This window comes from Duganella margarita (assembly GCF_009857535.1).
Taxonomy (GTDB): Bacteria; Pseudomonadota; Gammaproteobacteria; order Burkholderiales; family Burkholderiaceae_D; genus Rugamonas; species Rugamonas margarita.
Genome location: NZ_WWCS01000022.1, coordinates 1 through 54,294, shown reverse-complemented (window position 1 = coordinate 54,294; position 54,294 = coordinate 1). Strand labels below are relative to the sequence as shown.

60 protein-coding genes (1 of these 60 only partly in view) are annotated in these 54,294 nt (G+C 63.0%); 25 read left to right on the top strand and 35 right to left on the bottom strand.

The features are described from left to right. A protein-coding gene (locus tag GTP55_RS24910; protein ID WP_161047491.1) for a glycosyl hydrolase crosses the window boundary here: on the top strand, positions 1-229 show its end. Its footprint begins 731 nt before the window's first position; 229 of the gene's 960 nt are visible here — the last part of the coding sequence; its start codon lies off the left edge, out of view; the stop codon is at positions 227-229. A 3-nt stretch (positions 230-232) separates the two neighbouring features. Here GTP55_RS24910 and GTP55_RS24905 read toward each other — a convergent pair whose 3' ends face one another. From GTP55_RS24905 to rpsP, 8 genes are all read right to left on the bottom strand, one after another. After that, positions 233-2,995, bottom strand: coding sequence for a M16 family metallopeptidase (locus GTP55_RS24905; RefSeq protein WP_161047490.1), 2,763 nt, complete (start codon positions 2,993-2,995; stop codon positions 233-235). 88 nt (positions 2,996-3,083) lie between these two features. Further along, positions 3,084-3,413 carry a DUF3579 domain-containing protein gene (locus GTP55_RS24900; protein WP_161047489.1) on the bottom strand — a complete coding sequence of 110 codons (330 nt, stop codon included), beginning with the start codon at positions 3,411-3,413 and terminating at the stop codon, positions 3,084-3,086. A gap of 164 nt (positions 3,414-3,577) precedes the next feature. Continuing rightward, complete coding sequence (locus tag GTP55_RS24895; protein ID WP_161047488.1) at positions 3,578-4,543, bottom strand: CobD/CbiB family protein; 966 nt, start codon at positions 4,541-4,543, stop codon at positions 3,578-3,580. A gap of 54 nt (positions 4,544-4,597) precedes the next feature. Next, positions 4,598-5,269, bottom strand: coding sequence for a CoA pyrophosphatase (locus GTP55_RS24890; protein ID WP_161047487.1), 672 nt, complete (start codon positions 5,267-5,269; stop codon positions 4,598-4,600). Between the two features lie 82 nt (positions 5,270-5,351). Further along, positions 5,352-5,735 carry a 50S ribosomal protein L19 gene (gene rplS, locus GTP55_RS24885; RefSeq protein WP_110846926.1) on the bottom strand — a complete coding sequence of 128 codons (384 nt, stop codon included), beginning with the start codon at positions 5,733-5,735 and terminating at the stop codon, positions 5,352-5,354. Between the two features lie 87 nt (positions 5,736-5,822). Continuing rightward, the gene (gene trmD, locus GTP55_RS24880) at positions 5,823-6,569 is read right to left on the bottom strand and encodes a tRNA (guanosine(37)-N1)-methyltransferase TrmD (protein WP_110846927.1); all 747 of its coding nucleotides are present in this window, start codon (positions 6,567-6,569) and stop codon (positions 5,823-5,825) included. Between the two features lie 29 nt (positions 6,570-6,598). Then, on the bottom strand, positions 6,599-7,162 hold the full coding sequence (gene rimM / locus GTP55_RS24875) for a ribosome maturation factor RimM (RefSeq protein ID WP_161047486.1): 564 nt from the start codon (positions 7,160-7,162) through the stop codon (positions 6,599-6,601). 18 nt (positions 7,163-7,180) lie between these two features. Then, positions 7,181-7,429: a 30S ribosomal protein S16 gene (rpsP, locus tag GTP55_RS24870; RefSeq protein ID WP_072787273.1), complete on the bottom strand. Its 249-nt coding sequence runs from the start codon at positions 7,427-7,429 to the stop codon at positions 7,181-7,183. 221 nt (positions 7,430-7,650) lie between these two features. On the opposite strand from rpsP, the gene GTP55_RS24865 reads away from it, so the two are divergent. Then, the gene (locus GTP55_RS24865) at positions 7,651-8,079 is read left to right on the top strand and encodes an NINE protein (protein ID WP_161047485.1); all 429 of its coding nucleotides are present in this window, start codon (positions 7,651-7,653) and stop codon (positions 8,077-8,079) included. Position 8,080: 1 nt separating this feature from the next. Here the strand turns inward: GTP55_RS24865 and GTP55_RS24860 are convergent, their stop codons facing one another. Further along, on the bottom strand, positions 8,081-8,302 hold the full coding sequence (locus tag GTP55_RS24860; RefSeq protein ID WP_161047484.1) for a type II toxin-antitoxin system HicB family antitoxin: 222 nt from the start codon (positions 8,300-8,302) through the stop codon (positions 8,081-8,083). Further along, positions 8,299-8,487 carry a type II toxin-antitoxin system HicA family toxin gene (locus GTP55_RS24855; RefSeq protein WP_161047483.1) on the bottom strand — a complete coding sequence of 63 codons (189 nt, stop codon included), beginning with the start codon at positions 8,485-8,487 and terminating at the stop codon, positions 8,299-8,301. Before GTP55_RS24855 ends, GTP55_RS24860 begins: the two co-directional genes overlap by 4 nt. Before the next feature lie 116 nt (positions 8,488-8,603). On the opposite strand from GTP55_RS24855, the gene panE reads away from it, so the two are divergent. Further along, complete coding sequence (gene panE, locus GTP55_RS24850) at positions 8,604-9,548, top strand: 2-dehydropantoate 2-reductase (protein ID WP_161047482.1); 945 nt, start codon at positions 8,604-8,606, stop codon at positions 9,546-9,548. Here the strand turns inward: panE and GTP55_RS24845 are convergent. Continuing rightward, positions 9,531-9,749, bottom strand: coding sequence for a hypothetical protein (locus GTP55_RS24845; RefSeq protein WP_161047481.1), 219 nt, complete (start codon positions 9,747-9,749; stop codon positions 9,531-9,533). The two genes, panE and GTP55_RS24845, sit on opposite strands and share 18 nt — an antisense overlap. 78 nt (positions 9,750-9,827) lie before the next feature. Between GTP55_RS24845 and GTP55_RS24840 the strand changes: the two genes are divergently transcribed. Beyond that, complete coding sequence (locus GTP55_RS24840; RefSeq protein ID WP_161047480.1) at positions 9,828-10,415, top strand: outer membrane lipoprotein; 588 nt, start codon at positions 9,828-9,830, stop codon at positions 10,413-10,415. Positions 10,416-10,500: 85 nt separating this feature from the next. On the opposite strand, the gene GTP55_RS24835 is transcribed toward GTP55_RS24840, so the two are convergent. The 8 genes from GTP55_RS24835 to ugpQ form a co-directional block, all read right to left on the bottom strand. After that, positions 10,501-12,291 (bottom strand): acyl-CoA dehydrogenase, encoded by a 1,791-nt coding sequence (locus GTP55_RS24835; RefSeq protein ID WP_161047479.1) that lies wholly within the window; start codon positions 12,289-12,291, stop codon positions 10,501-10,503. Between the two features lie 162 nt (positions 12,292-12,453). Then, a complete protein-coding gene (locus GTP55_RS24830) occupies positions 12,454-13,386 on the bottom strand; it encodes an electron transfer flavoprotein subunit alpha/FixB family protein (RefSeq protein WP_161047478.1) in 933 nt (310 codons plus the stop codon). Positions 13,387-13,398: 12 nt separating this feature from the next. Then, on the bottom strand, positions 13,399-14,148 hold the full coding sequence (locus GTP55_RS24825; protein WP_110846935.1) for an electron transfer flavoprotein subunit beta/FixA family protein: 750 nt from the start codon (positions 14,146-14,148) through the stop codon (positions 13,399-13,401). Positions 14,149-14,321: 173 nt separating this feature from the next. After that, positions 14,322-14,579 (bottom strand): sulfurtransferase TusA family protein, encoded by a 258-nt coding sequence (locus tag GTP55_RS24820; protein ID WP_110846936.1) that lies wholly within the window; start codon positions 14,577-14,579, stop codon positions 14,322-14,324. A 212-nt stretch (positions 14,580-14,791) separates the two neighbouring features. Then, on the bottom strand, positions 14,792-17,401 hold the full coding sequence (alaS, locus tag GTP55_RS24815) for an alanine--tRNA ligase (protein WP_161047477.1): 2,610 nt from the start codon (positions 17,399-17,401) through the stop codon (positions 14,792-14,794). A 71-nt stretch (positions 17,402-17,472) separates the two neighbouring features. Continuing rightward, positions 17,473-17,895 carry a hypothetical protein gene (locus GTP55_RS24810; protein WP_161047476.1) on the bottom strand — a complete coding sequence of 141 codons (423 nt, stop codon included), beginning with the start codon at positions 17,893-17,895 and terminating at the stop codon, positions 17,473-17,475. 81 nt (positions 17,896-17,976) lie between these two features. Continuing rightward, positions 17,977-18,609 (bottom strand): helix-turn-helix transcriptional regulator, encoded by a 633-nt coding sequence (locus GTP55_RS24805; RefSeq protein WP_161047475.1) that lies wholly within the window; start codon positions 18,607-18,609, stop codon positions 17,977-17,979. 99 nt (positions 18,610-18,708) lie between these two features. Next, positions 18,709-19,461 (bottom strand): glycerophosphodiester phosphodiesterase, encoded by a 753-nt coding sequence (ugpQ, locus tag GTP55_RS24800; RefSeq protein ID WP_161047474.1) that lies wholly within the window; start codon positions 19,459-19,461, stop codon positions 18,709-18,711. Between the two features lie 48 nt (positions 19,462-19,509). On the opposite strand from ugpQ, the gene GTP55_RS24795 reads away from it, so the two are divergent. Next, positions 19,510-20,214, top strand: coding sequence for a M48 family metalloprotease (locus tag GTP55_RS24795; protein WP_161047473.1), 705 nt, complete (start codon positions 19,510-19,512; stop codon positions 20,212-20,214). A 50-nt stretch (positions 20,215-20,264) separates the two neighbouring features. Further along, a complete protein-coding gene (locus GTP55_RS24790; protein WP_161047472.1) occupies positions 20,265-21,494 on the top strand; it encodes a CaiB/BaiF CoA transferase family protein in 1,230 nt (409 codons plus the stop codon). A gap of 117 nt (positions 21,495-21,611) precedes the next feature. Here GTP55_RS24790 and GTP55_RS24785 read toward each other — a convergent pair whose 3' ends face one another. After that, the gene (locus tag GTP55_RS24785; protein WP_161047471.1) at positions 21,612-21,941 is read right to left on the bottom strand and encodes a hypothetical protein; all 330 of its coding nucleotides are present in this window, start codon (positions 21,939-21,941) and stop codon (positions 21,612-21,614) included. Positions 21,942-22,149: 208 nt separating this feature from the next. Here GTP55_RS24785 and GTP55_RS24780 point away from each other — a divergent pair, with 208 nt between their 5' ends. Then, entirely contained in the window at positions 22,150-24,609 is a 2,460-nt protein-coding gene (locus GTP55_RS24780; RefSeq protein ID WP_161047470.1) for a sensor domain-containing protein, read from the top strand. Positions 24,610-24,619: 10 nt separating this feature from the next. On the opposite strand, the gene GTP55_RS24775 is transcribed toward GTP55_RS24780, so the two are convergent. The 3 genes from GTP55_RS24775 to GTP55_RS24765 all read right to left on the bottom strand — a co-directional run bounded on the left by GTP55_RS24775 (position 24,620) and on the right by GTP55_RS24765 (position 27,404). Then, a complete protein-coding gene (locus GTP55_RS24775; RefSeq protein WP_161047469.1) occupies positions 24,620-25,210 on the bottom strand; it encodes a YbhB/YbcL family Raf kinase inhibitor-like protein in 591 nt (196 codons plus the stop codon). 92 nt (positions 25,211-25,302) lie between these two features. After that, positions 25,303-26,190 carry a helix-turn-helix transcriptional regulator gene (locus tag GTP55_RS24770; RefSeq protein ID WP_161047468.1) on the bottom strand — a complete coding sequence of 296 codons (888 nt, stop codon included), beginning with the start codon at positions 26,188-26,190 and terminating at the stop codon, positions 25,303-25,305. Beyond that, positions 26,190-27,404 carry an MFS transporter gene (locus GTP55_RS24765; protein ID WP_161047467.1) on the bottom strand — a complete coding sequence of 405 codons (1,215 nt, stop codon included), beginning with the start codon at positions 27,402-27,404 and terminating at the stop codon, positions 26,190-26,192. Before GTP55_RS24765 ends, GTP55_RS24770 begins: the two co-directional genes overlap by 1 nt. Positions 27,405-27,498: 94 nt before the next feature. Here GTP55_RS24765 and GTP55_RS24760 point away from each other — a divergent pair, with 94 nt between their 5' ends. Beyond that, positions 27,499-28,413 (top strand): LysR substrate-binding domain-containing protein, encoded by a 915-nt coding sequence (locus GTP55_RS24760; protein WP_161047466.1) that lies wholly within the window; start codon positions 27,499-27,501, stop codon positions 28,411-28,413. Between the two features lie 45 nt (positions 28,414-28,458). Here GTP55_RS24760 and GTP55_RS24755 read toward each other — a convergent pair whose 3' ends face one another. From GTP55_RS24755 to GTP55_RS24740, 4 genes are read right to left on the bottom strand one after another with little or no spacing between them, the layout of a single operon-like run. Further along, positions 28,459-29,331, bottom strand: a complete 873-nt coding sequence (locus GTP55_RS24755; protein ID WP_161047465.1) for a hypothetical protein — start codon at positions 29,329-29,331, stop codon at positions 28,459-28,461. A 14-nt stretch (positions 29,332-29,345) separates the two neighbouring features. After that, positions 29,346-30,116 carry a hypothetical protein gene (locus GTP55_RS24750; protein ID WP_161047464.1) on the bottom strand — a complete coding sequence of 257 codons (771 nt, stop codon included), beginning with the start codon at positions 30,114-30,116 and terminating at the stop codon, positions 29,346-29,348. Positions 30,117-30,118: 2 nt separating this feature from the next. After that, positions 30,119-30,619: a hypothetical protein gene (locus GTP55_RS24745; protein ID WP_161047463.1), complete on the bottom strand. Its 501-nt coding sequence runs from the start codon at positions 30,617-30,619 to the stop codon at positions 30,119-30,121. A gap of 26 nt (positions 30,620-30,645) precedes the next feature. Continuing rightward, positions 30,646-30,939, bottom strand: coding sequence for a DnaJ domain-containing protein (locus GTP55_RS24740; RefSeq protein ID WP_161047462.1), 294 nt, complete (start codon positions 30,937-30,939; stop codon positions 30,646-30,648). Between the two features lie 134 nt (positions 30,940-31,073). Between GTP55_RS24740 and GTP55_RS24735 the strand changes: the two genes are divergently transcribed. The 4 genes from GTP55_RS24735 to GTP55_RS24720 all read left to right on the top strand — a co-directional run bounded on the left by GTP55_RS24735 (position 31,074) and on the right by GTP55_RS24720 (position 35,826). Then, entirely contained in the window at positions 31,074-32,840 is a 1,767-nt protein-coding gene (locus GTP55_RS24735; RefSeq protein ID WP_161047461.1) for a glutamine--tRNA ligase/YqeY domain fusion protein, read from the top strand. A gap of 139 nt (positions 32,841-32,979) precedes the next feature. Continuing rightward, positions 32,980-34,809, top strand: a complete 1,830-nt coding sequence (locus GTP55_RS24730; protein ID WP_161047460.1) for a CHASE domain-containing protein — start codon at positions 32,980-32,982, stop codon at positions 34,807-34,809. A 109-nt stretch (positions 34,810-34,918) separates the two neighbouring features. Next, positions 34,919-35,548 carry a glycine-rich domain-containing protein gene (locus GTP55_RS24725; RefSeq protein WP_229258156.1) on the top strand — a complete coding sequence of 210 codons (630 nt, stop codon included), beginning with the start codon at positions 34,919-34,921 and terminating at the stop codon, positions 35,546-35,548. A 71-nt stretch (positions 35,549-35,619) separates the two neighbouring features. Continuing rightward, a complete protein-coding gene (locus tag GTP55_RS24720) occupies positions 35,620-35,826 on the top strand; it encodes a hypothetical protein (RefSeq protein WP_161047459.1) in 207 nt (68 codons plus the stop codon). Positions 35,827-35,895: 69 nt separating this feature from the next. Here GTP55_RS24720 and GTP55_RS24715 read toward each other — a convergent pair whose 3' ends face one another. Continuing rightward, on the bottom strand, positions 35,896-36,135 hold the full coding sequence (locus tag GTP55_RS24715) for a hypothetical protein (RefSeq protein ID WP_092278423.1): 240 nt from the start codon (positions 36,133-36,135) through the stop codon (positions 35,896-35,898). 273 nt (positions 36,136-36,408) lie between these two features. Between GTP55_RS24715 and GTP55_RS24710 the strand changes: the two genes are divergently transcribed. Further along, entirely contained in the window at positions 36,409-36,777 is a 369-nt protein-coding gene (locus GTP55_RS24710) for a hypothetical protein (protein ID WP_161047458.1), read from the top strand. A 24-nt stretch (positions 36,778-36,801) separates the two neighbouring features. Here GTP55_RS24710 and GTP55_RS24705 read toward each other — a convergent pair whose 3' ends face one another. Continuing rightward, positions 36,802-37,677 carry an SDR family oxidoreductase gene (locus tag GTP55_RS24705; RefSeq protein ID WP_161047457.1) on the bottom strand — a complete coding sequence of 292 codons (876 nt, stop codon included), beginning with the start codon at positions 37,675-37,677 and terminating at the stop codon, positions 36,802-36,804. A 134-nt stretch (positions 37,678-37,811) separates the two neighbouring features. Here GTP55_RS24705 and GTP55_RS24700 point away from each other — a divergent pair, with 134 nt between their 5' ends. The 4 genes from GTP55_RS24700 to GTP55_RS24685 all read left to right on the top strand — a co-directional run bounded on the left by GTP55_RS24700 (position 37,812) and on the right by GTP55_RS24685 (position 41,275). Continuing rightward, positions 37,812-38,837: a CDP-6-deoxy-delta-3,4-glucoseen reductase gene (locus GTP55_RS24700; protein ID WP_161047456.1), complete on the top strand. Its 1,026-nt coding sequence runs from the start codon at positions 37,812-37,814 to the stop codon at positions 38,835-38,837. A gap of 65 nt (positions 38,838-38,902) precedes the next feature. Then, positions 38,903-40,141, top strand: a complete 1,239-nt coding sequence (locus GTP55_RS24695; protein WP_161047455.1) for an MFS transporter — start codon at positions 38,903-38,905, stop codon at positions 40,139-40,141. Beyond that, positions 40,138-40,803: a DUF1345 domain-containing protein gene (locus GTP55_RS24690; RefSeq protein ID WP_161047454.1), complete on the top strand. Its 666-nt coding sequence runs from the start codon at positions 40,138-40,140 to the stop codon at positions 40,801-40,803. The genes GTP55_RS24695 and GTP55_RS24690 overlap by 4 nt, the downstream gene beginning before the upstream one ends. 94 nt (positions 40,804-40,897) lie before the next feature. Then, on the top strand, positions 40,898-41,275 hold the full coding sequence (locus GTP55_RS24685) for an HPF/RaiA family ribosome-associated protein (protein ID WP_110846963.1): 378 nt from the start codon (positions 40,898-40,900) through the stop codon (positions 41,273-41,275). A 21-nt stretch (positions 41,276-41,296) separates the two neighbouring features. Here GTP55_RS24685 and GTP55_RS24680 read toward each other — a convergent pair whose 3' ends face one another. Beyond that, entirely contained in the window at positions 41,297-42,076 is a 780-nt protein-coding gene (locus tag GTP55_RS24680; protein ID WP_161047453.1) for a helical backbone metal receptor, read from the bottom strand. A gap of 107 nt (positions 42,077-42,183) precedes the next feature. On the opposite strand from GTP55_RS24680, the gene GTP55_RS24675 reads away from it, so the two are divergent. Beyond that, positions 42,184-43,152 carry a GGDEF domain-containing protein gene (locus GTP55_RS24675; protein ID WP_161047452.1) on the top strand — a complete coding sequence of 323 codons (969 nt, stop codon included), beginning with the start codon at positions 42,184-42,186 and terminating at the stop codon, positions 43,150-43,152. Between the two features lie 134 nt (positions 43,153-43,286). Here GTP55_RS24675 and GTP55_RS24670 read toward each other — a convergent pair whose 3' ends face one another. After that, on the bottom strand, positions 43,287-43,871 hold the full coding sequence (locus GTP55_RS24670; protein ID WP_229258155.1) for a DUF5610 domain-containing protein: 585 nt from the start codon (positions 43,869-43,871) through the stop codon (positions 43,287-43,289). A gap of 60 nt (positions 43,872-43,931) precedes the next feature. Between GTP55_RS24670 and sbcB the strand changes: the two genes are divergently transcribed. Together sbcB and GTP55_RS24660 are read left to right on the top strand one after the other, a co-directional pair. Then, positions 43,932-45,374 (top strand): exodeoxyribonuclease I, encoded by a 1,443-nt coding sequence (sbcB, locus tag GTP55_RS24665; protein WP_161047451.1) that lies wholly within the window; start codon positions 43,932-43,934, stop codon positions 45,372-45,374. 119 nt (positions 45,375-45,493) lie between these two features. After that, entirely contained in the window at positions 45,494-46,879 is a 1,386-nt protein-coding gene (locus tag GTP55_RS24660; RefSeq protein WP_161047450.1) for a serine hydrolase domain-containing protein, read from the top strand. Between the two features lie 9 nt (positions 46,880-46,888). Here the strand turns inward: GTP55_RS24660 and pyrF are convergent, their stop codons facing one another. After that, positions 46,889-47,710 (bottom strand): orotidine-5'-phosphate decarboxylase, encoded by an 822-nt coding sequence (gene pyrF / locus GTP55_RS24655; protein ID WP_161047449.1) that lies wholly within the window; start codon positions 47,708-47,710, stop codon positions 46,889-46,891. Between the two features lie 108 nt (positions 47,711-47,818). Between pyrF and GTP55_RS24650 the strand changes: the two genes are divergently transcribed. Together GTP55_RS24650 and GTP55_RS24645 are read left to right on the top strand one after the other, a co-directional pair. Further along, entirely contained in the window at positions 47,819-48,580 is a 762-nt protein-coding gene (locus GTP55_RS24650; protein ID WP_161047448.1) for an SDR family NAD(P)-dependent oxidoreductase, read from the top strand. Positions 48,581-48,882: 302 nt separating this feature from the next. After that, on the top strand, positions 48,883-49,275 hold the full coding sequence (locus GTP55_RS24645; protein ID WP_161047447.1) for a VanZ family protein: 393 nt from the start codon (positions 48,883-48,885) through the stop codon (positions 49,273-49,275). On the opposite strand, the gene GTP55_RS24640 is transcribed toward GTP55_RS24645, so the two are convergent. Then, complete coding sequence (locus GTP55_RS24640) at positions 49,229-49,444, bottom strand: hypothetical protein (RefSeq protein ID WP_161047446.1); 216 nt, start codon at positions 49,442-49,444, stop codon at positions 49,229-49,231. The genes GTP55_RS24645 and GTP55_RS24640 overlap by 47 nt on opposite strands. Positions 49,445-49,582: 138 nt before the next feature. On the opposite strand from GTP55_RS24640, the gene GTP55_RS24635 reads away from it, so the two are divergent. Continuing rightward, positions 49,583-50,005 carry a hypothetical protein gene (locus GTP55_RS24635; RefSeq protein ID WP_161047445.1) on the top strand — a complete coding sequence of 141 codons (423 nt, stop codon included), beginning with the start codon at positions 49,583-49,585 and terminating at the stop codon, positions 50,003-50,005. 6 nt (positions 50,006-50,011) lie between these two features. On the opposite strand, the gene GTP55_RS24630 is transcribed toward GTP55_RS24635, so the two are convergent. Together GTP55_RS24630 and GTP55_RS24625 are read right to left on the bottom strand one after the other, a co-directional pair. Further along, the gene (locus GTP55_RS24630) at positions 50,012-50,914 is read right to left on the bottom strand and encodes a TraB/GumN family protein (protein ID WP_161047444.1); all 903 of its coding nucleotides are present in this window, start codon (positions 50,912-50,914) and stop codon (positions 50,012-50,014) included. A 114-nt stretch (positions 50,915-51,028) separates the two neighbouring features. Beyond that, positions 51,029-51,796, bottom strand: coding sequence for a substrate-binding periplasmic protein (locus tag GTP55_RS24625; RefSeq protein WP_161047443.1), 768 nt, complete (start codon positions 51,794-51,796; stop codon positions 51,029-51,031). A 60-nt stretch (positions 51,797-51,856) separates the two neighbouring features. Between GTP55_RS24625 and GTP55_RS24620 the strand changes: the two genes are divergently transcribed. Together GTP55_RS24620 and GTP55_RS24615 are read left to right on the top strand one after the other, a co-directional pair. Continuing rightward, positions 51,857-52,864 carry an LLM class flavin-dependent oxidoreductase gene (locus tag GTP55_RS24620; protein ID WP_161047442.1) on the top strand — a complete coding sequence of 336 codons (1,008 nt, stop codon included), beginning with the start codon at positions 51,857-51,859 and terminating at the stop codon, positions 52,862-52,864. A gap of 111 nt (positions 52,865-52,975) precedes the next feature. Further along, positions 52,976-54,115: an MFS transporter gene (locus GTP55_RS24615; RefSeq protein ID WP_161047511.1), complete on the top strand. Its 1,140-nt coding sequence runs from the start codon at positions 52,976-52,978 to the stop codon at positions 54,113-54,115. Positions 54,116-54,294: the final 179 nt, after the last annotated feature.

The window sequence follows — 54,294 nt, the reverse complement described above, 5'->3', positions numbered from 1 at the left end:
CAAGCCGATTGCGCTCACCGAGACCGGATACATTCCCGATCCCGCGCAAAGCGCCGCCGCTGGCGAGTGGTGGTTATGGTTCATGGTGTGGAATGACGCCGCCGGCGCTGCAGGCGTCACCAGCCAGGATAACTTCTGGACTGGCGAGTACCACAACACCGGCGCGCACAAGCGCAAGGTCTACAACGATCCGCGCGTGATTACGCTGGACCGTCTGCCGAAGTTCTGACGCCTACTTCGCTGCGGCGGGTGCAGCTGCACCCGCCTTGGCCTCGTCGCCCGACATGGCGACCGACAGCTTGGCCGGGTCGACCGCCTTGCGGAAGGCCGCGTTGACCTGCGCCAGCGTGGCCGCATTCAGCCTGGCCTCAAACTCCTTGCTCCAGGCGAAGGTACGGCCCAGATAGAGGTTGCGCGCCCAACCGTTGGCCAGCGCCGTATCCTTGGCGCGGTTCTGCTGGCGCATTTGCAGCAGGCCGGATTTGGCGTTGACCAGCTCCGCCTCGGTGAAGCCATCCTTCAGCACCCGGTCCAGCTCTTCGCGGATCGCGGCTTCCAGTTTCTTCAGGTTCTGCGGCGCGGCGATGGCGGCGACGGAGAAGCTGCCGGCGCGGTCCAGCGAACCAGGACGCAGGTCGCTGCCGCCGCCATAGGACAGGCCGTCCTTCTGGCGAATGCGGTCCATCAGACGCGATTTCAGTCCGCCACCGCCGAACATGTAGTTCGCCAGTTCCAGCGCCGGATAATCCGCGTCGTTGGAGTTCAGGTCCACATTCAGGCGCGCGGTGTAGAAGCCGTTTTCCTTGTCCGGCGCATTCAGCATCACATGCAACGGAGCCTTGTCCACATTGGTGCTCAGCACCGGCGCATACGACGCCTTGCTGTTCCAGCCAGCGAAGTTGTCGGCGATGGTCTTGCTGACCGCAGCCTTGTCGAAATCGCCGACGATGGCCAGTTCGCCGTGGCTGGCGCCGTAGTAATTGCGGTGGAAGGCAATCACGTCTTCCAGCTTGAGCGCCTTCAGCGCGGCCAGCTGCTCATCAATGCTCATCGCGTTGCGCACGTCACCTTGCGGATAGTGGTTGAAATGCTGCTCGATGGCCTGACTGGCCAGCACCTGCGGTTCGCTGCGCGACGCTTCCAGGCCGACGATCCACTGCTGGCGCAACTGCTCGAATTCCGCCGGCGAAAAGCTTGGCTCCTTCAGCACATGCGCCGCCAGACGCAGGGCTTCGTCCAGGTTAGGACCAGTGGTCTCGAAGCGCTGCGGGCCGCCGGTGATCTTCAGCCTGGAGAATGCATCGGCCAGTTGTTCGCGGCTGTACTTGCTGGTGCCACGCATCAGCATCTCGCCGGTGAAGGCGGAAACCACCGAAGTGTTGACCAGGTTTTTCTCGTCGCCCCAGTTCAGCTGCAGGGTGACGGCCACCGTCTCGCCGCGGTTCTTCTTCGGCAGCAGCGCCACTTTCAGGCCGCCGATGGTTTTGATTTCGGTGCGGGCGTTGATGTTGTCGTTGGTCGGGTCGAACACTTCCGACGTCAGCACATTCTCCTTGGCCTTGAAGCCCTTCATCGCCTCTTCCACGCCCGGTGCGGCCGGGATCTCGGCGCGCTGCGGATTGTCTTCCGGGATGAACTCACCCACCACGCGGTTGTCGCGCTTCAGGTAACGGGCGGCGACATCGGCCACTTCCTTCGAGGTGATGCTCGGCAGCTTGTCGCGGCCCTGGAACAGCAGACGCCAGTCGCCCAGCGAAATCTCTTCCGACAGCGTCACGCCCACGCGCTGCGGATCGTTCAGCGACTTCTCGATGCTGTTGGCGAAGTTGCGGCGGGTGCGTTCCATTTCCTCTTCGGTTGGCGGCGTCTTGGCGAAGCTCTCTACCGCCTCGATCAGCGCATCGCGCACCGGTTCCAGCGGCTGGCCGGCCTTGACCACCGCGCCGATGATTTGCAGGCCAGGCGCATAGCCGGTCTCGCCGAAGCTGAACACCTGCGCCGCCTTGCCGCTTTCCACCAGCTGCTTGTGCAGGCGGCCGGTCGGCGTATCGCCGAGGATCTCGGACATGAAGCTCAGCGCATCGCTATCCTGCTGCAGCGCGCTCGGAATCTTGTAGCCCAGCGCGACGATCTGCACGTCGCCCTTGCGGCGCACGATGAAGCTGCGCTCACCATCCTGGGTCGGCTCGACGGTCCAGAAAGGCGGCAGCGCGCGTTTTGGTTTCGGGATGGCGCCGAACGATTTGGTAATCCATTGCAGCGTTTGCGCCGGATCGAATTTGCCCGCCACCAGCAGCACCGCGTTATCCGGCTGGTAATAGGTGTGATAGAAGCCTTGCAGGTTCTCGATCTTGACGTTCTCGATGTCGCTGCGGTTGCCGATGGTGGAGCGGCCGTAGCTATGCCAGTCGTAGGCCACGCTCTGCATGCGCTTCAGCAGCACCGCGAACGGGCTGTTCTCGCCGCTCTCGTACTCGTTGCGGACCACGGTCATTTCCGAATCCAGGTCCTTGCGAGCGATGTAGGAATGGACCATGCGGTCGGCTTCCATGTCCAACGCCCATTTCAGGTTGTCCGGACTGGCCTGGAACACTTCGTAGTAGTTGGTGCGGTCGTTGGCGGTGGTGCCGTTGAATTCCATGCCGCGCGCGGCGAATTCCTGCGGGATGTTCTTGTTCTTCGGCGAGCCTTTGAACATCAGGTGTTCCAGCAAGTGCGCCATGCCGGTTTCGCCATAGTTCTCGTGGCGCGAGCCGACCAGATAGGTGACGTTGACGGTGACGGTGGGCTTGGAAGCATCCGGGAACAGCAGCACCTTGAGGCCATTCGGCAACCGGTACTCGGTAATGCCTTCCACTGACGGTCCCTTGACCACGCCGGCCGGTAAGCTAGCAACAGCAGGAGCGGCAGCCCAGGCGGTTCCGGTGGCGACGAAGGACATTCCGCACAGCAGGAAGCTGGCGGCGGCGACGTGTTTCAGACGGCTGTTGTTCATAGTCTCTCAGAGAAAAAACATAGGAACGTGCAGCATACGCCGGCGTCGTCGGCGTGGGTAGTACCTTAAGGAAAAATTAACTTACGGCTTATTTTTTCTCAGGCAGCAGGCAGGCGTCAACGACTTGCAAGTCGTTATCCTTGGCGAACGAGAGGACGAAGTGATAGGCCAGCGGTTCGAGCTCGCGCAGCTTGCCGTTGACGACGACAGACTTGACGCCGTTGACCACGGTCGGGGTCACGTAGGGGGAAAACTGCAGGTGGGAATCGCGGCCGCCGCCGGTGCCTTCCGGCTTGAAACAGGCCATCACGCCGCACAGACGCTCAGCCCAGTCGCTGGGACGGAACTGGCGGCCATTACTGGTCTGGCCAACGATGAAGAACGAATCTTGCTGTTCTGCCGGTTTTTGAACTGACATAGGCGCGGCTGCTTCTGCGTAGAGAGGAAGGGACTTACGTATTATATCTTATAGAAGACCTAAATAAGTAAGACCTTGATACATAAGGAATTTTTCCTGATACTTCCTACTTTGGTGCAGAAATGGTTAATTCCTGCACCAGAGCAATACCGCTATTGTACCCGTTAAGGCGATGCTCCGAGCCACCATGCGCTCGACAACAGCAATAACAACATCATCCATAACAACAATGCGCGCCACACCAGGCCGACGGTGCTTTGCAACGAACGGATGCTCGGTTCGTCGCCCGGCATCACGTCCGGTTCGATCTCGATATCGACCGTGGTGGCGTCCACCATCTGCGCCTTGACGGCGTTTTCCGCCGGCGTGCCGAGGCGCACGCCCATGGCGCCGCCGCCGGCCGACAGGATGATGCCGATCGCCTCGTTGGACCAGCGATGGGCGAAATTGCGCCAGGCGTAAATGGCATCCTCGAAGTTGCCAACCACGGCAAAAGCGACGGCGGTCAGGCGCACCGGAATCCAGTCGATCCAGTAAAACGCGCGCGCGGCGAACTGGCCGAAGGCTTCGTTGCGCATGTGCTCGGGCTCGTTCCAGGCGCGCGCCAGGTGTTCGGCCACGCGGTACATCACCGCCCCTGCCGGGCCGAGCGGCATCAGGAACCAGAAGAACACGCCGAATACATTGCGGTGCGTGGTCACCAGCGACTTCTCGACCGCCAGGCGGGCGATTTCCGAGACTTCCATGCCGACCGTGTCCAGCCTGGTCCATTCGGCCAGCAAGGCGCGCGCAGCCGGTTCGTCGCCGGCGTTCAGCGCCAGCTGGATCGAAGTGAAATAATGGCTGTAATGGCGGAAACCCAGGGTCAGGTAGACGATCAGCACGTTCCAGGCGAAGGCGGCCAGGAACCAGTCGTAATGGCGCAGCACCCAGTAAATGGCGGCGGTCGGGATCATCAGGATGGCCATCATCAGGAACCAGCCCATGCGGCCGTGGGTCGAGTGGCCGGCGTTAAACCAGGTCTCCATCCGCAACGCCAGGCTCTTGATTTCGGCGTAGATCGGATTGTCTGCGCGCAGCGGCTTCATCTGCTCAATCAGCAGCGCGCATAAAATGGAAAGAAAAGTCATTAAACGTCCTTTTGCATTGGCATAGCCTTAATGCCCGCTACGATAGCGTAGTTCTTAGTCTGCGCGCAAGAAATGGAACAGGTTGCGCAGCATGCCGGCCGTCGCCCCCCAGATGTAATAACCTTCATACGGCATCGCATAAAAGCTGCGGCGGCCATTCGGCAGCTCGGCCGACAGGCGCTGGTGGTTGGCGCCGTCCATCAGGAAGGCCAGCGGCACCTCAAAGATCGCCGCCACCTCGGACGGGTCGGCCACCACCTCAAACGGCGGCTGCACCAGCCCCACCACCGGCGTGACACAGTAACCGGTGCCGGTCAGGTAATCGGGCAGCGTACCTAGGATCTCGACATGGCGGCGCGCCAGGCCGATCTCTTCTTCCGACTCGCGCAGCGCGGTGTCGACGGCGTCGCTATCGTAATCTTCGGCGCGGCCGCCGGGAAAGCTGACCTGGCCCGGATGGTCGGTCAGGTCGGCGTTGCGCTGGGTCAGCAGCACCGTCAGGCCATGGGCGCGCTGCACCAGCGGAATCAGCACCGAGGCCGGCGTCGGCGCACGGCCGGCGCGGGCCGGCAGCACGCGTTCGCTGCCTTCCGGCGACCACACCTCTGGCGGCGCGGCAAAGCGGCTGCGCAGCCAGGCGGGCGCCAGGCGCTCCGGCAGGATGGCGGGTTCGCCGGCGATGCCGTCTATCGGCAGTAGCTGGGGATCGAAAGGTGGCTGGGCCATGCGGAACTCCTTAGAAGCAAAAAGGCGCCAGTGGCGCCTTTTATCGGGCGCCTGCGGGCGCCCTTTCCAAACACAACCGATATTACGCGGCTGCTTTCGCCGCTGGGCGACGGTTTGGCAATTTTTCTTTGATACGTGCCGATTTACCGGAACGATCACGCAGGTAGTACAGCTTAGCGCGACGTACGTCACCGCGGCGTTTCACTTCGATCGAAGCGATCAGCGGGGAGTACAGCTGGAAGGTACGCTCAACGCCTTCGCCGGACGAGATTTTACGAACGATGAAGTTCGAGTTCAGGCCACGGTTACGACGGGAGATGACCACGCCTTCGTAAGCCTGGGCGCGCTTGCGGGTGCCTTCGACTACGTTAACGTTCACGATCACGGTATCGCCAGGAGCAAAATCAGGGATGCTTTTGCCCAGACGAGCGATTTCTTCTTGCTCGAGTTGTTGAATCAGGTTCATTTTTAATGACTCCATAAACCATCATGCTGGCGCGCTATGCGTGTTGCCACGCCTGCCCAGTAGAGGATGGGGTTATAACAAGCAGGCTCAGAGGCCTGCCAAAAATTGCTCGTCGCGCTTGGTGAGCAGTCCTGCCTCACGCGCTTTGATAAGCAAATCCGGTCGCTTGCGCGCGGTCGCTTCCAGCATGCGCTGGCGGCGCCATTTTTCGATCTCGGCGTGGTTGCCGCCCATGAGTACCGGCGGCACGCCCACACCTTCATACGTTTCCGGCCGCGTGTAATGCGGCGAATCCAGCAAGCCGTTGACAAAACTGTCTTCGATGGCCGAGGCATCGGTGTTCAACACGCCGGGAATCTGGCGGATCACCGCATCCATCAAGGCCATCGCCGGCAGCTCGCCGCCGGACAGCACGAAATCGCCGAGGCTGATTTCTTCATCGACCACCCGGTCCAGCAACCGCTGGTCCACGGCTTCGTAGCGGCCGCACAGGATCACCAGACCGGGCTCCTGCTTGAGCTGCATCACGCGTTCGTGCGTCAACTGCTTGCCCTGGGGCGACATGAACAAGACGCGGGGCGCGGGCAGACCGGCATCGGTCTGGCGTTGCTTCGCCGCGTTGAGCGTCGCTTCCAGGGGTTTGGCCAGCATCACCATGCCGGGGCCGCCGCCATAGGGGCGGTCATCCACGGTACGGTGATTGTCGGTGGTGAAATCACGCGGATTCCACAGCGACAGGCCACACTTATTCTGTTCAAACGCGCGCCGGGTCACACCCGACTGCGTAATTGCGGCAAACATTTCCGGGAACAGGGTCACGACATCAAATTGCATGGCGAACCGCCCTCAATGTTTTGCTCAGCTTAGTAATCAAGGCCCCAGTCGACAATGATCTTTTTGGCTTCCTTGTCCACCTTGTTGATGAACGCGTCGACAAATGGGATCAGGCGCTCTTGCGCCGCAACGTCTTCCGGCTTGGCGTCGGCGGCTGCTGCTGGCGTAATGCGCAAGATCGACTGCGGACCGTTGCTCATCATGTCAGTCACCGTACCGAGGTGCTCACCTTGCAGATTTTCTACTTCCAGACCGATCAGATCAGTCCAGTAAAACTCATCGTCGGACAAAACCGGGAAGCGGCTTTGCGGAATGAAGACAGCGGCGCCTTTCAGCGCTTCCGCCACGTTCCGGTCAGTCACACCGACCAGCCGCGCCACGACGTCGCCGCCATGCAGTTTGACCTGCAGGACTTCCACATCGGACAGCGCCGGCTTATCCAACCACCAGGTTTTGACCTTGAGGAGTGCATCCGCATCTTCCGAGAAAGGACGAATCCTGACCCAGCCTGCAACGCCGTAAGCACCGAAGACAAAGCCTACCTGTGCCAGATCGTCGGGGATTTGCACCCCGGATGCATTCTTATCGGTCAAACCGGTAACCAGACTTGCTTAGGCTGCTTTTTTGTTCTGAGCAACCAGGCGAGCGACGGTTGGCGACAGTTGTGCGCCAACAGCTTGCCAGTGAGCCAGACGGTCTTCGGTGATGCGCAGGGCGACTTCTTGACCCGAAGCCATTGGGTTGTAGAAACCAATGCGCTCGATGAAACGGCCATCGCGACGATTACGCGAATCGGTTGCAACGATGTTGAAGAAAGGACGCTTTTTTGCGCCACCACGAGCTAAACGAATAACGACCATAATATTTCCAAAAAATTTGTGCTAGGACGGAAAAAGCCGCAAATTATAGCAAGCTTTGCCGCGAGGCAGCAAGCGTTAATGAAATAATTGGGCATGTTGGGGTAATCAAAGATTATCCCTTGTTCCGGCGCTCGGGGCAATAGGCTTACCCGTAAAAAAGGCGTGCCGGGGGGCGTATTATGCCTGATACTGCTGATTTCCCGGCTATCGGATTGACAATCATGACCGTTTTGCACCAGCCCCGTCACAAAAACAAGACACTTGCCGCCCTGCTGGCCTTCCTGCTGGGCGGCCTCGGCGCGCAGCGGCTGTATTTGCGCGGCTGGCGCGATCCGTGGCTATGGGCGCATCTGGCCTGCCTGCCGGCGGCCTGGCTGGTGGCGCAGCTCGCGCCGCAGGCGGACGGTTTCTACAAGCTGCTGCCGATCATCGTCTCCGGCCTGGTTGGTTTCCTGGAAGCGCTGATAATAGGCGTCACGCCCGACGACAAATGGGACGCGCGCCATAACGCCGACTCCGGCCGGCAGTCGAACACGCACTGGCCGGTAGCCGTGGTGCTGGTCGCCAGCATGATGATCGGCGCCGGCGGCCTGATCGCCACCCTCTCCCGCCTGTTCGACCTGATCTACACCGGCGGCGCTTATGGCTGACTCAGGGCGCAAACTCCAGATAAGAAACGACGCTCACTGACGGCGGCATCGGCAGGCCGTCCTCACGCATACCATCAAGGTGGAAGGCAATTGCCTCGCGCAAAGCGGCTTCAGTCGCCGCCAGGGTGGCGCCAGTTGCAACGCACCCCGGCAGATCCAGCACATAGCCAGAGTAATTGGCCTCGGCTTTTTCGATAACAATCGCGTAGCGAACAGTATTCATTTCTTCAAACCTGCGTGTTTGAAAACGCTGTTGAGAGTTCCTGGCGAGAGGTCATCGCCAAGGTGACCGGATACGGTGACCCGCCCTGCTTTTACGGGATGCCTAAATTGGCGATGGCTGCCACGAATAGCCACTATATACCAACCGTCATTACGTAGTATTCGTATGATGTCACGTGTTTTCATCCACCCAGCCTAACGGCTCACGCCGGACGCACATGGATCTGACGCAAAGTCTCATGCCGGCAAGGTTCACAGCGCGATGCTAGACTGGCCTTCGATTTGATAAGCGGAGTTCAATCATGAAATTTCTGGTGGTCGGCGCTGGGGCGCTGGGTGGGTATTTTGGCGGTCGCTTGCTGGCGGCAGGCCAGGACGTGACGTTTCTGGTGCGCGCTGGACGGGCGGCGCAGCTCGCGCAGCATGGACTGCGCATCAGCAGCCCCAAGGGCGATCTGACGCTGCCGGCGCCGCCACATCTGCTGTCGGAGCAACTGACGCAGCACTATGACGTGATCATCGTCGGCTGCAAAGCCTACGACCTGGACGCCACCATGGAATCCTTCGCCGCCGCAGTCGGCCCGGACACCGCCATCCTGCCCGTGATGAACGGCATGGCGCACCTGGAACGGCTGGCCGCCCGCTTCGGCAAGGAGCGCGTGCTGGGCGGCCTGTGCCTGATTTCCGCCACGCTGAGCGAGCAAGGCGACGTCCAGCATCTGAACGACACCCACGCGCTGGTATTCGGCGAACTTGACGCCGCCACCTCGGCGCGCGTGGCCGCCATTGACAGCGCCATGGCCGATGCCAATTTCGACGCCCGCGCCAGCAGCGAAATCCGCCAGGAAATGTGGGAGAAGTGGATTTTCATCACCGCGCTGGCCGGCGCCACCTGCCTGCTGCGCGGCAGCGTGGGCGACATCGTCGCCGCCGGCCAGACCGACGTCACGCTGGCCTTGCTGAACGAATGCAACGCCATCGCCGCCAGCCACGGTTTCCCGCCGCGTCCGCACCCCAGCGAGCGCGCCCACGCCATGCTGACGGCGGCCGGATCGCCGATTACCGCATCCATGCTGAAAGACCTGCAACGCGGTGGCGCGATCGAAGCCGATCATATCGTCGGCGACATGCTGGCGCGCGGCCAGCATCACGCCGCACCGACACTGAAAATCGCCTATGCCAATTTAAAGACCTACGAAGCGCGCCGCGAGCGCGAACGCTCGCTGCGCTCAATGAAGGCTGAGTGAGACCATCGGGCTCAACGCTGCGGTCAAACGGGCCGAGGGACGCGCGCCGGCGGCCACCGCCCAGGCCAGCACCCACTGACCAGCACGGATCTCATCGGCCATGGTACTGGCCGCCAGCAAGCGCTGCGCGGCCAGGCTCATACGATCGATGGCATACGCTTCGCGGTCGACTCGTGCGGGATGGAGGGTGATTCGTTTCATGCTGACCTCGCTAAGAATACAGCTTTTACGCAAGCAACACCGTATCGGATTCAATCAGCACCAAAAAAGGAGAACAACATGACCCAACGCACCCTGATGGCCGCCCTGCTGCTGGCCGCCCTGTCCAATACCGTCCAGGCGCAAAGCCCCAAGGAACATTTCGATTCCGACACCAAACGCATCGCCACCCGCTACGCCGACGACAAGAAACTGTGCAGCGACGAGCGCGATTCTAGCCAGCGCATGCAATGCCTGCGCGATTCCAAGGCCGAATACGACAAGGCCATGGCGCAAGCCCGCGCCCAATACAAGAACGCAGGCAAGCCGGGCGCCTGCCATGACTGCGGCAAGGTGACGTCCGTCGTAGTGGGTGAAAAATCTGGCGAAGGCAGCGCGCTGGGCCTGATCGCCGGCGGCGTGGCCGGCGCCCTGCTGGGCAACCAGGTCGGCAGCGGCCACGGTCGCCAACTGGCCACGGTGGCAGGCGCCGCCGGCGGCGCCTATGCCGGCAAGAAGATTGAAGAGAAAGCCAAATCCAGCAAACTGTGGACCGTGCACGTCAAATATGACGACGGCCGCCAAGCCGCCTTCAACTTCGACCACGATCCAAAAATGCTGAGCGGCGACCGCGTGCAGAACGCCAACGGCACCCTCGTCCGCCGCTGATCATCTGGGCAGCGCTAATTTAAATCAGGGAGCAAGGCAAGCTGCGTGACCGCCATCGGAAGCGATGGCGGTCACGTGAGAGCGTTTAGAACTGCTCGATGTCCAGCGCCAGCACGCCGGCGCTGCCGTCGGTGATCGAGCTGCGGATGCCCGCTGCCTGCGACAGGAAGTGGTCAGCGAAGAAGCGCGCGGTGGCGATCTTGGCTTTGTAGAAGCTGGCGTCGCCAGCGCCGGCGTCCAGCTTTTGCTGCGACACCAGCGCCGCGCGCGCCATCTGCCAGCCGCCCAGCACGATGCCGGCCAGCTTCAGGTACGGCACGCTGCCGGCAAACACGCCCTTGATGTCGGACTTGATGTTGGCCACCACGTACTCCACCACCGCGTCCAGTTCGGTCGCGCCCTGCGCCAGGTGCTTGCGGATCGCGGCGAAATCGGCGCCGTCCAGCTTGGCCAGCTCCGCTTCGGTCGCGCGCACCTGGGCGATCAGTTCCCTGGCGATCTTGCCGCCGTCGCGCACGGTCTTGCGGCCGATCAGGTCGTTGGCCTGAATCGCCGTCGTGCCTTCGTAGATGGTCAGGATCTTGGCGTCGCGGTAGTGCTGCGCTGCGCCGGTTTCTTCGATGAAACCCATGCCGCCGTGGATCTGCACGCCATCGCGCGTCACGTCTTGCGACAACTCGGTCGACCAGCCCTTGATGATCGGCACCAGGTACTCGTACACCGCCTGGTTGTGCGCGCGCGCCTCGGCATCGGCGCCGTGGTGCGCCTGATCGTACAGCGAAGCGCCAACATAGGCCAGCGCGCGTGCCGCCTCGGTCTGCGAACGCATATTCATCAGCAAGCGGCGCACATCCGGATGGTGAATGATGGCCACGCCGGACGGCGAACCGGTCAGGTCGCGCGATTGCACGCGGTCCTTGGCATACGCCAGCGCTTGCTGGTACGCATGTTCCGACAGGCCGATGCCTTGCAGGCCGACGCCGAAGCGCGCCGCGTTCATCATGATGAACATGTATTCCAGGCCGCGATTCTCTTCGCCCACCAGCGTGCCGATGGCGCCGCCGTTGTCGCCGAATTGCAGCACCGCAGTCGGGCTGGCCTTGATGCCCAGCTTGTGCTCGATCGACACGCAATGCGCATCATTGCGCGCACCCAGCGTACCGTCGGCGTTGACCAGGAACTTCGGCACGATGAACAGCGAGATGCCCTTTACGCCCGCTGGTGCATCCGGCGTGCGCGCCAACACCAGGTGGACGATGTTGTCGGTCATGTCGTGATCGCCATACGTGATGAAGATCTTGGTGCCGAATACTTTGTAAGTGCCGTCGCCCTGCGGCTCGGCGCGAGTGCGCACGGCGGCCAGGTCGGAGCCGGCTTGCGGCTCAGTCAGATTCATGGTGCCGGTCCATTTGCCGGTGACCAGGTTTTCCAGATAGATGGCTTTCTGCGCGTCGCTGCCGGCCGTCAGCAGCGCTTCAATCGCGCCGTCCGACAGCAGCGGGCACAGGGCGAACGAAATGTTCGCGCCGTGCAGCATCTCCACGCATGGCGTGCCGACCAGTTTTGGCAGGCCCTGGCCGCCGAAGTCGGTCGGGTGTTGCAGGCCTTGCCAGCCGGCGTCGGCGAACTGGCGGAAGGCTTCCTTGAAACCCTTCGACGTGATCACGCCGTCCTTGGTCCAGTAGCTCGGCTCCTTGTCGGCCGCGTGGTTCAGCGGGGCGATTTCGGCGGCGACGAATTTCGCGCTTTCTTCCAGCACGGCTTCGGCGGTTTCCGGGGTGGCGTCTTCACAGCCCGGCAGTTCGCTGACTGCTTGCAGGTTGGCCAGTTCGTTCATCACGAACAGCATGTCTTTGATTGGTGGTTGGTATGGCATCTCGTCTCCCCTTCGCCGTCGCTCCCGCGCAGGCGGGAGCCCATACTCAGCATCTCAGCATGGTTCCCCGCCTGCGCGGGGACGACGCGCCGTTGTTAAAAATAAGGCCACGGCAATCCGGCGTTCCGGATCAGCGTGGCCTCAGGTGTGCTTTATGCGCGCTTAGCCCAGTTCGGCTACCAGTTGTGGCACGACGTCGAACAGGTCGCCCACGATGCCGTAGTCGGCAACGGAGAAGATCGGCGCTTCCGGATCCTTGTTGATGGCGACGATGGTTTTCGAGTCTTTCATACCGGCCAGGTGCTGGATCGCGCCGGAGATACCGACGGCGATGTACAGGTTAGGCGCAACGATCTTGCCGGTCTGGCCGACTTGCCAGTCGTTCGGCACGTAGCCGGCGTCGACTGCGGCGCGCGACGCGCCCATGGCGGCGTTCAGCTTGTCCGCCAGCGGCTCCAGCACCTTGAAGGCTTCGCCCGAACCCATGCCGCGACCACCGGAGACGATGATCTTGGCGGCGGTCAGCTCAGGACGGTCCGACTTGGCCACTTCGCGGCCGACGAACGACGATTTGCCCGAATCGGCAACCGCCGTCACGGTTTCCACCGCAGCCGAACCGCCGCTGGCGGCAGCCGCGTCGAAGCCGGTCGAACGCACGGTGATGACTTTGACCTTGTCGTTCGACTGCACGGTGGCGATGGCGTTACCGGCGTAGATCGGACGCTCGAAAGTATCCGGCGCATCGACCTTGGTGATTTCCGAAATCTGCGCCACGTCCAGCTTGGCGGCCACGCGTGGCAGGATGTTCTTGCCATAGGCGGTGGCTGGCGCCAGGATGTGGCTGTAGGCGGCAGCGATGGCCAGCGCCTGCTCGGCGACGTTCTCAGCCAGGCCGTCGGCGAAGTGCGCGGCGTCGGCGTGGATGACTTTCGACACGCCGGCGACGGCGGCAGCGGCGCTTGCCACGGCGCCCGCGTTGGAACCGGCCACCAGGATGTGCACCTCGCCGCCGGCTTGCGCCGCTGCGGTCACGGTGTGCAGGGTGCTGGCCTTCAGGCTGGCGTTGTCGTGTTCTGCGATAACTAATGCGACCATGTTCAGATTCCTTTAGATAACTTTAGCTTCGGTGCGCAGCTTGGCGACCAGGGTAGCGACGTCCGGGACAATGATGCCGGCGGAGCGTTTCGCAGGCTCGGCGACTTTCACGGTTTTCAGACGCGGGGTCACATCGACGCCCAGGTCTTCCGGCTTGGTCACATCCAGCGGTTTCTTTTTCGCTTTCATGATGTTCGGCAGCGTCACGTAGCGCGGCTCGTTCAGGCGCAGGTCGGTGGTGACGATGGCCGGCAGGGTCAGCGCCAGGGTTTCCAGGCCGCCGTCCACTTCGCGCGTAACGGTGACTTTGCCGTCTTCCAGCGTGATTTTCGAGGCGAACGTCGCTTGCGGCCAGCCCAGCAGCGCAGCCAGCATCTGGCCGGTCTGGTTGGAGTCGTCGTCGATCGCCTGCTTGCCCAGGATGATCAGCTGTGGCTGCTCTTTGTCGGCCAGCGCTTTCAGCAGCTTGGCCACGGCCAGCGGTTCCAGTTCGGCGGTGGTTTCCACCAGGATGCCGCGGTCGGCGCCGATCGCCATCGCGGTGCGCAGGGTTTCCTGGCACTGGGTCACGCCGGCGGAGACAGCCACCACTTCGGTGACTTTGCCGGATTCTTTCAGGCGGGTCGCTTCTTCCACCGCGATCTCGTCGAACGGGTTCATCGACATTTTGACGTTGGCGATATCAACGCCGGTGCCGTCGGACTTCACACGCACCTTGACGTTGTAGTCGACCACACGTTTGACGGGTACCAAGACTTTCATAGCTGTGCCTTTGGGAAAAGATGAATTCGGGACTAAATAATGTGGGCTAGATTATATGAGAAATCTGCCCCGCACAAGAAATCAAAGCACGATCGTGCTATTTTTCGCTAGTAGAAATCGTCTAAAAAATAAATCTTCCAGACGACATTCTTGGGGAGGAAATGCAGCGGCTGTTATTTGCGCTGCATCAAAAAGACAAACTCACGGCCAGTCTGGACGTGCGACAACAGGGTATTGCCGGTTTGTTTACTGAAAGCCTGGAAATCACGCACCGAACCAGGATCGGTCGCCATGATGCGCAGCACTTCACCGCTCTGCAATTCCGAAAGGGCTTTCTTGGCCTTCAGAATCGGCAGCGGACAGTTCAGACCGCGCGCATCCAACTCCTTGTGGAATTCGATGGTATCGTTTTCTAGTATTGTTTCGCTCATCAAGAAACCCGCTCGTTTGTGGGGAGGTGTCGCCATACTACTCCTTTTTAGAGGGGATGACGCGCTGCACCAAAATAGTTCGTTGTACGTTGCAAGTTCACAACGCAAGCTGGAAAGTATACAACAGTCCGCCCCAGACGACAACGGCCTGCGTACGACAGCAAATCGCACGCAGGCCGCATTAACACAGCTTTACAGCCGGATTGTTGCCTTTACAGACGGGAGCCGATCCACTCGGCAACACCTGCCAGCGCACCCGGCAGACCGCTCGGATCGGTGCCGCCGGCTTGCGCCATATCGGGGCGTCCGCCGCCTTTACCGCCCACTTGTTGTGCAACGAAGTTGACCAGCTCGCCGGCCTTGACCTTCGACGTGGTGTCGGCGGTGACGCCGGCGATCAGGCTGACTTTGCCGTCGTTGACCGACGCCAGCACGATGGCAGCGGTCTTCAGCTTGTCCTTCAGCTTGTCCATGGTTTCGCGCAGGCCGGTCACGTCGGCGCCGTCCAGCGTGGCGGCCAGCACCTTGATGCCCTTGACGTCGACCGCTTGCGCAGCCAGCTCGTCGCCCTGGCCGGCAGCCAGCTTGGACTTCAGTGCCGCCAGTTCCTTCTCCAGCGATTTCACCTGATCCTGCACGGCGCCGATCTTGACGATCAACTCGTCCGGATTCGATTTCAGCGCCGACGCGGCTTCGTTCAGCTTGCGGGCCATGCCCTGCACCAGCGCCAGCGCGCCTTCGCCGGTCACGGCTTCCACGCGACGGATGCCGGCCGCAACGCCGCCTTCCGCGATGATCTTGAACAGGCCGATATCGCCGGTGCGCTGCACGTGCACGCCGCCGCACAGCTCTTTCGAGGTGCCGATATCCAGCACGCGCACTTCGTCGCCGTACTTCTCGCCGAACAGCGCCATCGCGCCGTGCTTGACCGCGTCGTCGAACGACATGTGCTGCGCCTTGGTGGCGTGGTTTTCCAGGATCTCTTTGTTGACCTTGGCTTCCACTTCGGCGATCTGCTCGGCGGTCAGCGGCGCGTTGTGGCTGAAGTCGAAACGGGTTTTGTCCGGATCGACCAGCGAACCTTTTTGCGCCACGTGCGAACCCAGCACTTCGCGCAGGGCTTTGTGCATCAGGTGGGTCGCCGAGTGGTTGCGGATGGTGCGGCCGCGCTTGTGCAGGTCGACTTGCGCGGCGACGATCTCGCCCACTTTCAGCGAACCCTGGGTCAGCACGCCGTGCTGGCCGAAGACGTCGGCCTGGATCTTCAGCGTGTCTTCCACGGTGAACAGACCGCCAGCGGCCTTGATCTCGCCCTGGTCGCCGACCTGGCCGCCGGACTCGGCGTAGAACGGCGTGGTGTCCAGCACCACGATGCCCTGCTCGCCTGCCTTCAGTTCCTGCACCGGTGCGCCGTTGGCGTACAGGGCGATCACTTTGGCGTCGACACTCAGGTCGTCGTAACCGATGAACTTGGTTTTCTCGCCCGAATACTCGACGTTGGCCGCCATCTTGAACTTGCCGGCGGCGCGCGCGGTTTTCTTCTGCTGTTCCATCGCGGCGTTGAAGCCGTCTTCATCCAGCGTGATGTTGCGTTCGCGGCAGATGTCGGCGGTCAGGTCCAGCGGGAAGCCGTAGGTGTCGTACAGCGTGAAGGCGGTTGCGCCGTCCAGCTTGCCTGGATCCTTGGCCAACTGGGCTTCCAGAATCTTCATGCCGTTTTCCAGCGTTTCGCCGAAGCGCTCTTCTTCCGCCTTCAGCGTGGCGGCAACGCGCGCCTTGGCTTCTTTCAGCTCCGGATAGGCGGTGCCCATCTCGATGTCCAGGTCTTCCACCAGCTTGTAGAAGAATGGCTTGGTCTGGCCCAGCTTGTGGCCGTGACGCAGCGCGCGGCGGATGATGCGGCGCAGCACGTAGCCGTGGCCTTCGGCGCCAGGAATGATGCCGTCAACGATCAGGAACGAGGCGGCGCGGATGTGGTCGGCGATCACGCGCAGCGATTTCGATTCCAGGTCGGTGGCGCCGGTTTCGCGCGCGGCGGCCTTGATCAGGTTCTGGAACAGGTCGATTTCGTAGTTGCTGTGCACGTGTTGCAGCACGGCGGCCAGGCGCTCCATGCCCATGCCGGTGTCCACGCATGGCTTCGGCAGCTTGTGCATCACGCCCGCTTCGTCGCGGTTGAACTGCATGAACACCAGGTTCCAGATCTCGATGAAGCGGTCGCCGTCTTCTTCGGCCGAGCCCGGAGGACCGCCCCAGATGTCGGCGCCGTGGTCGTAGAAGATCTCGGTGCATGGGCCGCATGGGCCAACGTCGGCCATCTGCCAGAAGTTGTCCGACGCGTAGCGCGAACCCTTGTTGTCGCCGATGCGGATGATGCGCTCTTTCGGCACGCCGATCTCGTTGGCCCAGATGTCGTAGGCTTCGTCATCTTCAAAGTAGACGGTGACGGTCAGCTTGTCGGCCGGCAGCTGGTAGACCTTGGTCAGCAGCTCCCAGGCGTAGTTGATGGCGTCGCGCTTGAAGTAGTCGCCGAAGCTGAAATTGCCCAGCATTTCGAAGAAGGTGTGGTGACGCGCGGTGTAGCCGACGTTTTCCAGGTCGTTGTGCTTGCCGCCGGCGCGCACGCAGCGCTGCACGCTGGTGGCGCGCGAGTACGGGCGGCTGTCCAGACCCAGGAACACGTCCTTGAACTGCACCATGCCGGAATTGGTCAACAGCATGGTCGGGTCATTGCCTGGCACCAGCGGGCTGGACCGGACAATGGTATGACCCTTAGATTCGAAAAATTTGAGGAACTTCTCGCGGATTTCAGATGATTTCATGTCGTTATGAGGTAAATAGCTGGCTGGTGCAAAAGAACGATTATGCCACAGCCAGCCCGTACTTCCCCCAACTAACGCGTCGCCAGCCTCACCACCTGCCCGGTGATTTCCCCGGTGGCGAGGTTACGTTGCGGCACCACCATCAGCACTTCGCCGCCCGCCTCATCGTTCTGGTCGAAGTCGATCCGCACCTGCAGCTGGCGGTCCAGCGCCACGAAGGTGTTGGGCTTGGTGGAGACCATGCGGTGCGGCCCCTGATCGTCGATTTCGCCGTACACCGCCGTGCCGCCGCCGCGCAGGTGCAGCGTCTGGCCGTTATCCAGCGTATAAGATCCACGGAATTGGCGCATTTGCCAGTCGTCCATGTGATAGCGGTGATCCGGCAGATCGATCGTCAGGCGCGGCGCCGGCACCGTGACGCTCTCATTGCTTTGCTGCGCTTGCGCGCCCATGCTGGCGCACAGCGCCAAACCCAACAGCCATTGGATTTTCATTTTCCCACTCCCCGTTTTGTTAATCCGACACCACCAGCCGGCAGCGTTTCACAAGTCTAGGCAGTGATAACGACAGATACATCACTCGAACGATTGAGCACGCACGGATGCGGCCGGCACGCCATGCAGCATCGACACCAGCTCGCCCTGGCGGCGCGTGCCGGTCTTGCGGAACAGCTTTTGCAGATGCGTCTTGACGGTGTGCACGCTGATGTCGAGCGCGGCCGCGATGTCGTCCAGCGCCTCGCCATGCGCCAGCGCCTGCGCCACGCCGGCCTCGGCTGGCGTGAGGTCAAACAGCTGCATCAACAGCGGGCGCGGCAGGCGGTGCGCCTCGGGGTCGCCGGCCATCACGATCGCGCAGGCCGGCAGCGCGGCCAGCTCTTCCGGCGGCAGGAACGGCACCACCGTCAGCAGCAGCGGCGGGCGATTGCGACGCGGTAAACTGAGGGCATGCAGATGGGCTGTATCGTGTGGCGAAGCGAGCACGGCGGCGACCAGCTGCGCCAGCGATTTGGCGCCGCAGCCGGCGTCCTGCAACAGCTTGTCGCCGTGCAGGCGCAAGGCCGTATCACGTTCCAGCAACGCGCCGGCGGCGGCGTTGGCATGCAACAGGCGCAACTCCGCATCGACCAGGAACACCGCAATGTCCATGTGATTCAAGGCGGCGTCCAGATAGGTGGCAACCGCATAGGACGTTAGCGCAAGCTGCATGTCCTCCCCTTCGACACTCTGAAATCAGCATAGAGCCGATCGCCGGAATGTCTACCCGGATTGTCAGGCGAGAGGAAAAATTAATCGCGCTTGGGGAACTCAGGCGAAGGTGGGGCCGATCAGGTCGATACGGTCGGTGCAGAAGCCGTCCACGCCCCAGCCCAGAATCGCGCGCGCCCGTTCCGGATCGTTGACGGTGTAGCAGAACAGGCCATAACCGGCGGCCTTGATCTGCGCCGCCAGTCCGGCCGTCAGGTGCTTGTGGTTGGTGTGGATGGCAATCGCGCCCAACGCCTGCGCCTGCTGCTGCCAGTCGGCCGGGATGGTGTCCAGCAGATAGCCGCGCGGCAGTTCGGGCGCGGTGTCGCGGGCGGCGGCCAGGGCCTCGTAGCTGAACGATGACAGCAAGGGATAGCCGGCCGGGTCGCCGGCGGTCAGTTCGGCGGCGTAGCTGTCGCGCGTGACCTTGGCCACCCAGGCGCCGGTGGCGGCCTCAAAACCGTCGGCCGGCTTGATTTCCACATTCATCCAGATGCGCTGCGCCTTGCAGAAATCGATGAACTGGGTGTAGAACGGTATCGGCTCGCCGCGGAATTCGGCGCCGAACCAGCTGCCGGCGTCCATATTGGCCAGGTCGACGGCGTCGGTACCGGCCACGCTGCCCTGCCCGGCCACGGTGCGGCCGAATTCCGGATCGTGCACCACCATGCCGATGCCGTCACGCGACAGCATCACGTCAAACTCGACGGCGTGGAAGCCGCGCGCCAGGCCGGCGTGCAGGCCGGCCACGGTATTTTCCGGCGCCAGCGTGCCGCCGCCGCGGTGTGCAACAATTTTGGGATAGGGCCACATGGTTGCGCCTTTGATATGATGAGGATGGCAAAGTTATCACAAATCATTATGCTGCTGCTAGCGGCTGCCTGCTGCCTGGCCGCCGAGCCGACGCAGGATGACATCATGGCCCGCGCCGCCGTCATCTATGCAGGCCGGCTGGCCGAGCACGCGATTGATCGCGACGCCGATTTCACCGCCCGCGTGCGCCGCATCGCCGGCGGCCTGATCGCCCAGGCGCAGCGCGACTATCCCGACACCGCGCACTGGGCCTGGGAAGTGCACACCACCGACACCGCCGAACAGAACGCCGACTGCATGGCCGGCGGCAAAATCCTGGTCAGCCAGGCGTATGTCGAACGCCTCGGCCTGAGCGACGCCGAACTGGCCATGCTGCTGGCGCACGAGATCGAGCACGCCGCGCTGCACCACAACCTGCTGGAATACCAGGCGGCGCTGCGGCTGGCGCCGGCCTGGTCCACGCGCCCGTTCGCCGAACTGGAATACGCCGTCGACAACGACCGCCAGCTGATGGCGCTGCTGGCCGACACCAACTACGCGCAGGAACAGGAAGCCGACCGCGAAGGTCTGCTGCTGGCCTGGCGCGCCGGCTGGCCGGCGGCACAGCTGAGCGGCTATTTCCGCAAGATGATGCGGGCCAGCGACTCACCGCGCTTGAGCCGCAGCGATTACCCGTCGCCGTCCCAGCGCTGGCGGGCCGCGCAGGCGCTGGCCGCCGGCTTGCAAAAAAACCACGTGCAGCCGAACGACTGAACCACTACACTAGCGGCCTGATTGTTCGTGCTCATAAGGTGAAACACATCATGACAGCTCCAAAAGCGCTAGGCCATATTCGCGTGCTCGACCTGAGCCGCGTGCTGGCGGGACCGTGGTGCTCGCAAAATCTGGCCGATCTCGGCGCAGACGTGATCAAGATCGAACGGCCCGGCAATGGCGACGACACCCGTGCCTGGGGCCCGCCGTACGCGCGCGACGCCGATGGCAACAACACCACTGAAGCTGCATACTATTTGTCCGCCAATCGCGGCAAGCGCTCGGTGACGGTGGACATCGCCAGCGCCGACGGCCAGCAACTGCTGCGCGAGCTGGTGCGCCAGTCCGACGTGGTGCTGGAGAACTACAAGGTCGGCCAACTGAAACGCTACGGCCTCGACTACGATTCCCTGAAAGCCATCAAGCCCGACCTGGTGTATTGCTCGGTCACCGGCTTCGGCCAGGATGGTCCGTACGCGCACCGCGCCGGCTATGACTTCCTGATCCAGGGCATGGGCGGCCTGATGTCGGTGACCGGCGAACGCGACGACCTGCCCGGCGGCGGCCCGCAGAAAGCCGGCGTGGCGCTGACCGACCTGATGACCGGCATGTACGCCACCATCGCCATCCTGGCCGCGCTGACGCACCGCGACCGCACTGGCGAAGGCCAGTACATCGACATGGCGCTGCTGGACGTGCAGGTGGCGATGCTGGCCAATGCCGGCAGCAATTACCTCAACAGCGGCAAGGCGCCCAAGCGCTGGGGCAATGCCCATCCGAACATCGTGCCGTACCAGACGTTCCAGTGTGCCGACGGCTACATCATCGTCGCCACCGGCAATGACGGGCAGTACCAGAAGTTTGTCGAGGCCGGCGGCCGTGGCGACCTGGCGTTCCATGAGCGCTACGCCACCAACCCGCTGCGCGTGCAGCACCGCGACGAACTGGTGCCGCTGCTGGCCGAGATGGTGTTGCAGCAGCCGCGCGATTTCTGGATCGCTACGCTGGAAGCGGTCGGCGTGCCGTGCGGCCCGATCAACGATCTGGACGACGTCTACCGCAATCCGCAAGTGGCAGCGCGCGGCATCGTCATGGAAGTACCGCATCCGACCGCCGGCACCACCAAACTGGTGCGCAGCCCGATGCGCCTGTCCGTCACGCCCGCCGACAACGCCGTCGCGCCGCCACTGCTGGGCCAGCACACCGACAGCGTCCTGCGCGAGCTGCTAGGCCGCAGCGACGACGACATCGCCACCCTGCGCGCGAAGGGAGTGCTGTAGCTTACCGCTAGCGGCGCAATCGGTCACGCTCCTGATCCGCGCGCCGCATTTTAAGAAATCCCACACTTTTTCTATGGTCCATGATTTATCAGGCCCCGTAGTGGCGGCCTGCTCTCTTTAGACACTCATGTCACGCTTTAGTTCCTGAATCTGGCTGTGCATGTGACTGACCGCGCCTTTCATCTGGCCGGACAGGCTGGGGATGTAGTTGCAGATGCGTTTGGCGCGCTCGGCCAGCAGGTCGAGGTCGCGCACCAGCTTGCGCACGCGGGTTTCTTCCGCTGCCTGCAAGATCTCGCGCGCGTCGTCGACGTGCTTGTCCATCAACTCCAGACAATTGCGCAACTCGCGCGGCAAGCCAGGCTCGGCTGAAGCAGCCTGCGCCGCCAGCCGGACCGCGCGCTCGACAAAATAAAACCGGTGCTGGATATCGTTCGGATGCAGCATGATGGTCTCCTCTCAATTGGCGGGCACAAAACTGCCCGTGCGGATGAGACCAACACCGCCCCCGGCAGTTGCGCCGATCAGCCCGGACACTGACGCAGATCAGTCCGCAATCAAATAACCACCCGTCCAGCGCCGACCAGCCGAACTCCACGCGGCCGCATCCTTCTGCTAATATCAAGCGACCCCGTCTTCACCCGAATGCCCCGCCATGCAACTACCTCCGCAACCAGCTTTAACCCGCGCCCCCAAGCGCCAGCGGACCCAGCAAGGAAGACTGGCTAGCAAATCGCAAGGCGATGCCTTCGACCAGATGTTCGGCGGCAGTCCCTATTTTGCTTTCGTCATCAGCGAAGCCGGCCGCCTGCTGGCGTGCAACACCCACACGCAATCCCTGCTGGGCCCGTTTGCGGACGACGACCCGGCCGCGCAACTGTACGCCGGCTGGGTGCTGCCGATGCTGCAAAGCGAAGCGCTGCCGACTGCCCGCATGCGCGGCCACTGGCGCGGCGAGGTCGAGCTGGTGGGCCGGGACGGCAGCAGCCATCCGGTCACGCAGACCATCGAATGGCGCGCCACGGCGCAGCCGCCCTCCTACCTGTGCCTGGCCTATCCGCTCGACGATTACGACGTCTACGAATCGCGGCTGCGCTTCAAATACCTGTTTGAAGCCCATCCGCAGCCGATGTGGGTGTACGACCTGGAAACGCTGCGCTTCATGGTGGTGAACGCGGCAGCCGTGGCCCAGTACGGCTATACCGAAGCGGAATTCCTGCACATGACCATCCGCGACATCCGCCCGCCGCAAGAGGTGCAACGGCTGGAGCAGAACCTGGCGGCGACGCCGCGCAAAGGCGCCGACCAGTCCGCCGCATGGACCCACGTGCGGCGCGACGGCAGCCGGCTGAAGGTGGACATTTCCTCGCACGCGGTCACGCTGTCCGGCCGCCCGTGCCGGCTGGTGTTCGCGCACGACATCACCGAACGCCTGCGGCTGCAAGCCGAACTGCAACTGCGCGGCCGCGCGCTGGAAGCCAGCGTCAACGCCATCGTGATCACCCAGCATGGGGCCGATGGCGACCGCGTCGAATACGCCAACCCGGCCTTCTCGCAGCTGCTCGGCCATGCGCCGGAAAGCGTACTGGGCCAGCAACTGGAAACGCTGCTGGGGCTGCAGGCGAACGACGACCAGCAGCAGGCGCTGCACGCGGCCATGCAGTCGGACCAGGAAGTGACGCTGCTGGTGCACATCCGCCACCGCGACGGTGCGCAACTATGGACCCAGATGCACGTGGCCCCGGTACCGGCGGCTGACGACGCCATCGGCCACCACGTCTGCGTGCTGACCGACATGACCGCCATCCTCGACTACCAGGCGCAGCTGGAACACCAGGCCAACCACGACGCGCTGACCGGCCTGCCCAACCGCGTCCTGCTCAACGACCGCATGACGCAGGCGGTGACCTTCTCGCAACGCTTCGGCCACAGCCTGTGGCTGGTGTTCATCGATCTCGACAACTTCAAGCTGATCAACGACCACCTCGGCCACCAGGCCGGCGACGCACTGCTGTGCGCGGTCGCCAACCGCCTGCGCGCCTGCGTCAACGACGGCGACACGGTGGCGCGGCTGGGCGGCGATGAATTCCTGCTGCTGCTGCCGGTGGCCAACCAGCGGCCGATGGCCAGCCTGCTGCAACTGGTGCAGGAAACGGTGGCGGCGCCGTTGATGCTGGAGCAGCAGGCGGTGACGATCACCTGCAGCATCGGCGTCAGCGTCTATCCGGCCGATGGCGCCGAGCCGGAACAACTGCTCAAGCACGCCGACATCGCCATGTACCGCGCCAAGGAAGCTGGCCGCAACCAGGTGCAGTTCTACGAAGCGGCGATGCATGCGCGCATCGCCGAACGGGCCTCGATCGAGGCCGAGCTACGCCACGCGCTGGCGCGCAACGAACTAAGCCTGGTCTACCAGCCCAAGCTGGATTTGCGCAGCGGTGCGGTGACCGGCGTGGAAGCGCTGCTGCGCTGGCAGCACCCGACGCTGGGGGCGGTGTCGCCGGCGCGCTTCATCGGCGTGGCGGAAGAGACCGGCATGATAGTCGCCATCGGCCGCTGGGTGCTGCGCATGGCCTGCACCCAGGCGGTGGCGTGGCAGCAGGCCGGGCTGCCGCCGCTACGGGTGGCGGTCAATCTGTCGGCGCGGCAGTTCCGCGACCAGGCATTGCTGGAGGAAGTGCGCGCCGCCCTGCACGACAGCGGCCTCGCTGCGCAATATCTGGAACTGGAACTGACCGAGAGCCTGATGATGCACAACGTCGACGAGGCGGTGGCGGCGATTGAAAACCTCAAGCAGCTCGGCATCGCCTTGTCGATCGACGACTTCGGCACCGGCTATTCCAGCCTGGCCTACCTGAAGCAGTTCCCGGTCGACTATCTGAAAATCGACCAGTCCTTCACGCGCGACATGCTCGACGAGCCCCGTGTGGCGGCCATCGTGCGCTCGGTGATCGCGCTCGGCCACAGCCTGGGCTTCAAGGTGATTGCCGAAGGCGTGGAAACCGCGTCGCAGCTGGACTACCTGCGCGGCAACGATTGCGACGAGATCCAGGGCTACTACTTCAGCCGCCCGCTGACGCCGGACGCCTTCGCCGACCTGCTACGCTCGTCCTAGCGGCCCCGGGCTAGCGTCCATAACTGGCGGTAAAGCTGGCCTTACCCAGCACCGCCTTGCCCAGACCGCGATTCAGCACAAAACCATACAGCGCCGGCGTGCCACGCGCTGGAATGCCGGCCGCCTGCGCCACCTGGTCCACCGACAAGGCGTACAGCGTGAACACATAGCGGTGTGCGCCCTCGCCAGCTGGCGGACACGGGCCGCCGTAATTGCCATTGCCGCCATTGGCGCCGGTATCCTGATAATCGTTCATGCCGCCGCGCGCGCCGGCCGGCAAGCTGGCGGCGCTGTTGCCGGCGCCGCGCGCCAGCCCCTGGGTGCTAGCAGGAATGTCGAACACCGTCCAGTGCCAGAAGCCGCTGCCGGTCGGCGCGTCGGGGTCATGCACCATCAGCACCAGCGAACGGGTACCATCCGGCACGCCGCTCCACGCCAGCGCCGGCGATACATTGCCGCCGTCGCAGCCAAAGCCTTTCAGCACATGGATATTGGGGAAGACGCCGCCGGCCAGATCCGGGCTGGACAAGGTGAACGGCGCAGCCCGCGCCATGCCGCACGCCAGCACCAGCGCGGCGCCGAGAGAGACTCGAGTTTTCATGAGGGATTCCTGTCGAATGAATGGAAGCCTCATGCTAGGCGCAGGCGGGCCGGGCCGCTTGTCTGCGCCGCGCAATCGTTGTTCCGTGGCGATCAGGCTGCGGCGGCCTCGGGGTCGCGCAGTTGCGATGGCGTGATGCCGAAGCGCACCTTGAACAGGCGCGAAAAATGCGCGTGGTTGGCAAAGCCGCTAGCGAGCGCGATCTGGCCGACGTAATCGTCGCTGGCCTGCAACAGCATCATGGCGTTGCACAGGCGGACTTCCAGCAGCAGCCGGCTCATGCTGGTGCCTTCGCGGGCCAGCCGGCGGCGCAGCGTCGCTTCGCTGAGGTTGAGCGCGGCGGCGGCCTGCGCGGCATGCCAGGACTGGGCCGGCGCCGATACCAGCAATGCGCGCAGCCGTTCAGGAATCGAACGTTGCGCGGATGGGGCAAAGCGGCAGCCATGGACCGCCAGCCAGGCCAGCACTTCCAGCGCCGCATGGCGCGCGATGGTCGGCGGCGTGGCCGGGTCCATCCACAGCGCGCGCACCCGCTCCACCGTGTGCCGGAAGCTGGCCGACGGCGAGCGCAATACATGAGGTCGGCTCAGCGGCGCAAACGCCGGCGCCGGCGCGGCGGTGGTCACTGCCGTTAGCGTGACCGCGGCAGCCGTTGCCGCTGGCGTTGGCGCTGGCATTGCCGCCGCCAGCAAACTATCGTCGAACATCAGGCTGATCGCCTCATACGGCGCGGCGCCGCTGAGCTGGTTTGTGACGCCATAACTGGCGCCGTGCGGCAACAGGATCAACTCGCCGGCCTCGGCCACCCATTGCTCGCCCGCCCCGAACACGATTTTTCGACCGGCCTGCACCAGCACCACCGTGCTCTGGCCGACAAACAGGTCTGGCACGAACAGCTCACGGCCCTGGCGCAGATGCGCGCTGGCGCCCAAACCCTCGCGGGCGGTGCAGCGGCGCGGCAAGGTCACGGCGGTCAGCATCAGCGCTCGGCCTGGCCCAGCGGCGCCAGCGTACGCAAGCGCAGCGCGACCACCAGCGCCAGCAGCAGCGAGCAGGACAGCACCGCCACCACGCCCGGCCACGCGGCGCGGCCCCACATGATGCCGGTGGCCGAACCCACCACGCTGGAACCAAGATAGTAGAAGAACAGGTACAGCGCCGACGCCAGCGCCTTGTTGCTGGTCGCCCGTCGCCCCACCCAGCTGCTGGCCACCGAGTGCGTGGCGAAGAAGCCAAAGGTGAACACCGCCACGCCGGCCAGAATCAGCGGCAGCCAGTCGGATAAAGTCAGCAACAGACCGCTGAACATGATCACGGCCATCATCCACAGCACATTGCGGCGGCCGTAACGGTCTGCCAGCCGGCCAGCCCACACCGAACTGTAAATCCCCAGCAGGTAGAAGAACGACACCGCCCCCACCACGCTCTGGCTCAGCGAAAACGGTCCGCCCAGCAAGCGATAGGCGATGTAGTTGTACAGGCTGACAAACGCCCCCATCAGCAGGAAGGCCAGCGCGAACAGCCAGGGCAATCCCTCATCCGACAAGTGCTGTTGGAAGCCGGCCGGCAGCGCCCGCCAGCCGCCGCTGGACGGCGTGAAATGGCGCGACGGCGGCAGGCTGCGCCAGAATTCAAAGGCCGCGTAAATCCCGGCCACGCCGACCGCCGCCAGCGCCAGCCGCCACGAGAAATGGTCGCTCAGCACCGAAGTGATCACTCGCCCCGCCATGCCGCCAAAGGCGCTGCCGCTGATATACAAGCCCATCGACAGGCCCAGCGAAGTCGGTTCGATTTCCTCGCCCAGGTAAGCCATGGCGATGGCCGGCATGCCGCCCAGCACCACCCCCAGCAAGGCGCGCAGCACCAGCAGCTGCGGATAGTTGTGGGCGAAGGCGCACAACAGCGTCATCACGGCGGCCACCGCCATCGCGGCCACCATCAGCGGCTTGCGGCCGAGGCGTTCCGAGATGGCGCTCGACGCCAGCAGCGACACCGCCAGCGCGCCGGTGGACACCGACAGCACCATGCTGCTCTGGGCCGCCGTCAGCGCGAATTCGTGCGACAGCAGCGGCATCAGCGGCTGCACGCAATACAGCAGCGCAAACGTGGCAAAGCCGCCGAAGAACATGGCGCGGTTGCTGCGTTTGAATTCGGGACTACCGAGGGCAATACGGGGCATGGTGGCGGCTGACATGATGATCCTGCGCGATACGATGACTTCATCTTAGGATTGCGTCACTAAGCTGTCCAATATATATTTAAGTCGTTAGTTATACTTTAAAAAGATAATGGAACTCCGCCACCTGCGTTACTTCGTTGCCGTTGCCGAAGAGCTAAGCTTTACCCGCGCCGCCGAACGGCTGCATATCGGCCAGCCGCCGTTGAGTCACCAGATCCAGATGCTGGAAGCCGAAGTGGGCGCCCAGCTGCTGGAACGCAGCAAGCGCTGGGTGCGCCTGACCGAGGCCGGCAAGCTGTTCCTGGACGATGCGCGGCGCGTGCTGGCGCTGTCCGAACAGGCCATGCAGACCGCGCGCCGGGCCGAGCGCGGCGAAGCCGGCGAGTTGCGGGTCGGCTTCACCTTCTCCACCCCGCTGACGCCGCTGTTTGCGGCGGTGATCAACCGCTACCGGCAGCGCTATCCGGGCGTGCAGCTGACCTTGCAGGAGATGTCGACCATCGGCCAGATCGAGGCGCTGGCCGCGCGCGCGCTGGACCTGGGCCTGGTGCGGCCGCCGGAGCTGACGCTGCCGGAATCGGTGGAGCTGACCATCCTGCGCCGCGATCCGCTGGTGATGGTGCTGCCGGTCGGCCATCCGCTGGCGCGGAAGCAGAGCATTGCCGTCAGCGATTTGAAGGGGGAGCCGCTGGTGATGTATCCGGAAAGCGCCGGCACCGGGATTCATCCGCAGATCAACCGGCTGTGCCGCGAGGCCGGCTTCAAGCCGACCATTGCGATGGAGGCCGGCGAGGCGTCCACCATCATCGGCCTGGTGGCGGCCGGCTGCGGCGTGTCGGTGCTGCCGAGTTCATTCGACATCATCCGCATGAGCGAGGTGTGCTACCGGCCGATGGCGGACGCCGAGGCCACCACGGCGCTGTATCTGGCCAAAAGAAAGGATGCGATCTCGCCGCTGGTTGCGGCCTTCGTTGCGGTGGCCGATGAGGCCAGCCGTCATTCCCGCGCAGGCGGGAATCCATAGAACGCATGCTCAGCATGGATTCCGGCGTTCGCCGGAACGACGAGCCTACGAGTAGTCGGCGTCCAGCTCGGAGCCGGCGTAGTTTTCCAGTTCCGCGAACAGCGTTTTCATCGCCGTGCGGCCCTTGATGTTTTGCAGCACGGTGCAGCTCTGGCGATAGCTGTCGATGCGCTCCAGCAGCACCGGATGATGCTGCACCGGCACCTTGGCCACCAGCTCGGCCCAGCCGGCCTCGTAGTCCGGCTTGTTCTTGCGCACCGATTTGACGAAGCGCTCGAACTCCTTCTGGCCGGTGCGCGCCACCACTCGGCCACCGCCCTCGACCGCAAAGATGATCGCCAGCGCGATCACGCCTTCCGCGTTGAGGTCGGCATCACTGACCGGGCCTTCGGTGTTGTGACGGCGCAGCCAGCCGGCCAGCCGCACCACCGCCTGCACTTCCTTGCGCTGCTTGAACTGCACCGCGTAACGCGCGCTGCCGTTCCAGTTCTGGTTCGGGTCGGCCTGGCAGATGTCGACGAACTTGTCGCGCAGGCGGCGCGCCGCATACACCGGATCGGTATCGTACTCGCCGACCAGCGCATCTTCCGGCAGCGCCGCCAATTCCTTGACCATGCGGAAGCCGACCTGGAACGCGTACTCGGCGCCCTCCTCGATCAGCAGGCCGAGGGCGGCCTCGTCGTCATCGTCGGGCAGCTCGTGGTCCAGCCCCAGCGACACGCAGCCCACCGTCAGCTGCAAGGCCTTCTGGATGCCGTCGGCGGTGCGGTCGTTGGTGAACTTCTCGGCCACCATGGCGGTGATGCCGGTCAGTTCATCGGCCAGCGCGTAGGCGGCCTCATCGTCCGGTTCGAGCGCGAATTGCTTGATCGCGCGCGTCAGGCGCGGCAGGGTTTCTCTTACGATTGCTGGCAGCATCGATCAACCGCCGATCACGAGAAAATGTTGGTGCCGACCGAGCGGCGCGACGCCTTGGCGACACGCGTGGACGGCACTTGCTTGCGCAGGCGGTACAGCAATTCCTTGGTCGAGCGCTGCAGGATGGTCGGCTCGGCGTCCGGATCATCGTCGTACTCGGCGTCGGCCAGGTCGGCGCTGTGGCGGAATTCCGGGAACAGCTCGAACAGCGCGCGGTCCCAGCCGTCTTCCGACGCCTGCGCCAGCGCGATCGCCAGCGGAACCACATCGTTGTCGGCGGTGGTCTGGCCGGTCAGGTACGGGCCTTTGGAGATGATCTCGCCGGCCACTTCCAGGATTTCCTTCGGCGCCATCGAGAACAGGATGGCGAACGCGGTCGAACCGTGGTCGGTGGCCGAGGCGGCCGCCAGCAGTTCGTTGCGGCGCTCTTCGTCGTCGGTGGAGAACACCACGCCATGGATGTGGGTGAACAGCGCCTCGGCGATGCGCTCCGGATCGTCCTCGATCTGGTCGTCCGGCCAGGTGGCGGCGATGAAGGCCAGACTGTCGGCCCACGCCTTCGGCGGCACCAGCAAGGTCGCCAGCGACATCTTGCCGCCGTCAAAGCCGGCCATGTGCAGCGCCGTCACTTGCGGCGGAATGTTGTTCAGCACTTCCACCACCGCCAGGTCGCCAAACTGGTCGGCGGCGTCGGCAAAAGCTTGCTCGGCGTGGCTCAGCGAGCCGGCCAGCACCAGTTCCGTCACTTGCTTGCTCAGGGCAGGCAGATTCGATTTTTCGGACATGCTTATTCTCCATCCCGGTCGAACATTTGCGCGAAGTCGTCGGACGCCGCGTCTTCGTCGTCGATATCGTCGCCATCGTCGTTGGCCGACAGCTGGTCCAGCGATTGATCGTCATCGTCCCACTTGCGCGGATTCTTGTGCAGGAAGGCGGTGATAATGGCCTGGCGCGCCAGGTCCGGCATGCTTTCGGCAATCGCCGCATACATCTTGCCCGCTTCCTCGCCCTTGCACTCGGCCATGGCGAACACGCGCGCGGCGTCGCCGAACTCGTAGTCCTCGGCCTCGGCCAGCAGGCCTTTCGGATTGCTGAACTCGATGTGATCGACCAGCGCGAACGCCAGCATGTTCACATCTTCAATGCCGCCGCCCTGGGCATACTCGCCCACCAGTGCGTCCACCATGCGCTGGTAGTTCTGGCGGTCCGGCGGATCGCCCAGGATGCCTTCGATCTGGCCTTCCAGCTCACGCGATTGATAGGCGAACTCAGGGTGTACTTTTCTCATTGCTTGCTTTCTTGCTAAATAGATAATTACGCGGCGGGCAGCGTGGTGCCCTGCAGCGCGAACAGCGAACGCCACAGCTGATACGCTTCGGCTTCGGCGTCGATGATGATGCGGTGGTTCAGGCTCTGGTTGTATTCCTCACGCTTGGCCGGGTCCGACAGGATCTCGTACGCCTTGGTGACGGCCTTGAAGCGCGCATCGGCGCCTGGTTCGGGATTGCGGTCCGGGTGGAAGCGCATGGCCAGCGAACGATAGACTTTTTTAATCTCATCTTCGCTGGCGTTCGGCGCGATACCCAGTGTGTTGTAGTAATTTTCCATTTGGAAACTCCGGGCCGTGGTGCGGTGACAAACCCACCGCAAATTAATCGATCATTATACCGCGCCGCCATATCGCCACTGGCAATACGGTAAAATGCAGCAATATAGAACTTTTGCACAATCCAAACTTCCAGATGAGCAACGACAAAAACAGCCCAGCGCCAGCACTCCCCTCCAATTTCCTGCGTGCCATCGTCGAACACGACCTGGCGGCCGGCACCCATGACCGCGCCGGCCTGCCGAGCGTGATCACCCGCTTTCCGCCGGAGCCGAACGGCTACCTGCACATCGGTCACGCCAAGTCGATCTGCCTGAACTTCGGCTTGGCGCGCGATTACCATGGCCGCTGCAACCTGCGTTTCGACGACACCAACCCGGCCAAGGAAGAGCAGGAATACGTCGACACCATCATCGACAGCGTCAAATGGCTGGGCTTTGACTACGACTATCCCAAGGCCGACGGCTCGGTCGAGCATCACCTGCACTACGCGTCGGACTACTTCGACCAGCTGTACGTCATGGCAGAATGGCTGATCGAACAAGGTTACGCCTACGTCGACAGCCAGTCGGCAGACGATATGGCGGCCAATCGCGGCAATTTCAACACGCCGGGCACCAACTCGCCGTTCCGCAACCGTCCGGCCGCCGAATCGCTGCAGCTCTTCCGCGACATGAAGGCCGGCAAATACGCCGATGGCGAGCACATCCTGCGCGCCAAGATCAGCGAGGACGCGATGGCCTCGCCGAACATGAATATGCGCGATCCGGCCATCTACCGCATCCGCCATGCGCACCATGTGCGCACCGGCGACGCCTGGTGCATCTACCCGATGTACGACTACACGCACCCGATTTCGGACGCGCTGGAAAACATCACCCATTCGATCTGCACGCTGGAATTCCAGGACCACCGCCCGTTCTACGACTGGCTGCTGGCGACTCTGTCGAAAGGCGGCTTCTTCACGCTGCCGGTGCCGAACCAGTACGAGTTCTCGCGCCTGAACCTGACCTACGTGGTGACCTCCAAGCGCAAGCTGCGCCAGCTGGTGGAAGAGAAAATCGTCGACGGCTGGGATGACCCGCGCATGCCGACCATCGTCGGCCTGCGCCGCCGCGGCTACACGCCGGAAGCGCTGCACCTGTTCTGCGACCGCATCGGCGTCACCAAGGCCGACGGCTGGATCGACATGAGCACGCTGGAAGGCTGTGTGCGCGAAGACCTGGACCCGAAAGCGCCGCGCGCCACCGCCGTGCTGCGTCCGCTGAAACTGATCATCGACAACTACCCGGAAGGCCAGACCGAAGCGTGCACCTCGCCGGTTCACCCGCACCACCCGGAAATGGGCGTGCGCACCTTCCCGATCTCGCGCGAGCTGTGGATTGAAGAGGAGGACTTCATGGAAGTGCCGGTCAAGGGCTACTTCCGCTACTTCCCGCCGATCGGCGACGCTCCGGGCAGCCGCGTGCGCCTGCGCCACGGTTATGTCACCGAGTGCACCGGCTTCGACAAGGATGAAAACGGCAAGGTCATCGCCGTGCACGTCAAATACTTCGAGGACTCCAAGTCCGGCACGCCGGGGTCGGACAACTACAAGGTCAAGGGCAACATCCACTGGGTGTCGACCGCCGCCGCCGTGGAAGCCGAAGTGCGCCTGTACGACCGCCTGTTCACCGACGCCCAGCCGGATGCCGGCGGCAAGGACTTCCTCTCGCTGCTGAACCCGAACGCCAAGGAAGTGGTCACCGCCTACCTGGAACCGGGCATGGTCGCCGCCCAGGCCGACCAGCGCTACCAGTTCGAGCGTCACGGCTATTTTGTCGCCGACCGCGTCGACTCGCAGCCAGGCAAGCCGGTGTTCAACCGCATCGTCACGCTGAAGGACAGCTGGGTGGCCAAATAAGCTGCCCGCCCTTCGCTAAAACGGCGCCCGCGTGGCGCCGTTTTTTTATTGACCTGGAAATAACTAAACGCCAGGAGCAATAAGCTTTTTGCAAAATTGCTTGACGAGGTGAACCGTTGTTTTCTATAGTCAAAAGACTATGGCCCTTGCCCACAAACAGCTATTCCCCGCTTCCCGGCCGGTCTGGTGGGCGGGCGTGCTGTTGTCTCTCGGGATCGGCGGCCTGTTTTATCTCGCCGCCAACCGTACCATCGACTACGACGCCAGCGAGCGCTTTCTGCATCAGGCGCAAAACGCCCAGTACAACATCAATTCACGGCTGAATGCCTACACCGATGTGCTGCGCGGCACGGCCAGCTTCTTCCACGCCGCCGAAAACGTCGACCGCGCCAGCTTCCACCGCTATGTGGATGGGCTGCATATCGCCAGCCAGTTCCCGGCGCTGGACAACATCAATTACGCCCAGTACGTCACCGACGGCGCGCGCGACGCCTTTGAAGCGGCCGACGCCGGCGGCGAAGCACTCGGCTATCCGCACCGGCTGGCCATCTCGCCGGGCCAGCGCCGGCCCGAATACTGGGTGCTAACGATGATCGCCCCGCTGGCGGAATTCCGCGAAAAAATCGGCCGCGACATCGGCTGGCGTGGCCCGGTAGCGCAGGCGCTGCGCCACGGCCGCGATACCGGCGACCTCAGCGCATCGGGCTTGCCGATCGACAGCCTGCACCAGCCGCAAGGGGCCGGACTGGCGCTGCGCCTGCCGGTCTACCGCAGCGGTGCGCCACTGCAAACGCTGGAACAGCGCCGCGCCGCCTACATCGGCTCGGTGGGCATCGGCTTCAGCGTGCCGCGTCTGGTGCAGGCGGCGCTGGAACAGATGCAGGTGCGCTCCACCCGCCTGGTGCTGGTCGATAGCGGTGGCGGCGCGCCGCCGCGGCAACCGGCGCAGCTGTTCGACAGCAATCCAGGCGGCAGCCCGCCGCGCGCCAGCGACCTGTTCAGCGTGGTACTGCCGATCGATTTCCACCACCGCCACTGGAGCGCGCATTTCAGCGCCCCCAAGGCCGCCTGGTACAGCCGCTTCGACACCTGGCTGCCGTGGCTGGCCATGCTGTGCGGCTTCACCGGCTCGCTGCTGTTCTATCTGCTGTTCCACACGCTGTCGTCGTCGCGCATGCGAGCCGTCAAGATGGCCAAGGAAATGACGCGCGAATTGCGCACCAGTCAGGCCCGGCTGCAGCAGTCGCACCACAAGCTGCGCCGGCTGGCTGCGCACGCCGACCACATCAAGGAAGAAGAACGCAAGCGCATCGCCCGCGAAATCCACGACGACCTCGGCCAGAACCTGCTGGTGCTGCGCATCGACGTCGACCTGCTGACCACCCGCACGCGCCACCGCCATCCGCGCCTGCATGCGCGCGCGCAGCGCATGCTGAGCCAGATCGACAGCAGCATCAAGAGCGTGCGCCACATCATCAACGACCTGCGCCCCACCGTGCTGGACCTGGGACTGAACGCGGCGGTGGAATGGCAGATCGCGCAGTTCCGCGCGCGCTCCGGCATGGTCTGCGAGCTGATCGACCACCACACCGAGATCCGCGTCGACGACCAGCGCGCCACCGCGTTCTTCCGCGTGTTGCAGGAGTCGCTCAGCAACATCCTGCAACACGCCCACGCCAGCCTGGTGCGGGTAGAGCTGTTGCAGGCCGGCGGCATGCTGAGCATGACCATCAGCGACAACGGCATCGGCGTGCGCGACAGCAGCCGCAACAAGGTCGGCTCGTTCGGCCTGGTCGGCATCGAAGAACGCATCAGCCTGCTTGGCGGCACCTGTTCGATCAGCGGCACGCCCAACGGCGGCACCACGGTGGCGATCGCGGTGCCGGTCAGTGATGCGGGCACGCGCGTGGCGCCACCGGCCCCCTCGCCAGCCACGCCGCCGGCCACCACGCGCGACATGGCGCTTTGAATTTCCTTTCAAACATTGATTAACCTCAAGGAATAGCTGTCTCCTGCGGGCAAAATTAAAGGCATTCCCAGCCTTTTCAACCCGCATCAATACAGCAAAGGAAATTCTGATGAATGCCCAAACCATGCACACCATCGCCGCCCTGGACCTGGAGCCGATCAAAGTCAAGCTGATGCACGAAGAATCCGGTGAAGGCTGGACGCTGGAACGCGCCAACGCGGTCGAGTTCGAGTACCGCCGCTTTCTCTACCTGATGAAACAGTACCCGCACGAGCAGACCGCGCCGCTGGTCGACGTCGACACCTTCTGGCACTACCATATCCTGGACACGATGAAATACCACGCCGATTGCGACGCTGTGTTCGGCCATTACCTGCACCACTTCCCGTACATCGGCCTGCGCGGCGAGGACGACGAGGCGGCGCATATCCGCGTCGGCCAGCGCATGAAGGAGTTGTACGAGGATACGTTTGGCGAAGATTATGTGCGCGCCAGCGCCGGCGCGTTTGCGCATTCGGGCGTACTGGTGCAAGACATCGCCCATTCCGGCGTGCTGGCGGCCGACGTCGCGCATTCCGGCGTCCTGGCCAGCGATATCGCGCACTCGGGCGTGCTGGCGGCGAAGGTGGCGCATTCCGGCGTGGTCAACACCAGCATGGTCGCGGCCGAGGCGGCTATTGTAGCGGCGCAACAGTCCAGCTTCTACACCCTGCGCCCGCGCCTGCCGCAATCCGCCTGAAGCACAAAAAGCGGGCGACCTGCTGAAATAAGTGGCATACTTGGCTGTCTACAGAATGATGGGAGTGCATCATGGCCGTCAATACCGTTGCCCCGAACAGCAGCACTGCGATCCAGCAAGCCGTCCCCACCCGCCAGCCTGAACAGGTAAAGCCGGTGGACCAACCCGCCGAGCGCGTTGCGCAGGCGCCGCCACCACCGCCGCCTCAGGCGGCCGTGGCGCCCACCGTCAACACCAGCGGCCAGCGCATCGGCACCACCATCAGCACGTCCGCCTGATCCGGGCCGGGGCAAAAAAAACGGCGCGTTACCGTAGGGTACGCGCCGTTTTCTTTTGGGTGTCCGCTATCAGGACGCCATCATTTCGCGCAGTTCGCGAATGCTGAAGTCGCTGATCTCGTGCATGCGGATCAGGATCGTCGCGCCAATCGGCAGCGTGTTGTGGCGGATTTTGGAGATGACCGGCGGGGCCACTTCCAGTGCGCGGGACAGCGCTGCATCGTTTTTCAGTTGCAGTTTCTCAATGATCGCGTCCAGCACGCGGTTCGGGTTGTATGTCGGCGAAGCCGTGATTTCTTTGAGGGACATAGTGATTTAAGTAAGTTCGCTGCCGTCTTTGGCAAAAAAACGACACATGGGTAAGAAAAATTTTTAGCTCAATTACCGTTGAAGCACGAGAAACCACGAACATTTATGCCGCGTTTTAGTGCTTAACCGAGATAATACCTGTTTCCGTTACAAAAGGGCTAACTCAACAAAGCTTTGTGTGAGATTTAGAGAGATTCTAACCCTATTTTGTGTGGTAGTGAGGATTTATGTTGTAAAAAGAAGTATCAAACAATGTAAAGATCAGCTTGGACGGTGGACACCGGCGGCAAGGAAGCACCATTCAACCGCCATCAGCGTGGCCAGTTGGGCGATCGTGCCTGGGAAGAACAACGAGGAGGAGGAGGAGGACTGCTCAGCATGCTGGGCACTGCAATGCCAACCGAGCTGGCGCCGGATTTCTTCCGGCACCGGAGGCGGACAGCGGCCAGCATCCCGCTGGCGCTGCAGCATGTAGGCGCGGACTTGCTCCTTGGTCGGCTGCAAACTGGCTGGCATGCGCGCACTCCTTTGTGGAAGATGGCTAACAATATCTTAACATGTGATGATTTATTTGATGCACATCAAACAAGCCATCTTATGAGTTTGACACAAAAATGCCACAATAAAATTTCAACAGATTAAGTTTTATTGCTTCTTTACATATCTTTACATTCTCGCAGCCAAGGTTGCCGCCACCGTCGGGTAGCCCAGGCGCACCCCCAGTTCGCGCTTGATGCGATCGTTGCGCAAGCGGCGCGACTCCGACATGAACGACAACAGCGCCGGCGACACCACCTGCTGCAACTGCGCACGCGGCAAGCGCGGCGGGCGCGGCAGCTTGAAGGCATCGGCGACCGCATCGAAATATTGCGCCATCTTCATGTCACTGTCATCCACTGCATGATAGATACGGTTCGGTAGCGCACGATACAGCGCGCGAATGATGATCGCGGCCAGATCGTCGGCGTGAATGTGGTTGGTATACACGTCGTCGGCCTCGATCAGCGCGGGCGTGCCCTGCTGCAAACGCTTCAGCGGCAAACGGTCGGCGCCGTAAATGCCGGGCACCCGCAACACCGACAGCGCGGCGCCGGTGCGCCGCGCCCAGCGCCGCAAGGTGCGCTCGGCGTCGACCCGGCGCAGCGCCCGGGCGTTGCGCGGCGCCACCGGCCGGGTTTCATCGAACAGCGCGCCGCCGCAGTCGCCATACACGCCGGTGGTGCTGATATACACCACCCGGCCGCCGGCCGGCAGCACCGCCGTCAGGTTGCGGGTGCGGGTGTCGAGCACGCCATCGGCCGGCGGCGGCGCCAGATGCACCACCCACGGCGCCAGCCCGTCCAGCCGCCGCAAGGTCGCCGGCTGGTCCAGATCGGCCACCAGCGGCACGGCGCCGGCCGCCCGCAACTCGGCGCGGCGTTCCGGCTGGCTGGTGGTGGCAAACACGCGAAAATGACGGGACAGCAAGGGCAGCAGGCGCATGCCGACATCGCCGCAACCGACAATCAGCAGCCGCGGGCGGTTAAAGTTGGAAGTTTTCATGCCTAGATTGTAAGGACATATTGTGAACAGCGGTAAAACTGTTGGCGTCGCAGCCAGTCCGTCGCGGCCCCAGCCCAAGGCGCCGACTGAGGTAAAATAAGGGGTTTCCTGCCTATAGCCCAGCTCCCAATCGTATGACGTTTCACATCACTGTACAGCCCAGCGGTCACCAATTCAGCTGCGAAGAAGACGAAACCATTCTGTCGGCCGCCATGCGCGCCGGCGTCGGCCTGCCGTATGGCTGCAAGAACGGCGCCTGCAGTTCCTGCAAGGGCAAGGTGCTGTCCGGCGACATCACCCACAAGCCGCACCAGGAACGGGCCCTGCCGAAGGATGAGGAAGCCAAAGGCATGTCGCTGTTCTGCTGCGCCCTGCCGCACAGCGACGTGGTGATCGAAGCGCGCGAAGTGGCCGGCAGCGACGACTATCCGATCCGCAAGATGCCGTCGCGCGTGGCGACGCTGGAAAAAGTGGCGTCCGACGTGGTGGTCATGACGCTGCAATTGCCGGCCAACGAAACGCTGAAATTCCGCGCCGGCCAGTACATCGAATTCATGCTGAAGGACGGTAAGCGCCGCAGCTACAGCCTGGCCTCGCCGCCGGAGCAAGGCCTGCCGTTGGCGCTGCACATCCGCCACCTGCCGGGCGGCCTGTTCACCGACCAGGTATTCGGCGCCATGAAGGAAAAAGACATCCTGCGCTTCGAAGGCCCGATGGGCACCTTCTTCGTGCGCGAGGACAGCACCAAGCCGATGGTACTGCTGGCCTCGGGCACCGGCTTCGCGCCGATCAAGGCCATCGTCGAACACCTGCGCGCCAAGGGCTCGACCCGCCAGATGACGCTGTACTGGGGCGGCCGCCGTCCGCAAGACCTGTACATGGATGCGCTGTGCCGCGAGTGGGCCCTGAGCATGCCCAACTTTAAATACGTGCCGGTGCTGTCCAACCTGATGCCGGAAGACCACTGGGCCGGCCGCACCGGCTACGTCCACCAAGCGGTGATGGCCGACCTGCCCGACCTGTCCGGCTACCAGGTCTACGCCTGCGGCGCGCCGGTGATGGTGGAATCGGCCAAGGCCGACTTTGTCGCCCAGTGCGGCTTGCCGGAAGAAGAGTTCTACGCCGACGCCTTCACCTCCGAGGCCGACCTCAACAAATAACAGCATCCAACCTCACAGGGCTTTCGGGATGCAGAGTCCCAAAGCTCTGCTCCTAGAAAGCCGCAATGTCAGACAGCACTTCCCGCAACGGTTTCAGCGTCCTGCGTCACCGCAACTTCACCCTCTACCTCTCTGCCCGCACGCTGGCCACGCTGGCGGTGCAAATGCAAAACGTCGCCATCGGCTGGCAAGTCTATTCGATGACGCACAACCTGTTCGACCTCGGCCTGATCGGGCTGGCGCAATTCCTGCCGTTCCTGCTGCTGATCCTGCTGGCCGGCCACGCCGCCGACCGCTACGACCGCCGCAACCTGATCGCGCTGGCGCTCGGCGCCCAGCTGCTGTGCGGGCTGATGCTGCTGGCCTTCACCTACACCGGCTTGAGCGCCGTATGGCCGGTGTTTGCGGTGCTGGTGGTGTATGGCAGCGCGCGCGCCTTCATGGGGCCGGCCACGCAGGCCATCCTGGTCAACCTGGTGCCGCAGGAAAGCTTCAGCAAGGCGGTGGCGCTGAGTTCGTCCAGCTTCCACGTCGCCGTCATCATGGGACCGACCCTGGGCGGCCTGTTCTACCTGGCCGGACCGAAAACGGTGTATATGATTTCGTCGACGCTGCTGTTGCTGTCGGTAGTGATGATGTGCCTGGTGAAGTCGGTCAAGCAGGCCAGCGCCAGCGGTCCGGCCTCGTGGCACACGGTGCTGGAAGGCTTGCGCTTCGTGTGGAACAAGAAAATCGTGCTGGGCGCGATTTCGCTCGACCTGTTCGCGGTGCTGTTCGGCGGCGCCACCGCGCTGCTGCCGGCGCTGGCGCACGACGTGCTGCACATCGGCCCGAGCGGCCTGGGTGCGCTGCGCAGCGCGCCGGGCATCGGCGCCGCCTTGTGCTCGATCGTGCTGGCCTTCTTCCCGATCACGCGCCGGGTCGGCGCCTGGATGCTGGGCGGCGTGGCGGTGTTCGGCGCCGGCACGCTGGTGCTGGGTTCCACCACCACCTTCCTGGTGGCGCTGGCGGCGCTGTTCCTGATGGGAGCCGGCGACATGATCAGCGTCTACGTGCGCCACCTGCTGGTGCAGTATGAAACGCCGGATGAAATCCGCGGCCGCGTCAGCGCCGTCAACTCGGTGTTCATCGGCGCTTCCAACGAGCTGGGCGAATTTGAATCCGGCATCACCGCCGGCTGGATGGGCCTGACGCGCGCGGTGCTGTTTGGCGGCGCCGCCACCCTTGGCGTGGTCGGCGCCTGGACCGTGCTGTTTCCCGTGCTGTCGCGCATGGACCGCTTTCCACACGAGGACAAGAAATGAGTTTGCGCATCCGCTGGCCTAGTCTGATTCACAGCCGCCCTCACCTGAGCCTGGCGATCGTTTGCGGCCTCATCGCCGCCCCCTTGCTGCCGGACCACTGGCCGTGGCTGACGCGGGTGATGGCCTGCTGGGACATCCTGGTCTGGGTCTACATCGCCACCATGGGCTGGATGATGGCCAAGGCCGACCAGCACGACATCAAGCGCGCCGCCTGCCGCCAGGATGAAAAAGGCCCGGTGATCCTGGCCGTGCTGTCGCTGGCGGTGCTGGTCAGTCTGGCGGCCATCGTCTTGCAACTGGCCACCACCAAGAACCTGCCCGACGAAGCGCTGGCGTTGCGCTACACGCTGGCGGTGCTGACGCTGGTCGGCTCGTGGTTCATGGTCGGCATCATGTTCTGTTCCCACTACGCCCACCTGTACTACGTGGACAACAGCGACGACAAGGCGCTCGGCTTCCCGGACGACGACGTGGTGCCGAACTACTGGGAGTTCCTGTACTTCTCGTTCACTATCTGCGTGGCGGTGCAGACCTCGGACGTGACCGTGCGCACGCGCCAGTTGCGCAAAGTGGTGCTGGGCCAGTCAGTGCTGTGCTTCTTCTACAACCTGGCCGTTCTCGGCCTTTCGATCAACCTGGCCGCGTCGCTGCTCAACGGTTAAACCATCGCCAGATCAAGTGGACGTTAAGCAATTAACGCCCACTTAAGCCTGGAAGGAGTAAGATGGTTTCGTAGTCAAACAACAGGAGCAAGCTATGCAAATCCAAGTGAATACCGACAAAACCATCACTAATCACGCAGGTCTGGACGAACATGTTCAAACTGTCGTAGGCAATGCCCTCCACCGCTTCGGCGAACAAATCACCCGTGTCGAAGTCCATCTGAGCGACAACCTGGGTCAGAAATCCGCAGACGGCGACAACCGCTGCCTGATGGAAGCCCGCCTCACCGGCCTGCAACCCATCGCCGTCAGCGATCACGCTGCCACCTTGCATCAGGCCATCAGCGGCGCCACCGAGAAACTGAAGCGCTCGATCGAAACCGCCGTGGGCAAGCTGAACGCCCATAAACGCCATGCCGACGGCACCGGCGCTGTCTCGGCCGCCGTGGTGGCGGAAGCAGAAGAAGAGTAATTCCTGCAGCGGGAACGGCGCTTATCGCAGCGCCAGTTCCCGCAGGTAGCTCAGTCCTTGCAGCGACCTGCTGCCATACCAAGACATCATTTCCCCATCGACCAGCAGCACCGGTTTGCCGATCTGGCGTTCCAGCATTTCCGCATGCGCTTCGGTGAAGCGGTACGGCTCGCTGGACAGCAGCACGCCATCGATTTTCTCAATCAGCTCGCTCGACCAGCGGAACGCCGGATAGCGCTCCTCGCCCAGTTCCGGCACGCTCCAGCCGATTTCCTCCAGCATGCGGGCGATATAGGTATCGCGTGAAATCGTCATCCACGGGTCCTGCCAAACGCAGTACAACATGGTTTGCGGCCGGCCTTTCGGCGCGGCTTGCAGCAGCGCGTATTCCGCCTCGAACGCGGCGCACCAGTCGGCAGCCTGCTGTTCGCGGCAGAATACCCCGCCCAACAGGCGCGCCAGCGCGACGTTGTCATACGGGCGCAGCGGATGGGTGACGATGATATTCGGCACGAATTCAGCCAGCGCATCGGCGGTCGGCTTTTCGTTTTCGTCAATATTGAGCACCACGTGGGTCGGCGCAAGCGCGCGGATCTTGTCCAGGTTGACGTCCTTGGTGCCGCCAACCTTGGCAATGTCCTGCACCACGTCCCACGGATGGATGCAGAAACCGGTCCGCCCCACCACCTGCGCGGCCAGCCCCAGGTCGCACAGCAGCTCGGTGATCGACGGCACCAGCGAGACGATGCGCGCATCCGGAGCGGGTTGATGGGTAACGCCCAGCGCGTCAAGGTAGCTCATGTTGTTTCCAGTTGGTTGCAATGCCGTTATTGAACCACGCCTCCAACGTTTTCGGATATGATAATTCCAGAACTATTGATTGCCTTTTGGCATCCTGCGAGACATCCTTGAAACAAATCAGCACATTCGGCTCATCGAGCTACCGGATCAGCGACTTGCAGCTGCTACGCAACTCCGACGACGATGCCGTCATCGCCAGACTGCTGGCCCATTGCCCCATCATGCTTCTGGACGCCGACGAGGCGATTGCCGAGTCCAACCGCGCGCGGCTGTACATCCTGCTGCGCGGCGCGCTGTGGGTGGCCAGCGATACCCGCTCCGGCATGGCCGACGGCACCATCAGCAAGATCCTGCCGGGCGAAAGCGTGGGCGAACAGTCGGTGCTGGATGAGGAAGCCAATCTGTCCACCACCACCGCGCTGGAGGAAAGCGAAGTGCTGGTGGTCGAGGCCGACATCGTGTGGCAACTGATCGACGAATCGAACGTGCTGGCGCGTAACCTGCTGCGGCTGCTGTCGTTCCGTATCCGCGCCGCCAACGCGCAGCTGCGCCGGCGCCAGAAGCTGGGCGAGTTCTACCGCCAGCTGTCGATGATCGATGGCCTGACCGGCTTGTACAACCGCGCCTGGCTCAACGACCTGCTGCCGACCATGGTGGCCACCGCGCACGGCTCCAACGCGCCGCTGGCGCTGATCATGATCGACCTCGATCACTTCAAGAAATTCAACGATGCCCACGGCCACCTGGCCGGCGACGAAGCCTTGCGCGCGGCAGCCCAGGTGCTGAGCGGCGCGCTGCGGCCGACCGATTTCGCGGTGCGCTATGGTGGCGAGGAAATGATGGTGTTGTTGCCGGATACCAGCGACAAGGTGGCGGCGGCGGTGGCCGAGCGGCTGTGCGAGCGGATGCGGCAAGCCAAGGTGTTTACCGACATGCGCCTGCCGCTGCCGCACATCACCGCCTCGCTGGGCGTGTCGGTGCTGCGGCCGCAGCAGAATGAGCACGATCTGATCGCCACGGCCGACGCGGCGCTGTATCGCGCCAAGGAACTGGGCCGCAACCAGGTCGCGGCCTAGCCGTCGCTCGCGCACGCGGGTGCCCATGCTGAAGCGGCACGCTGGCGGCCTAGCCGTCGCACTCGCGCACGCGGGTGCCCATGCTGAAACGGCACGCTGGCGGCGTATGGACTCCCGCTTGTGCGGGAGCGACGTCAGGCCGCGGCCTTGTCGGTGCTTGTGCCGGCGCTGTCGGTTTTCGGCTGATGCGCAGCGATGAAATCGTCATACCCCTTCTGCACCAGCTCATAGGTCTTGTCGATATTGGACGAAATATCGCCATTCAGCGCATTCAGCCCCTTCAACACATCGCGCGCCTCGCTAAAACCGCGTTCCATGCCGGATTTGATGGTGTCCATGAACTTGTTCAGCAGTTCGCCCTCGTCTTCGCCGGGGTGCTGCTGCTTGTACGCTTCGAAAAAACCGGTCGACAAGGATACAATGCGGCCGGCGGTGCCTTCCGGGGTATTATCCTGCGACGCGGCATTCTGGATGGCGTCATCGCCGAAGCCGTCCTTCTTGAGCGCCTCGTTAATGCCGGTCAGCGCAGTTTTCAGCACCACCGACATCTGGTCGTTCGATGAACTGATCGACACCGACAAGGAAGCCTGTACGATAGAGGCATTCAGATCGGCCTTGGCCTTGGCGGCAACCGACACCGGCTTGTCATCCTTGGCCTGGACCTGGGTGGCGGCATTGGTGCTGTTACTTGAAGTCAGCGATACGGGAGTAGCCATCATGTTGCTCCTCAGTGTAGATGCCTAAATTATCGGCAGTTTTTTAAATTTCTGTAGCACCTTATGACAAATCAGACATTTCTCTGGCACGACTACGAAACTTTTGGCGCCGTTCCGCGTCGCGATCGCCCGGCGCAATTCGCCGCGATCCGCACCGACGCCGAACTCAACGAGATCGGCGATCCGATCATGCTGTATTGCAAGCCAGCCAATGATTTCCTGCCAGATCCACAATCTTGCTTGATCACCGGCATCACCCCGCAGCAATGCCTGGAATGGGGCGTGCCCGAGCACCAGTTCGCCGCCACCATCGAGCAAGCCTTCTCGCAGCCGGGCACCATCGGCGTCGGCTACAACACCATCCGCTTCGATGATGAAATCACCCGCTTCATGTTCTGGCGCAACCTGATCGACCCGTATGCGCGCGAGTGGCAAAACGGCTGCGGCCGCTGGGACTTGCTGGACGTGGTGCGCATGACCTACGCGCTGCGGCCGGAAGGCATCCAGTGGCCGACCAAGGAAGACGGCAAGCCCAGCTTCCGGCTGGAAGACCTGGCCAAGGCCAACGGCCTGCTGCACGAGTCGGCGCACGATGCGCTGTCCGACGTGCGCGCGACGATTGCGCTGGCGCGGCTGATCCGCCAGCACCAGCCGAAGTTGTTCGACTTCTGCTTCGCGCTGCACAAGAAAGACCGCGTGGCCGACGAGATCGGCATGCATCTGGCGGTCAACCTGCGCCAGCCATTCCTGCATGTGTCCGGCATGTTCCCGACCGAGCGCGGCTGCATCGCCCTGGTCTACCCGCTGGGCACGCATCCGACCAACAAGAACGAAGTCATCGTCTGGGATTGCACCTACGATCCGAGCGAACTGTTCACGCTGGACGCCGACACCATCCGCACCCGCATCTTCTCGCGCGCCGATGCGCTGCCGGAAGGCGTGACGCGCTTGCCGGTGAAGAGCATCCACCTGAACAAATCACCAATGCTGGTGTCCAACCTGAAGACCCTGTCGCCGGCCATGGCGGCCAAATGGGGCATCGACCTGGAACAGGGCAAGGCGCACGCGGCGATTGCGGCGGCCGGACGCGACCTCGGCGCGGTATGGGAAGAAGTATTTCATCGCCCGCGCAGCGCGCCGCTGGATGTGGACGAGGATTTGTACAACGGTTTCATCAGCAAGGACGACCGCCGCTTGCTGGATACCTTGCGGCGCGAATCGCCAGCGCGGCTGGCAGTGGCGTCCCCGGCGTTTGGCGACGCCCGCCTGGCCGAACTGTTGTTCCGCTACCGCGCGCGCAACTTCCCGGAGACCTTGTCGGAAACCGAAGTCGAGCATTGGGAGCAGCATCGCGCCGCACGCTTCTACGAAGGCGCGGGCGGCAGCCGCACCATCGACGACTTCTTCGCCCAGATCGACGAACTGCAACAGCACGCCGACGAGCGCGCCGAGCAGATCCTCGGCGACCTGTACGAATACGCCGAGCTGGTCGCGCCGGCGCAATAGCCCGGCCAGCCCGGCTATTTGCGGCCGGGCATGCCATTTTCGCCATCCATCGCACGCCGCTGGCCGGCGATTGCCTCTGAACCTATGATGTCCTGACATTATTATTTCAGGGGGACACCATGCAACTGCTCAAAGCCGCCAGCGCCGCCATCCTGCTCACCTCGGTGCTGATGCCGGCTGCCAACGCCGCCGCCAGCAACGCCGAGGTCGAGGTCATCGACGCCGAACTGACGCGGCTATTCCCCGCCAACCGGCCCGGCGCAGCCGTGCTGGTGATCAAGGACGGCGTGACCATGCTCAACAAGGGCTATGGCCTGGCCAACGTCGAATTGAACGTGCCGATCCGGCCGGATCACGTGTTCCATGCCGCCTCGGTCGGCAAGCAATTCACGGCGGCGGCGATCATGAAACTGGTCGAGGACGGCAAGCTGAATCTGCAAACGCCGATCCGCCAATATTTCCCCAACGTGCCTGCAGCGTGGAACGACATCACCGTCGAACGCTTGCTGCAACACACCTCGGGCATCGCCAACGTCTTCACCGACGCCGGCTTCCGCAAGCAGGCATTTGAAGAACACACGCCGCAACAGCTGCTGGACCAGGCCATCGCCACGCCGCTGCTGGCGCCGCCCGGCACGGCTTACGCCTACTCGTCGGTCAATTACACGCTGCTGGGCATGATCATCGAGCAACTGTCCGGCGAAAAATACGAGGCCTACCTGGCGCGCCAGTTCTTCGTGCCGCTGGGGATGACGCATACCTATTTCATCCACACTGCCGGCCTGATCAAGGATATGGTCACGCCCTATGAACGGGGCCCGCAACTGGCCGTGCGCTGGAACAGCAGCCTGCTGTTTGGCGGTGGCAGCTACGCCTCCACCAATGCCGACCTGGTGCGCTGGACCGTCGCGCTGCAAGGCGGCGCCGTGCTCAAGCCCGCCAGCCTGAAGGCCATGAACACCCAGGCGACGTTGCAGAACGGCCGCCGCGTGCCATACGGCTACGGCATCCGCCCATACACGCTGGCCGGTCAGCCCTACCTGCGCAGCAGCGGCGACGTCCAGGGTTTCCACGCCGAAGTGGTGTACATACCGCAATCGAAGGTGATTGTATCGATGATGAGCAATAGCGATGACTCGCCGCAATTCGGCCTGCCTTCAACCGCGCGCCGCATCGCCACCATTGTGGCCGGCAGTTCGCCACCGCTGCCGACGCCAACGCCGCAGACGCTGGCGGACGGCGTGCTGCAACAGCGCGCCGGCGTCTACACGCAGGGCAACGAACGCTATACATATCAGGTCAAGGATGGCCGCTTGCAGGTGCAATATCCGGCGGACGGCAAATGGCTGCCGCTGCTGGCGCTGTCGCCGACCGAGTTTTATTACGAGGCCAACAGCAATTTCCGCATCCGCTTCGGCAGCGGCGCGGATGGGCGGGCGACGTCGCAATGGTTCGACATCGCCCCGCTGGACGGCGATGCCGATCCAGTCTTCATCAAGCAGTAAAAGGCTTGCTTAGCCGCGATGCTGGTTGATGGCGTTGCGGGTTTCCTCGGCCACGCGGCGCGCGGCGGCGGCGAAATCTTCGCTGCCTTGCGGCGCCGCGTACAGAATGGCGCGCGACGAGTTGATCATCATGCCCGTGCCATTCGCGGTGCGGCCCGAAGTGACGGTCGCTGCAATATCACCACCCTGCGCGCCGATGCCCGGCACCAGCAGCGGCATGTCGCCGACAATCGCGCGCACCTGCGCCAGTTCTTCCGGGAAGGTGGCGCCGACTACCAACGCGCACTGGCCGTTGCTGTTCCACTTCTCCGCCACCAGGCGCGCCACGTGCTGATACAGCGGCTTGCCGCCGACATCCAGGAACTGCAGATCCGAACCGCCGGCATTCGAGGTGCGGCACAGGATGATCACGCCACGGTCGCTCCACTCCATGTACGGCTCCACCGAATCCGAACCCATGTACGGATTGACGGTCACCGCATCGGCGCCGTAACGGTCATACGCTTCGCGCGCGTACTGGCGCGCGGTGGCGCCGATGTCGCCGCGCTTGGCGTCCAGGATCAATGGAATGTGCGGGTAATGTTCGCGCACGTAGGCGCAGATCTGCTCCAGCTGGTCTTCGGCGCTCAGCGCGGCAAAGTAGGCGATCTGCGGCTTGAACGAGCACGCCAGGTCGGCGGTGGCGTCGATGATCTCGCGGCAGAAGTGGAAGATGCCTTGCGGATCATTCTGGAACTGGGCCGGCAACTTGGCCATGTCCGGGTCCAGGCCCACGCACAGCAGGGAGTCGTTGGCCGTCCAGGCGGCAGATAATTTGTTGATAAAAGTCACGACGGCTCCCTAATGAAAAATGCAAACCCTCTATTGTAACCTGACCATGGCGGGGGACTAAAACAGCCTGTTAAAATTTGCCATCTCCACCTCAGAAAGCACATTCCCATGAAATTAACCGATAAAGTCGCGGTCGTCACCGGCGCCACCCAGGGCATCGGGCTGGCCTGTGCCCAGCGCCTGATCGCTGAAGGCGCCAAAGTCATGCTGGTGGACATCAAGCCGGAAGGCGCTGACGCCGCCGCCGCGCTGGGCGAACAGGCGCGCTTCTTCGCCGCCGACGTCAGCCAAAAGGCGGATGTGGACGCGATGGTGGCCGCCACCCTCGCCGCCTTCGGCCGCATCGACATCCTGATCAACAACGCCGGCGTCACCCACGCCGCCAACTTCCTCGACGTCTGCGAGGAAGATTTCGACCGCGTCATGCGCATCAACCTGAAATCGATGTTCCTGTGCGGCCAGGCGGTGGCGCGGGTGATGGCCAGGCAGCTGAGCGGCAGCATCATCAATATGTCCAGCGTCAACGCCGAACTGGCGATTCCGAACCAGGTGCCGTACGTGGTGTCGAAAGGCGCGATCAACCAGCTGACCAAGGTGATGTCGCTCAACCTAATCGAGTACGGCATCCGCGTGAACGGTATCGGCCCCGGCACCATCCTGACCGAACTGGCCAAGAAAGCCGTGATGTCCAGCCCGGAATCGCGCAACACCATATTGTCGCGCACGCCGATGGGCCGCTGCGGCGAGCCGGAAGAAGTCGCCTCGATCGCCGCCTTCCTGGCCAGCGACGACGCCAGCTACATGACCGGCCAGACCCTGTACGTGGACGGCGGCCGCCTGGCGCTGAACTACACGGTCCCCGTCAAATGACAGAGTTATGCCCTAGCCTGATGTCTGGTATCTGAAAGAACAATTAGACACATATCTTGCGACGCCGCATAATAGCTCCTGTCTCCACTATTCTCCTCCAAGAAAATAGTTTTAAGCCCGCTCAAGTCAGCGGGCTTTTTTTTGTTCAGCGAAATTGTTCGCTGTCATAACGGCGTCACAAACGCTGCCTATACTGGACACATCTTAAGTACATGCAACCGATAGGCATGACTGAAGAAAAGGTGCACCGGGGTCCGGTGCACCACTCCCGTTTTATTGCAGTGCATGGTATTGTCTGCCCCATGTTCAAGCAAATCTTCCTTACCCCTTCCCACGCCCGCCTCCGCTACTGGACCGCCATTGCGCTGTACCTGTTGATCCTGATTCTCGGTTCGATTCCCGGTGCGCGCCAGGACATCGGCGAAGTCGCTTCCGGCGTGGTGCTGCATTCGCTGGCTTACGCCGGCCTGACCTTTTTGATTTTTACCGGCGGCAGCGGCACGCCGTCGCAGCGCGCCGGCAAAGCGGTGCTGACCATCGCCCTGATGGGCGCGATCGACGAGTGCGTGCAAAGCCTGTTCCCGTACCGCCACGGTGCGGTGTCGGACTGGATGGTGGACTGCACGGCAGCCCTGCTGACGGCCGGCTTCATGTGGGCTCTCTGGAGTCGCTATCGCAGCCTTCCGGCTGGCTGATTTCGCCGGTCGACAACTTCACATCCCTCTGCAACTCTTGCAGCTGCTCGGCCTTGGCCACGCGTACCAGGCCGTGCAGTGCGTGCAGGAAGAAATGCCGGCTGCGGGTGTCGTTGCAGGTGGCATCAATTAACTCTTCGATAATAGTATCTGTCACGCGTGTCAACATATCGATATCCTTTCAAGTGATACCGAACAATTATTGCGTGTAGGTAGCATGTTTCAATTGATGTACATCAATAGGAACCGAAGCTCGGGGAACGATGCGGCGCCGCGCCTCTCTGAAGATATTTCGAGGGAGGTGAAGATGAAGAACTCAACAGGATGGATGATCGCGCTGTGCCTGCTCGGCGCAACGGCCTGCGCCGACAGGACTATTCAGAGCACGGGCCCCAGCACCAGCGGCACCAGCGGCACCAGCAGCAGCGGCTACGTGCCGGGAGACACCGGCTCGATGATGGCCGGCCCCACCCCGCAGCAGGCGCAAACCAGCTACGGCGTAGTGCAGTCCATCGACCAGTTGCAGCGCCAGGATGCCGGCCTCGGCGCCATGGGCGCCGCCGGCGCGGCAGCGGCCGGTGGCAGCATGGGCGCGCCGACCGACAAGGTCTACCGCGTGATGCTGCGCATGGATGACGGCAGCAACCAGATGGTGGTGGAAGAGTCGATGCCGGGCTATAAAGTCGGCGACCGCATCCGCTACAGCAACGGCAGCGTGCGGCCGTACTAGTACAGCTCAGTACAACTGCTCGACCTGATAGCCGCGCCGCTTGAGTAACTGCGGCAAGCCGTCATCGCCCACCAGATGCAGCAGGCCCACGCCGACAAACGCCACCTGGTCCTGCTGCATGATGCGCTCGATGTTGGCCGCCATCTCCGGATTGCGCTTGCCGAGCAGCACGCGGTTCATGAAGCCGGCGGAAATGCTGTCGCCGCTGGTGGCGCTATGCCAGGCCGCCTGGATGCCGCTGCGGTCGGCCGCATTCCAGGCCTCGACCAGCGCGCGTGATTTTTTCAGCGAATCGCCATCGGCCAGGTCGGCCAGGTTTTCCAGCAGATACTGCTCCTGCTGCTGCGCGTCCAGCGCGTCGAACAGGCTCAGTTGATAATCTGCGCTCTCCAGCTCGCGCACCGTCTTGTCCTGCTTTTGCGCGGCCGCCAGCAGCGCAAACTCCACCGCCTGGCTGCGCTGGTAGCCGTTCTTTTCCATTTCCGCGCCAACCAGCAGGTTGGCGATCAGCCACGGTTTGTAGTGCTGCACCGACGCCAGCGCAATGCCGGCACGCGCCAGCGCCTGCACGGTCTTGTCCAGCGTGGCCGGCGTCAGATGATTCTGGATCGAGTCGCCTTCGGGATAGCGGCCATGGCGCGCCAGCGCCACCTGGAATTGTTTGTCCTCGCGGATATCGAGTTCGATCACCAGCGCCGTGGAATCGAGCAGCGCGCGCGACGCCACCGCGTCCAGCGGATAGAAACCGTCACGACCCACGTGAATGGTGCCGTACAAATAGCTGGTCTTGCCCTCATGCGTCACCCGGAACAACTGGCCGCGATGCTGGAGCGAGGTCTCCAGCGTGCCGGCAGCAAAAACGAGCTGGCAGCAAGCCAGCAGGAAAGCGAACAGGATTCCCGGTTTCATAATATTTACATTGGAATAAAAGAGAATAAGACGGGCGCCTTATTGATTCCAATAGTAAGTCAGTGCCGGGCACTACCAGAAACTATTTTTAAAAACCGTCGGAAAAATAAAACATTATTTAAGGCGATTTTGATAATTACTGATTATTTTGCTCACACTTCCATCTTTAATCAGCTGCTCAATTGCCTTATTCACCTCGCTCACCTGCACCGCCCCCTTGGGAGACACGGCGCACTGGGCCTTGTAGCTCTTTACCACCAATGGGGGATGGATCGATAGTTTCTCGCCAACCTTGAGATAATAATCAAGCGTGTTTTGCTGGGTAATAGCATGATGCAAACGGCCCGCCGCCATTTTCCGCAGGTTACCTGATGACGAATGACCATCATCTCGAATAAAACCCTGGCCCAAAGCCTTATCGAATTCGGGGTAGTAATATCCCAGGATTGTCGCCACCGGTATTCCGGCGACATCCTGTAGAGCATGCGGTTGCGGGACGGTGGTATCGGTGACCAGTACTTCCGACACCGGGAAAAAGCCGCGCGTCCATTCAAACTTGCCTGGCAGCCACTGCGGCAGGTACAAGCAGACCAAGTCGGCCTGACCGGCCTCCAGCGCCATGGCGATACGCTTGCGCGGCAGCAGCAGGAAACTGGCCTCGCGGCCCAGCTTGCCCGCCAGCGCCTCGCCCAGCTCCTTGTGAAAACCTGCGGTCAGATGATTATCGCGGAAGCCGGCCATCGGCATCTCGGTGCCGTTGTCGACCGCCACCACCAGCGGCGGCAATGGCGGCACGGCGGCGGCGCTTCCCATAGTAACGATCACGGCAATCAGGGCCTGGCCTGCACGCTTGACCCAATCTGTGTATGCTTGTCTATCCATTTGAAAGAATTATACCCATGCGCTTTCAATGGGATTGTCATTACAGAGAGATTACCACCCATGATTCCATTTTCGATCCTTGATCTGTCGCCGATTGCCGAAGGCAGCAACCCGACGGCCTCGTTCCGCAATACACTGGACCTTGCCCAGCACGGCGAACGCTGGGGCTACAACCGCTACTGGCTGGCCGAACACCACGGCATGCCGGGCATCGCCAGCGCCGCCACGGCGGTGGTGATGGCCCATGTGGCCGGCGGCACCAAGACCATCCGCGTCGGCGCCGGCGGCATCATGCTGCCCAATCATTCACCGCTGGTGATCGCCGAACAGTTCGGCACGCTGGAAGCGCTGTTCCCCGGCCGTATCGACCTCGGCCTGGGCCGCGCGCCGGGCTCCGACCAGACCACCGCGCGCGCCTTGCGCCGCAACCTGGAAACCGACGCCGACGCCTTCCCGCAAGACGTACTGGAATTGCAGGACTACATGTCCGACAATCCGCGGCAGCGCGTGCTGGCCGTGCCGGGCAAAGGCGCGAAAGTGCCGATGTGGATACTCGGCTCCAGCACCTTTGGCGCGCAACTGGCCGCGCACCTTGGCTTGCCGTTCGCCTTCGCCTCGCACTTTGCGCCGCAAATGATGCAGCAGGCGATGGCGCTGTACCGCGCCAACTTCCAGCCGTCGGCGCAGCTCGCCAAGCCATACGTCATGCTGGGCTTTAACGTGTTCGCGGCCGACACCGATGAGGAAGCGCACTTCCGCGCCACCTCGATGCAGCAAGCCTTCGTCAACCTGCGCACCGGCCGGCCATCGCAGCTGCCGCCGCCGAAGGCCGGCTACCTCGACACGCTGGGCATGCCCGAGCGCGCCATGCTGGATTCTGTCCTGTCCTGCACCGCCATCGGTTCGCCGGCCACGGTCAGCGCCAGACTGCAGGAATTCATCGCCCGCACCGGCGCCGACGAACTGATGATCACCTCGCAAATCTACGAGCACGCGCAACGCCTGCGCTCGTACGAAATTACCGCCGAGGTCCACCAGACACTGAAGCGAGAGCAGGCCGGGCTGTAAAAGTGCTCACGCTCAGCAGGAAATGGCCGTGGCCGTTAGAATGTCGGCCTCTCAAAATTTCCGGAGCCTGACGTGAGCGAAGCCAAAGCCCATCAAGACCTTTCCCCCGGCATGGTCTGGCTGTTCGCCATCGCGACCGGCCTGATCGTCGCCAACCTGTATTACGCCCAAACGCTGATCGGCCCGATCAGCCGCGCCACCGGCCTCGATCCCGGCGCCGCCGGCCTGATCGTCACGCTGACGCAGATCGGCTATTGCCTCGGCCTGCTGTTCATCGTGCCGCTGGGCGACTTGCTGGAAAACCGCCGGCTGATCTTCATCGCCCTGCTGGTGACGGCCGCTGCCTTGCTGGCGGCCTCGGTGACCAGCAGCGCCAACCTGTTCCTGTTTGCCGCCTTGTGCATCGGCCTCGGCTCGGTGGCGGCGCAGATTGTGGTGCCGTTCGCCGCGCACCTGTCGAATCCTGAAACGCGCGGCAAGACCGTCGGCAAGGTCATGAGCGGCCTGCTGATGGGCATCATGCTGGCACGCCCAGTCGCCAGCCTGGTGGCCGATGCGCTCGGCTGGCATGCGATCTTCGTGCTGTCGGCGGCGACCACGGCGGCGCTGGCCTTCCTGCTGCGCGCCAGGCTGCCGCAGCGCCAGCCGCATGGGGACATGCATTACTTCGACCTGCTCGGTTCGATGTGGCACCTGCTGAAAGCCACGCCGGTGCTGCGTCGCCGTGCCGCCTATCAGGCCTGCATGTTTGGCGCCTTCAGCCTGTTCTGGACCTGCGTGTCGCTGGAATTAACCGGCCCGTACTTCCAGATCAGCCAGACCGGTGTCGCGATCTTTGCGCTGGTGGGTGTGGCGGGCGCAATTGCGTCACCGATTGCCGGCCACCGCGCCGACCAGGGCAAAAGCCGCTCGACCACCATGATTGCGCTGATCCTCGGTGTGCTGGCGTTCGCCATGCCGCTGGCAATTCACAGCAGCCGCCTGGTGGACCTGGGCGTGCTGGTGCTGACGTCGATCATTCTGGACATGGGCGTCTCGGCCAACCTGGTGACCGGACAGCGGGCGATTTTTGCGCTGCCGCCGGAAATCCGCAGCCGCCTGAACGGGCTGTACATGGCGCTGTTCTTCATGGGCGGCGCCATCGGCTCGTCGCTGGGCGGCTGGATGTTTGCCGCGCACGGCTGGACCGGCGTCTTGTGGACCGGCCTCTGCTTCCCGCTGATCGCCCTGTGCGTGTTCGCCACCGAATAAAATCAGGGTCAGTTCTGCCAAACGTACACGAGCTTATGTACATTTGGCAGAACTCGTATATTGAACGTACCGCGTCGCCATCAGATAATCAGAAAGGTGAAGCGGTCAGGCAGGGTGATGCCGACCAGACTGTGGGCCATTAAGCCCGTGGGTCAGATAGGTACCCCTGCCTGTTTCAT

Excerpts from the sequence above, each read along its gene's own strand:
- GTP55_RS24905 (WP_161047490.1), bottom strand. The coding sequence starts at position 2,995 with ATGAACAACAGCCGTCTGAAACACGTCGCCGCCGCCAGCTTCCTGCTG.
- GTP55_RS24900 (WP_161047489.1), bottom strand. The coding sequence starts at position 3,413 with ATGTCAGTTCAAAAACCGGCAGAACAGCAAGATTCGTTCTTCATCGTT.
- GTP55_RS24895 (WP_161047488.1), bottom strand. The coding sequence starts at position 4,543 with ATGACTTTTCTTTCCATTTTATGCGCGCTGCTGATTGAGCAGATGAAG.
- GTP55_RS24890 (WP_161047487.1), bottom strand. The coding sequence starts at position 5,269 with ATGGCCCAGCCACCTTTCGATCCCCAGCTACTGCCGATAGACGGCATC.
- rplS (WP_110846926.1), bottom strand. The coding sequence starts at position 5,735 with ATGAACCTGATTCAACAACTCGAGCAAGAAGAAATCGCTCGTCTGGGC.
- trmD (WP_110846927.1), bottom strand. The coding sequence starts at position 6,569 with ATGCAATTTGATGTCGTGACCCTGTTCCCGGAAATGTTTGCCGCAATT.
- rpsP (WP_072787273.1), bottom strand. The coding sequence starts at position 7,429 with ATGGTCGTTATTCGTTTAGCTCGTGGTGGCGCAAAAAAGCGTCCTTTC.
- GTP55_RS24865 (WP_161047485.1), top strand. The coding sequence starts at position 7,651 with ATGACCGTTTTGCACCAGCCCCGTCACAAAAACAAGACACTTGCCGCC.
- GTP55_RS24860 (WP_161047484.1), bottom strand. The coding sequence starts at position 8,302 with ATGAATACTGTTCGCTACGCGATTGTTATCGAAAAAGCCGAGGCCAAT.
- GTP55_RS24855 (WP_161047483.1), bottom strand. The coding sequence starts at position 8,487 with ATGAAAACACGTGACATCATACGAATACTACGTAATGACGGTTGGTAT.
- panE (WP_161047482.1), top strand. The coding sequence starts at position 8,604 with ATGAAATTTCTGGTGGTCGGCGCTGGGGCGCTGGGTGGGTATTTTGGC.
- GTP55_RS24845 (WP_161047481.1), bottom strand. The coding sequence starts at position 9,749 with ATGAAACGAATCACCCTCCATCCCGCACGAGTCGACCGCGAAGCGTAT.
- GTP55_RS24840 (WP_161047480.1), top strand. The coding sequence starts at position 9,828 with ATGACCCAACGCACCCTGATGGCCGCCCTGCTGCTGGCCGCCCTGTCC.
- GTP55_RS24835 (WP_161047479.1), bottom strand. The coding sequence starts at position 12,291 with ATGCCATACCAACCACCAATCAAAGACATGCTGTTCGTGATGAACGAA.
- GTP55_RS24830 (WP_161047478.1), bottom strand. The coding sequence starts at position 13,386 with ATGGTCGCATTAGTTATCGCAGAACACGACAACGCCAGCCTGAAGGCC.
- GTP55_RS24825 (WP_110846935.1), bottom strand. The coding sequence starts at position 14,148 with ATGAAAGTCTTGGTACCCGTCAAACGTGTGGTCGACTACAACGTCAAG.
- GTP55_RS24820 (WP_110846936.1), bottom strand. The coding sequence starts at position 14,579 with ATGAGCGAAACAATACTAGAAAACGATACCATCGAATTCCACAAGGAG.
- alaS (WP_161047477.1), bottom strand. The coding sequence starts at position 17,401 with ATGAAATCATCTGAAATCCGCGAGAAGTTCCTCAAATTTTTCGAATCT.
- GTP55_RS24810 (WP_161047476.1), bottom strand. The coding sequence starts at position 17,895 with ATGAAAATCCAATGGCTGTTGGGTTTGGCGCTGTGCGCCAGCATGGGC.
- GTP55_RS24805 (WP_161047475.1), bottom strand. The coding sequence starts at position 18,609 with ATGCAGCTTGCGCTAACGTCCTATGCGGTTGCCACCTATCTGGACGCC.
- ugpQ (WP_161047474.1), bottom strand. The coding sequence starts at position 19,461 with ATGTGGCCCTATCCCAAAATTGTTGCACACCGCGGCGGCGGCACGCTG.
- GTP55_RS24795 (WP_161047473.1), top strand. The coding sequence starts at position 19,510 with ATGCTGCTGCTAGCGGCTGCCTGCTGCCTGGCCGCCGAGCCGACGCAG.
- GTP55_RS24790 (WP_161047472.1), top strand. The coding sequence starts at position 20,265 with ATGACAGCTCCAAAAGCGCTAGGCCATATTCGCGTGCTCGACCTGAGC.
- GTP55_RS24785 (WP_161047471.1), bottom strand. The coding sequence starts at position 21,941 with ATGCTGCATCCGAACGATATCCAGCACCGGTTTTATTTTGTCGAGCGC.
- GTP55_RS24780 (WP_161047470.1), top strand. The coding sequence starts at position 22,150 with ATGCAACTACCTCCGCAACCAGCTTTAACCCGCGCCCCCAAGCGCCAG.
- GTP55_RS24775 (WP_161047469.1), bottom strand. The coding sequence starts at position 25,210 with ATGAAAACTCGAGTCTCTCTCGGCGCCGCGCTGGTGCTGGCGTGCGGC.
- GTP55_RS24770 (WP_161047468.1), bottom strand. The coding sequence starts at position 26,190 with ATGCTGACCGCCGTGACCTTGCCGCGCCGCTGCACCGCCCGCGAGGGT.
- GTP55_RS24765 (WP_161047467.1), bottom strand. The coding sequence starts at position 27,404 with ATGTCAGCCGCCACCATGCCCCGTATTGCCCTCGGTAGTCCCGAATTC.
- GTP55_RS24760 (WP_161047466.1), top strand. The coding sequence starts at position 27,499 with ATGGAACTCCGCCACCTGCGTTACTTCGTTGCCGTTGCCGAAGAGCTA.
- GTP55_RS24755 (WP_161047465.1), bottom strand. The coding sequence starts at position 29,331 with ATGCTGCCAGCAATCGTAAGAGAAACCCTGCCGCGCCTGACGCGCGCG.
- GTP55_RS24750 (WP_161047464.1), bottom strand. The coding sequence starts at position 30,116 with ATGTCCGAAAAATCGAATCTGCCTGCCCTGAGCAAGCAAGTGACGGAA.
- GTP55_RS24745 (WP_161047463.1), bottom strand. The coding sequence starts at position 30,619 with ATGAGAAAAGTACACCCTGAGTTCGCCTATCAATCGCGTGAGCTGGAA.
- GTP55_RS24740 (WP_161047462.1), bottom strand. The coding sequence starts at position 30,939 with ATGGAAAATTACTACAACACACTGGGTATCGCGCCGAACGCCAGCGAA.
- GTP55_RS24735 (WP_161047461.1), top strand. The coding sequence starts at position 31,074 with ATGAGCAACGACAAAAACAGCCCAGCGCCAGCACTCCCCTCCAATTTC.
- GTP55_RS24730 (WP_161047460.1), top strand. The coding sequence starts at position 32,980 with ATGGCCCTTGCCCACAAACAGCTATTCCCCGCTTCCCGGCCGGTCTGG.
- GTP55_RS24725 (WP_229258156.1), top strand. The coding sequence starts at position 34,919 with ATGAATGCCCAAACCATGCACACCATCGCCGCCCTGGACCTGGAGCCG.
- GTP55_RS24720 (WP_161047459.1), top strand. The coding sequence starts at position 35,620 with ATGGCCGTCAATACCGTTGCCCCGAACAGCAGCACTGCGATCCAGCAA.
- GTP55_RS24715 (WP_092278423.1), bottom strand. The coding sequence starts at position 36,135 with ATGTCCCTCAAAGAAATCACGGCTTCGCCGACATACAACCCGAACCGC.
- GTP55_RS24705 (WP_161047457.1), bottom strand. The coding sequence starts at position 37,677 with ATGAAAACTTCCAACTTTAACCGCCCGCGGCTGCTGATTGTCGGTTGC.
- GTP55_RS24700 (WP_161047456.1), top strand. The coding sequence starts at position 37,812 with ATGACGTTTCACATCACTGTACAGCCCAGCGGTCACCAATTCAGCTGC.
- GTP55_RS24695 (WP_161047455.1), top strand. The coding sequence starts at position 38,903 with ATGTCAGACAGCACTTCCCGCAACGGTTTCAGCGTCCTGCGTCACCGC.
- GTP55_RS24690 (WP_161047454.1), top strand. The coding sequence starts at position 40,138 with ATGAGTTTGCGCATCCGCTGGCCTAGTCTGATTCACAGCCGCCCTCAC.
- GTP55_RS24685 (WP_110846963.1), top strand. The coding sequence starts at position 40,898 with ATGCAAATCCAAGTGAATACCGACAAAACCATCACTAATCACGCAGGT.
- GTP55_RS24680 (WP_161047453.1), bottom strand. The coding sequence starts at position 42,076 with ATGAGCTACCTTGACGCGCTGGGCGTTACCCATCAACCCGCTCCGGAT.
- GTP55_RS24670 (WP_229258155.1), bottom strand. The coding sequence starts at position 43,871 with ATGATGGCTACTCCCGTATCGCTGACTTCAAGTAACAGCACCAATGCC.
- sbcB (WP_161047451.1), top strand. The coding sequence starts at position 43,932 with ATGACAAATCAGACATTTCTCTGGCACGACTACGAAACTTTTGGCGCC.
- GTP55_RS24660 (WP_161047450.1), top strand. The coding sequence starts at position 45,494 with ATGCAACTGCTCAAAGCCGCCAGCGCCGCCATCCTGCTCACCTCGGTG.
- GTP55_RS24650 (WP_161047448.1), top strand. The coding sequence starts at position 47,819 with ATGAAATTAACCGATAAAGTCGCGGTCGTCACCGGCGCCACCCAGGGC.
- GTP55_RS24645 (WP_161047447.1), top strand. The coding sequence starts at position 48,883 with ATGTTCAAGCAAATCTTCCTTACCCCTTCCCACGCCCGCCTCCGCTAC.
- GTP55_RS24640 (WP_161047446.1), bottom strand. The coding sequence starts at position 49,444 with ATGTTGACACGCGTGACAGATACTATTATCGAAGAGTTAATTGATGCC.
- GTP55_RS24635 (WP_161047445.1), top strand. The coding sequence starts at position 49,583 with ATGAAGAACTCAACAGGATGGATGATCGCGCTGTGCCTGCTCGGCGCA.
- GTP55_RS24630 (WP_161047444.1), bottom strand. The coding sequence starts at position 50,914 with ATGAAACCGGGAATCCTGTTCGCTTTCCTGCTGGCTTGCTGCCAGCTC.
- GTP55_RS24625 (WP_161047443.1), bottom strand. The coding sequence starts at position 51,796 with ATGGATAGACAAGCATACACAGATTGGGTCAAGCGTGCAGGCCAGGCC.
- GTP55_RS24620 (WP_161047442.1), top strand. The coding sequence starts at position 51,857 with ATGATTCCATTTTCGATCCTTGATCTGTCGCCGATTGCCGAAGGCAGC.
- GTP55_RS24615 (WP_161047511.1), top strand. The coding sequence starts at position 52,976 with ATGGTCTGGCTGTTCGCCATCGCGACCGGCCTGATCGTCGCCAACCTG.